Annotated in this window: 52 protein-coding genes, 1 tRNA gene and 2 pseudogenes (2 of these 55 only partly in view); 24 read left to right on the forward strand and 31 right to left on the reverse strand. The window is 51.1% G+C overall.

Annotated features, from left to right (window positions below; genetic code table 11):
- Nucleotides 1-40, forward strand: partial view of a TDT family transporter gene (locus KMZ15_RS02075; protein ID WP_223693668.1) — the 3' portion only. Its footprint begins 1,091 nt before the window's first position; only the last 40 of its 1,131 coding nucleotides appear in the window; the start codon falls outside the window, past its left edge; it ends in the stop codon at nt 38-40.
- Between the two features lie 62 nt (nt 41-102).
- Here KMZ15_RS02075 and KMZ15_RS02080 read toward each other — a convergent pair.
- Together KMZ15_RS02080 and KMZ15_RS02085 are read right to left on the reverse strand one after the other, a co-directional pair.
- Nucleotides 103-175, reverse strand: a tRNA-Thr gene (locus KMZ15_RS02080).
- Between the two features lie 11 nt (nt 176-186).
- Complete coding sequence (locus KMZ15_RS02085) at nt 187-711, reverse strand: disulfide bond formation protein B (RefSeq protein WP_223693670.1); 525 nt, start codon at nt 709-711, stop codon at nt 187-189.
- 161 nt (nt 712-872) lie between these two features.
- On the opposite strand from KMZ15_RS02085, the gene KMZ15_RS02090 reads away from it, so the two are divergent.
- From KMZ15_RS02090 to gcvP, 5 genes and pseudogenes are all read left to right on the forward strand, one after another.
- Nucleotides 873-2,633 (forward strand): cation:proton antiporter, encoded by a 1,761-nt coding sequence (locus KMZ15_RS02090; protein ID WP_223693673.1) that lies wholly within the window; start codon nt 873-875, stop codon nt 2,631-2,633.
- A gap of 200 nt (nt 2,634-2,833) precedes the next feature.
- Nucleotides 2,834-3,703: pseudogene (locus tag KMZ15_RS02095) on the forward strand (gamma-glutamyl-gamma-aminobutyrate hydrolase family protein); the annotation flags it as partial.
- A gap of 80 nt (nt 3,704-3,783) precedes the next feature.
- Nucleotides 3,784-4,902: a glycine cleavage system aminomethyltransferase GcvT gene (gcvT, locus tag KMZ15_RS02100; RefSeq protein WP_223693675.1), complete on the forward strand. Its 1,119-nt coding sequence runs from the start codon at nt 3,784-3,786 to the stop codon at nt 4,900-4,902.
- Nucleotides 4,903-4,959: 57 nt separating this feature from the next.
- Nucleotides 4,960-5,340 carry a glycine cleavage system protein GcvH gene (gene gcvH / locus KMZ15_RS02105; RefSeq protein ID WP_223693678.1) on the forward strand — a complete coding sequence of 127 codons (381 nt, stop codon included), beginning with the start codon at nt 4,960-4,962 and terminating at the stop codon, nt 5,338-5,340.
- A gap of 137 nt (nt 5,341-5,477) precedes the next feature.
- The gene (gene gcvP, locus KMZ15_RS02110) at nt 5,478-8,459 is read left to right on the forward strand and encodes an aminomethyl-transferring glycine dehydrogenase (protein ID WP_223693680.1); all 2,982 of its coding nucleotides are present in this window, start codon (nt 5,478-5,480) and stop codon (nt 8,457-8,459) included.
- A 57-nt stretch (nt 8,460-8,516) separates the two neighbouring features.
- On the opposite strand, the gene KMZ15_RS02115 is transcribed toward gcvP, so the two are convergent.
- Nucleotides 8,517-9,608 carry an anhydro-N-acetylmuramic acid kinase gene (locus KMZ15_RS02115; protein WP_258134754.1) on the reverse strand — a complete coding sequence of 364 codons (1,092 nt, stop codon included), beginning with the start codon at nt 9,606-9,608 and terminating at the stop codon, nt 8,517-8,519.
- A gap of 111 nt (nt 9,609-9,719) precedes the next feature.
- Here KMZ15_RS02115 and tyrS point away from each other — a divergent pair, with 111 nt between their 5' ends.
- On the forward strand, nt 9,720-10,970 hold the full coding sequence (gene tyrS / locus KMZ15_RS02120) for a tyrosine--tRNA ligase (RefSeq protein ID WP_223693685.1): 1,251 nt from the start codon (nt 9,720-9,722) through the stop codon (nt 10,968-10,970).
- 76 nt (nt 10,971-11,046) lie between these two features.
- Here the strand turns inward: tyrS and ruvB are convergent, their stop codons facing one another.
- The 8 genes from ruvB to KMZ15_RS02160 form a co-directional block, all read right to left on the reverse strand.
- Nucleotides 11,047-12,108, reverse strand: a complete 1,062-nt coding sequence (ruvB, locus tag KMZ15_RS02125; protein WP_223693687.1) for a Holliday junction branch migration DNA helicase RuvB — start codon at nt 12,106-12,108, stop codon at nt 11,047-11,049.
- 37 nt (nt 12,109-12,145) lie between these two features.
- Complete coding sequence (ruvA, locus tag KMZ15_RS02130; protein ID WP_223693689.1) at nt 12,146-12,724, reverse strand: Holliday junction branch migration protein RuvA; 579 nt, start codon at nt 12,722-12,724, stop codon at nt 12,146-12,148.
- A 107-nt stretch (nt 12,725-12,831) separates the two neighbouring features.
- Nucleotides 12,832-13,374: a crossover junction endodeoxyribonuclease RuvC gene (gene ruvC, locus KMZ15_RS02135; RefSeq protein WP_223694643.1), complete on the reverse strand. Its 543-nt coding sequence runs from the start codon at nt 13,372-13,374 to the stop codon at nt 12,832-12,834.
- 74 nt (nt 13,375-13,448) lie between these two features.
- Entirely contained in the window at nt 13,449-15,032 is a 1,584-nt protein-coding gene (gene purH / locus KMZ15_RS02140; protein WP_223693691.1) for a bifunctional phosphoribosylaminoimidazolecarboxamide formyltransferase/IMP cyclohydrolase, read from the reverse strand.
- Between the two features lie 51 nt (nt 15,033-15,083).
- The gene (locus tag KMZ15_RS02145) at nt 15,084-15,317 is read right to left on the reverse strand and encodes a Fis family transcriptional regulator (protein WP_223693693.1); all 234 of its coding nucleotides are present in this window, start codon (nt 15,315-15,317) and stop codon (nt 15,084-15,086) included.
- A gap of 355 nt (nt 15,318-15,672) precedes the next feature.
- Complete coding sequence (locus KMZ15_RS02150) at nt 15,673-16,881, reverse strand: UbiH/UbiF/VisC/COQ6 family ubiquinone biosynthesis hydroxylase (RefSeq protein WP_223693696.1); 1,209 nt, start codon at nt 16,879-16,881, stop codon at nt 15,673-15,675.
- Between the two features lie 54 nt (nt 16,882-16,935).
- On the reverse strand, nt 16,936-17,676 hold the full coding sequence (gene murU, locus KMZ15_RS02155; protein WP_223693698.1) for an N-acetylmuramate alpha-1-phosphate uridylyltransferase MurU: 741 nt from the start codon (nt 17,674-17,676) through the stop codon (nt 16,936-16,938).
- Entirely contained in the window at nt 17,673-18,692 is a 1,020-nt protein-coding gene (locus KMZ15_RS02160) for an aminoglycoside phosphotransferase family protein (RefSeq protein ID WP_223693700.1), read from the reverse strand. The genes murU and KMZ15_RS02160 overlap by 4 nt, the downstream gene beginning before the upstream one ends.
- 171 nt (nt 18,693-18,863) lie before the next feature.
- On the opposite strand from KMZ15_RS02160, the gene KMZ15_RS02165 reads away from it, so the two are divergent.
- The 4 genes from KMZ15_RS02165 to rsmA are packed head-to-tail and all read left to right on the forward strand — an operon-like array spanning nt 18,864 to nt 23,872.
- Nucleotides 18,864-21,164 (forward strand): LPS-assembly protein LptD, encoded by a 2,301-nt coding sequence (locus tag KMZ15_RS02165; protein WP_223693703.1) that lies wholly within the window; start codon nt 18,864-18,866, stop codon nt 21,162-21,164.
- Nucleotides 21,165-21,175: 11 nt separating this feature from the next.
- A complete protein-coding gene (locus KMZ15_RS02170; RefSeq protein ID WP_223693706.1) occupies nt 21,176-21,880 on the forward strand; it encodes a SurA N-terminal domain-containing protein in 705 nt (234 codons plus the stop codon).
- Nucleotides 21,881-21,908: 28 nt separating this feature from the next.
- Nucleotides 21,909-23,033, forward strand: a complete 1,125-nt coding sequence (gene pdxA, locus KMZ15_RS02175) for a 4-hydroxythreonine-4-phosphate dehydrogenase PdxA (protein ID WP_223693708.1) — start codon at nt 21,909-21,911, stop codon at nt 23,031-23,033.
- On the forward strand, nt 23,033-23,872 hold the full coding sequence (gene rsmA, locus KMZ15_RS02180) for a 16S rRNA (adenine(1518)-N(6)/adenine(1519)-N(6))-dimethyltransferase RsmA (protein ID WP_223693711.1): 840 nt from the start codon (nt 23,033-23,035) through the stop codon (nt 23,870-23,872). Before pdxA ends, rsmA begins: the two co-directional genes overlap by 1 nt.
- Nucleotides 23,873-23,909: 37 nt before the next feature.
- Here the strand turns inward: rsmA and KMZ15_RS02185 are convergent, their stop codons facing one another.
- The 9 genes from KMZ15_RS02185 to miaB all read right to left on the reverse strand — a co-directional run bounded on the left by KMZ15_RS02185 (nt 23,910) and on the right by miaB (nt 33,680).
- Entirely contained in the window at nt 23,910-24,656 is a 747-nt protein-coding gene (locus KMZ15_RS02185; protein ID WP_223693714.1) for a 1-acyl-sn-glycerol-3-phosphate acyltransferase, read from the reverse strand.
- A 6-nt stretch (nt 24,657-24,662) separates the two neighbouring features.
- Nucleotides 24,663-25,220, reverse strand: coding sequence for a D-glycero-beta-D-manno-heptose 1,7-bisphosphate 7-phosphatase (gene gmhB / locus KMZ15_RS02190; RefSeq protein ID WP_223693716.1), 558 nt, complete (start codon nt 25,218-25,220; stop codon nt 24,663-24,665).
- 82 nt (nt 25,221-25,302) lie between these two features.
- The gene (gene glyS, locus KMZ15_RS02195; protein ID WP_223694645.1) at nt 25,303-27,402 is read right to left on the reverse strand and encodes a glycine--tRNA ligase subunit beta; all 2,100 of its coding nucleotides are present in this window, start codon (nt 27,400-27,402) and stop codon (nt 25,303-25,305) included.
- Nucleotides 27,403-27,430: 28 nt separating this feature from the next.
- Complete coding sequence (glyQ, locus tag KMZ15_RS02200) at nt 27,431-28,381, reverse strand: glycine--tRNA ligase subunit alpha (RefSeq protein WP_223694647.1); 951 nt, start codon at nt 28,379-28,381, stop codon at nt 27,431-27,433.
- A gap of 158 nt (nt 28,382-28,539) precedes the next feature.
- Nucleotides 28,540-30,147, reverse strand: coding sequence for an apolipoprotein N-acyltransferase (gene lnt, locus KMZ15_RS02205; protein ID WP_223694649.1), 1,608 nt, complete (start codon nt 30,145-30,147; stop codon nt 28,540-28,542).
- A 61-nt stretch (nt 30,148-30,208) separates the two neighbouring features.
- Entirely contained in the window at nt 30,209-31,096 is an 888-nt protein-coding gene (locus tag KMZ15_RS02210; protein WP_223693719.1) for an HlyC/CorC family transporter, read from the reverse strand.
- A 56-nt stretch (nt 31,097-31,152) separates the two neighbouring features.
- Entirely contained in the window at nt 31,153-31,812 is a 660-nt protein-coding gene (locus KMZ15_RS02215; protein WP_223693722.1) for a gamma-glutamylcyclotransferase, read from the reverse strand.
- A 12-nt stretch (nt 31,813-31,824) separates the two neighbouring features.
- On the reverse strand, nt 31,825-32,283 hold the full coding sequence (gene ybeY / locus KMZ15_RS02220; RefSeq protein WP_223693725.1) for an rRNA maturation RNase YbeY: 459 nt from the start codon (nt 32,281-32,283) through the stop codon (nt 31,825-31,827).
- On the reverse strand, nt 32,280-33,680 hold the full coding sequence (gene miaB, locus KMZ15_RS02225; protein WP_223693727.1) for a tRNA (N6-isopentenyl adenosine(37)-C2)-methylthiotransferase MiaB: 1,401 nt from the start codon (nt 33,678-33,680) through the stop codon (nt 32,280-32,282). The genes ybeY and miaB overlap by 4 nt, the downstream gene beginning before the upstream one ends.
- 288 nt (nt 33,681-33,968) lie before the next feature.
- Here miaB and KMZ15_RS02230 point away from each other — a divergent pair, with 288 nt between their 5' ends.
- Nucleotides 33,969-34,802: a ferritin-like domain-containing protein gene (locus KMZ15_RS02230; RefSeq protein WP_223693729.1), complete on the forward strand. Its 834-nt coding sequence runs from the start codon at nt 33,969-33,971 to the stop codon at nt 34,800-34,802.
- 9 nt (nt 34,803-34,811) lie between these two features.
- Here KMZ15_RS02230 and KMZ15_RS02235 read toward each other — a convergent pair whose 3' ends face one another.
- Nucleotides 34,812-36,125: a cytochrome c gene (locus KMZ15_RS02235; RefSeq protein ID WP_223693732.1), complete on the reverse strand. Its 1,314-nt coding sequence runs from the start codon at nt 36,123-36,125 to the stop codon at nt 34,812-34,814.
- Between the two features lie 38 nt (nt 36,126-36,163).
- Entirely contained in the window at nt 36,164-36,886 is a 723-nt protein-coding gene (locus tag KMZ15_RS02240) for a cytochrome c (RefSeq protein ID WP_223693735.1), read from the reverse strand.
- A 210-nt stretch (nt 36,887-37,096) separates the two neighbouring features.
- On the opposite strand from KMZ15_RS02240, the gene rplU reads away from it, so the two are divergent.
- The 4 genes from rplU (at nt 37,097) to proB (ending at nt 40,157) form a co-directional block, all read left to right on the forward strand.
- Nucleotides 37,097-37,408 (forward strand): 50S ribosomal protein L21, encoded by a 312-nt coding sequence (gene rplU / locus KMZ15_RS02245; protein WP_026921389.1) that lies wholly within the window; start codon nt 37,097-37,099, stop codon nt 37,406-37,408.
- A 20-nt stretch (nt 37,409-37,428) separates the two neighbouring features.
- Complete coding sequence (gene rpmA, locus KMZ15_RS02250) at nt 37,429-37,692, forward strand: 50S ribosomal protein L27 (RefSeq protein ID WP_223693739.1); 264 nt, start codon at nt 37,429-37,431, stop codon at nt 37,690-37,692.
- A gap of 232 nt (nt 37,693-37,924) precedes the next feature.
- Nucleotides 37,925-39,031: a GTPase ObgE gene (gene obgE, locus KMZ15_RS02255; protein ID WP_223693741.1), complete on the forward strand. Its 1,107-nt coding sequence runs from the start codon at nt 37,925-37,927 to the stop codon at nt 39,029-39,031.
- Complete coding sequence (gene proB / locus KMZ15_RS02260; protein ID WP_223693744.1) at nt 39,015-40,157, forward strand: glutamate 5-kinase; 1,143 nt, start codon at nt 39,015-39,017, stop codon at nt 40,155-40,157. The genes obgE and proB overlap by 17 nt, the downstream gene beginning before the upstream one ends.
- 95 nt (nt 40,158-40,252) lie before the next feature.
- On the opposite strand, the pseudogene KMZ15_RS02265 reads toward proB, so the two are convergent.
- Nucleotides 40,253-40,717: pseudogene (locus KMZ15_RS02265) on the reverse strand (RNA pyrophosphohydrolase); the annotation flags it as partial.
- A 109-nt stretch (nt 40,718-40,826) separates the two neighbouring features.
- Here KMZ15_RS02265 and KMZ15_RS02270 point away from each other — a divergent pair.
- Together KMZ15_RS02270 and KMZ15_RS02275 are read left to right on the forward strand one after the other, a co-directional pair.
- Nucleotides 40,827-42,605 (forward strand): proline--tRNA ligase, encoded by a 1,779-nt coding sequence (locus KMZ15_RS02270; protein ID WP_223693747.1) that lies wholly within the window; start codon nt 40,827-40,829, stop codon nt 42,603-42,605.
- 12 nt (nt 42,606-42,617) lie between these two features.
- Nucleotides 42,618-43,214, forward strand: coding sequence for a MarC family protein (locus KMZ15_RS02275; RefSeq protein ID WP_223693749.1), 597 nt, complete (start codon nt 42,618-42,620; stop codon nt 43,212-43,214).
- Between the two features lie 78 nt (nt 43,215-43,292).
- On the opposite strand, the gene ffh is transcribed toward KMZ15_RS02275, so the two are convergent.
- A complete protein-coding gene (gene ffh, locus KMZ15_RS02280) occupies nt 43,293-44,657 on the reverse strand; it encodes a signal recognition particle protein (protein WP_223693752.1) in 1,365 nt (454 codons plus the stop codon).
- A gap of 71 nt (nt 44,658-44,728) precedes the next feature.
- On the opposite strand from ffh, the gene KMZ15_RS02285 reads away from it, so the two are divergent.
- The 6 genes from KMZ15_RS02285 (at nt 44,729) to KMZ15_RS02310 (ending at nt 52,294) form a co-directional block, all read left to right on the forward strand.
- Nucleotides 44,729-45,610 carry an inner membrane protein YpjD gene (locus KMZ15_RS02285; RefSeq protein WP_223693754.1) on the forward strand — a complete coding sequence of 294 codons (882 nt, stop codon included), beginning with the start codon at nt 44,729-44,731 and terminating at the stop codon, nt 45,608-45,610.
- Nucleotides 45,611-45,729: 119 nt separating this feature from the next.
- Nucleotides 45,730-45,930: a hypothetical protein gene (locus KMZ15_RS02290; protein ID WP_223693756.1), complete on the forward strand. Its 201-nt coding sequence runs from the start codon at nt 45,730-45,732 to the stop codon at nt 45,928-45,930.
- A 2-nt stretch (nt 45,931-45,932) separates the two neighbouring features.
- Nucleotides 45,933-46,547, forward strand: a complete 615-nt coding sequence (gene ampD, locus KMZ15_RS02295; protein WP_223693758.1) for a 1,6-anhydro-N-acetylmuramyl-L-alanine amidase AmpD — start codon at nt 45,933-45,935, stop codon at nt 46,545-46,547.
- Nucleotides 46,548-46,904: 357 nt separating this feature from the next.
- Nucleotides 46,905-49,838 (forward strand): ribonucleoside-diphosphate reductase subunit alpha, encoded by a 2,934-nt coding sequence (locus KMZ15_RS02300; RefSeq protein WP_308710446.1) that lies wholly within the window; start codon nt 46,905-46,907, stop codon nt 49,836-49,838.
- Between the two features lie 230 nt (nt 49,839-50,068).
- Nucleotides 50,069-51,205 carry a ribonucleotide-diphosphate reductase subunit beta gene (locus KMZ15_RS02305; protein ID WP_223694651.1) on the forward strand — a complete coding sequence of 379 codons (1,137 nt, stop codon included), beginning with the start codon at nt 50,069-50,071 and terminating at the stop codon, nt 51,203-51,205.
- Between the two features lie 318 nt (nt 51,206-51,523).
- Nucleotides 51,524-52,294 (forward strand): histone H1-like DNA-binding protein, encoded by a 771-nt coding sequence (locus KMZ15_RS02310; RefSeq protein ID WP_223693761.1) that lies wholly within the window; start codon nt 51,524-51,526, stop codon nt 52,292-52,294.
- 144 nt (nt 52,295-52,438) lie between these two features.
- On the opposite strand, the gene KMZ15_RS02315 is transcribed toward KMZ15_RS02310, so the two are convergent.
- The 7 genes in view from KMZ15_RS02315 to aroQ are tightly spaced (at most 50 nt apart) and all read right to left on the reverse strand, a layout consistent with a single transcriptional unit that may run on beyond the window.
- A complete protein-coding gene (locus tag KMZ15_RS02315) occupies nt 52,439-52,915 on the reverse strand; it encodes a hypothetical protein (protein WP_223693764.1) in 477 nt (158 codons plus the stop codon).
- Nucleotides 52,916-52,950: 35 nt separating this feature from the next.
- A complete protein-coding gene (locus KMZ15_RS02320) occupies nt 52,951-53,889 on the reverse strand; it encodes a carbohydrate kinase family protein (RefSeq protein ID WP_223693766.1) in 939 nt (312 codons plus the stop codon).
- Between the two features lie 4 nt (nt 53,890-53,893).
- On the reverse strand, nt 53,894-54,394 hold the full coding sequence (gene tpx, locus KMZ15_RS02325; RefSeq protein WP_223693768.1) for a thiol peroxidase: 501 nt from the start codon (nt 54,392-54,394) through the stop codon (nt 53,894-53,896).
- 31 nt (nt 54,395-54,425) lie between these two features.
- Nucleotides 54,426-55,340: a 50S ribosomal protein L11 methyltransferase gene (gene prmA / locus KMZ15_RS02330; protein ID WP_223693770.1), complete on the reverse strand. Its 915-nt coding sequence runs from the start codon at nt 55,338-55,340 to the stop codon at nt 54,426-54,428.
- Nucleotides 55,341-55,355: 15 nt separating this feature from the next.
- Complete coding sequence (accC, locus tag KMZ15_RS02335) at nt 55,356-56,723, reverse strand: acetyl-CoA carboxylase biotin carboxylase subunit (RefSeq protein ID WP_223693773.1); 1,368 nt, start codon at nt 56,721-56,723, stop codon at nt 55,356-55,358.
- A 16-nt stretch (nt 56,724-56,739) separates the two neighbouring features.
- Entirely contained in the window at nt 56,740-57,213 is a 474-nt protein-coding gene (gene accB / locus KMZ15_RS02340; protein ID WP_223693775.1) for an acetyl-CoA carboxylase biotin carboxyl carrier protein, read from the reverse strand.
- Between the two features lie 50 nt (nt 57,214-57,263).
- Nucleotides 57,264-57,671 carry the 3' portion of a type II 3-dehydroquinate dehydratase gene (gene aroQ, locus KMZ15_RS02345; RefSeq protein WP_223694653.1) on the reverse strand. Its footprint extends 36 nt past the window's final position, so the window shows 408 of its 444 coding nt (coding positions 37-444); its start codon lies off the right edge, out of view; it ends in the stop codon at nt 57,264-57,266.

Consider the following 57,671-nt stretch of genomic DNA (forward strand, 5'->3'; position numbering starts at 1 on the left):
GCTATTTGTTGCACCCTGCCTTGAAGGTTCAGGAAAGTAGCAAAAGTTACGATATTTTTACGCCCAATGAAAAAGATTTTATTATTTTATAGGACTGATGGGTGCCGGAAAGAGGAGTCGAACCCCCGACCTTCGCATTACGAATGCGCTGCTCTACCAACTGAGCTATTCCGGCACGAGGGGCGATTATAACGAGCTTTTTGCTGCGCTGCCAAGCCTATGTGATGAAAAGAAGCTAATGCTAATCAAGATAAGGATCGACAGATAGCCGATTAATGACCATGCTGAGAGCGATAATCCAAGAATTGGCGCATAGGGTACTTCACATAAACGGCTGACGGTGAATGCTGATGGTAAAATCCAGGCCAGGGGCAGGTTATCGACAAGTGGGCGCAAAACATCGAAACCGCAGCTAAAGAATGGATGCTTAAGCACCCAGATATGGCGCGCAGCGGCAGCAATACCGCTGACAGTTGCAAGCAGCGTGAGTACATGTAGCGCCAAGTTAAGGCAACGATGGCGTACGATAGCTCCTGCTAGCGCAAAAAGCGCTATGCATAGATATGCATAGCGTTGCAAGATGCATAATGGACACGGGGCTTCGTTTTCAACGAATTGAAGATAGAATGCGCCGCTCAAAAATGCGACACTGATTAGACTGCTGAGCAGGAGTAAACGCGGTGAACGGAGCCAATCAAATCTTGGATTCATGAAAATGGATAAAATAGAGTCGTTAAATTAAAAACTATTGTAGCGCGAAGAAGTCACAACGGCTGTTCGCTTAAGCTATAGTTCGGGAGCGAGCGCTGGATTTTAGCGCTGCGGCTTAGTCTAATCATATTATTGTATCTGCCTTCAAGGACACGTACTGCATGCAGCATACCATTGGTTTTATTCATGACCTTGCGGTGATCATGTTGATCGCCGGCATTGTTACTGTGCTTTTTCATCGCTTCAAGCAGCCGGTTGTGCTTGGCTATATTGCCGCAGGGGTGATTATTGGGCCCCATACGCCGCCGTTTGAGTTAATTGGCGATGAGACATCCATTCATACGCTGGGTGAGCTTGGCGTGGTTTTTCTAATGTTCTCGCTCGGGCTTGAATTCAGTTTGCGCAAGCTTGCCAAAGTGGGCGCCACAGCGATTGTCGCTGCGTTATCAGAGATTGTGCTGATGTTGTGGCTAGGCTATGAAATCGGCTGCTGGTTCGGCTGGAAAACCATGGATGCGCTTTTTCTTGGAGCCATGCTGGCGATTTCATCGACCACCATTATTGTCAAAGCGTTAGACGAACTTGGCTTGAAACGTGAACGTTTTGCGCAAACCGTATTTGGCATTCTGATTGTTGAGGATATTCTTGCTATTGCGATGATTGCCTTGCTGTCCGGAATTGCGAGCAGTGGCTCGGTAGATGCCGGCAGTGTCGTGATCACTCTGGCACGCCTAATGTTGTTTATGGTCGTATCGTTAGTGCTCGGGTTATTGCTGGTGCCGCGTCTATTACAATATGTAGCGAGTTTTAAACGCGATGAAATGTTGTTAATTACGGTGCTTGGCTTGTGCTTTGGTTTTTGCTTAATCGTGCTCAAGCTTGGTTATAGTATTGCACTTGGGGCCTTCTTAATTGGTGCGATTATGGCTGAATCGCGTGCGCTGCATTCGATTGAGCGGGTGGTTGCGCCGCTACGCGATATGTTTAGCGCAATCTTTTTCGTGACGATCGGGCTGATGCTTGATTTACGCGCATTGGTCGACTATGCATGGCCGATTGCAGTGATTACAACCGTGGTAGTGTTTGGCAAAATTCTGACTTGTGGACTTGGCACTTTCGTTGCGGGCTGCGATGGCCGCACCTCAATGCGAGTCGGCATGAGCGTGGCGCAAATTGGCGAGTTTTCGTTCATTATTGCGGCGTTGGGCGTGTCTTTGCATGTTACAAGCGATTTTCTTTACCCGGTTGCGGTTGCAGTTTCTGCTCTGACAACGCTCTTTACACCTTATTTGATTCGAGCCGCTGATCCGTTGACGCAACGCATTGCGGAAATATTGCCCCGTCCGTTTGTAAGCTTGTTTTCTAATTACGCGCAATGGTTATCGAACTTACAACTCACCGGCGATAACGCTGCGGTCTTTAGACTGGTGCGCAGTATTGTGTTACAGATTGCGGTGAACCTTGCGCTGGTTGCGGCCATTTTTATCGGTGTTTCTTATTTTGCGATCCGCATCGATGACTGGGTTAACGCCCGAGTGCCCGATGAACGTGTCCAAAACGTTTTGTGGTGGAGTGCAGCGCTGGCTATCTCGATGCCTTTTCTAGTTGCGATCTACCGCAAGCTTAAATCGCTGGCGCTCTTATTAGCCGAAATTAGCGTACGGCCTGTAGTCACGGGACGCTTTACCACCAGTATCCGGTATGCGCTGGCTGAGCTTGTGCCCGCGATCGCGATGTTTGGCGTATTTTTATGGGTGACGGCTTTGAGCGGGCGTATTCTGCCTCCTGTCGATTTGTTGATTGCAGTTTTAGCCTGTGCAGCACTTTTGCTGGTGGTACTGTGGCGCTGGTTTGTGCGAGTTCACGCTAGGTTGCAAATTGTGCTACGTGAAACTTTTGACAATAACCAAGATCATGGTTAGGCGGGTTGTTTTTCTGCTAGTTGTTAAAAAATAGAGAGAATTCATCTGAATAGGCAATTGCAATGAATGAACACTCACCATCGACAGTAGTCGAGTCCTCTTCAACCACGGCGGAGTCAACCCACCCTGCGTCCGTCGCGGCGGCGCCTGAAACAACTGAATTGACAGCTCCTTTAGCAGACAATTCTGCTACTGCTTCTTATGTAAAAGAGAATGAGTCAGCGTGGTCAGTCTTCGGGCGTAGCGTTGCTGCGCGTTTGCGCATGCTGTATGGCCGGGCCACGCAGCGCATCACACAACGGACCTTGCGCATCGGTATCTCAGCGCGAATTTTCCATCCGGAACCCGATGGCAAGGGACTACGCGGTAAAACGCTGCAATATTTAGAAGAATCTATTGCCCACTGGGTGATGTCGCGTGACGTTCTCGTCTTTATGATTCCGACTGTAGGGCATCAAGGCATGTTGCATCCCAGCAATATTCGGCTGCGCGATTATGCCAAGCATCTAGATGGGCTGGTGTTGCAAGGTGGCGCGGATGTCTCGCCGCAATCGTACTCGCCTGAAGCCACTCGTCCTGAATGGTCAGGGGACCGGGTGCGTGATATGTATGAGCTTGAGCTATTGCACGAATTTATTGAGTCGGGTAAACCCGTGCTCGGTATCTGCCGCGGTTGTCAGTTGATTAATGTCGCGTTTGGCGGGACTTTATATCAAGACATTGCGAGCGATGTCCCCACGGCTGGCGTGCATGTGAGTGAGCAATATGATTTGCATCGGCATGCCGTCAATTTTCCAGCGGGGGCAACGTTTTCTACGCTATTTTCAGCGAGCGAGGCAACGATCAATTCAATTCATCATCAAGCAGTCAAAACGCTGGGGCGCGATCTGTCAGTTGAGGCCATCTCAGCGGGCGACGATATCATCGAAGCGGTGCGTTACAACAAAGCGCCATTTGTTGTGGGGGTGCAATGGCATCCTGAGTTTCATCGCGCACAGGGACCGGAGTTACTTGATTGCACGCCGCTGCTGGATAGTTTTTTACGGGCTGCGCGTGAGACTCGGTTTTAGAGGTCGCACTTCCTAAGCATAGAGAGAAGCGGGCAGTATAATATTTATAATTGAATTGAAATCTCCTCAGGCGGCGCTTGATGACTGAATTGAAAAAAACCCCTCTTTACGCGACGCACTGCGCGTCCCATGCTCGTATCGTTGATTTTGGCGGCTGGGCAATGCCGCTGCATTATGGCTCGCAGCTTGATGAGCATCAGGCAGTACGTACGGATGCAGGCATGTTCGATGTCTCGCATATGTGTGTGATTGATATTGGCGGTACTGTCGGCAGTGATGATGTGCGCACTTTTTTGCGCTACGTGCTGGCCAATGATATTGACAAACTCAAAGCCCCCGGGCGTGCATTGTATTCGTGTATGCTTAATGTGCACGGTGGCGTCATTGATGATCTAATCGTTTACTTGGTTCGTGAAGACCTATTTCGCGTCGTTGTGAATGCAGCAACGGCTGAGCAAGATATTGTCTGGCTTAACCAATTAAATGCTGAAGGCGAGTTTGGCGTTACGCTGATGCCGCGGCGTGATTTGGCGATGATTGCAGTGCAGGGTCCGCACGCCTGTGAAAAAGTATTGCAGGCAGTGCCTGCTGTGCGTAGTGCAACCGAAGCACTGCAGCCATTTGGTTTTGCGATTGTGCCGGCTACGCCATACGGCGAAATGTTGCTGGCGCGTACCGGTTATACGGGCGAAGATGGTTTTGAGCTTATCGTTGCGGCTGATGCGGTCACCGCCTTGTGGCTAAAGCTGGCTGAGGCGGGTGTGCGTCCGTGTGGTTTGGGCGCGCGCGATACGTTGCGGCTTGAAGCAGGCATGAATTTATATGGCCAGGATATGGACATTAACACCTCGCCGCTTGATGCGGGCTTAGGATGGACAGTCGAGTTGGTGGCAGCTCGAGATTTTGTTGGCAAGGCCGCGTTATTGCGCGCTGGCTGCCGAGCAACCTTCGCGGGTCTCGTATTGTGCGAGACGGGTGGAGTTTTGCGGGCGCATCAAACTGTGTTGACAGCAGCGGGTGAAGGAGAAATTACAAGTGGTACGTTTTCACCCGTATTGCAACAGTCGATTGCCTTTGCGCGTATGCCATTAGAGGTGCAGGTAGGGGACCTGGTACAGGTCCAAATTCGTAACAAACAATTAGCTGCGCGTGTTGTGAACTTGCCTTTCGTACGTCATGGCAAAGCGCTGGTCAATTGATTTTAAATTGATTTTAAATTTTCCGATGATGCACGATTTAATCAAAAGGAATGACTAATGAAACTTCCAGCAGATTTACAATACACTGAATCGCATGAGTGGGTGCGGCTTGAGACCGATGGTACTGTCACCATCGGTATTACTGATCATGCGCAAGAGGCGCTGGGCGATATCGTCTTTTTAGAGTTGCCGACTGAAGGTACCAAGATTGCCGCTGGCAAGTCGTTAGCGGTGATTGAATCCGTTAAAGCAGCTTCTGATATTTATGCGCCTATATCGGGTGAGGTCCTTGAAATAAACGAGAAGTTGGCGGAGGAACCTGGCGCCGTCAATGCCGATCCATATGCTGCTTGGCTGTTGAAACTTAAACCCTCTGAGCAGGCAGAACTTGCGTCATTAATGAGTGCTGAAGCATACCGCCAATCGCTTGGCGGTTAGTTTTTTCTGTAAACTGAGCTGGCTCTAACAACTTAGGCCAGCGGTTAGCTAGCCTATTCACTTCTTCGTAGTACACGTTTGTCTGGTTTTGCAGTAGCCTACTGCAAAGTAGAGTTTGAAACCCAATTTAGTTCCCGATGCGATCCCCCTCTCTTAATTCAATCGATACTCCTTCTTCTCTCCAGGCAGTGGAGACTCATGATAGCTTTGCCAAGCGCCATCTTGGCTTAAGCGATGAAGAGCAACAACAGATCTTGACTGAGCTTGGCTTTACCTCACGTCAAGAATTGATAGATGTGGTGGTGCCCGCTGATATTCGACGCCATGATGCGCTGCCATTAGGGGCTTTTAGTGAACCTAAAAGCGAAGTGCAAGCACTGGCTGAACTTCGTTCATTGGCGGCGCAAAATCAGGTATTGCGTTCTTTTATTGGTCAGGGCTATTACGGCACGCATACCCCCAGCGTGATTTTGCGTAATGTGCTTGAAAACCCGGCCTGGTATACCGCTTACACACCTTATCAGCCAGAAATTTCACAAGGGCGATTGACCGCATTACTGAATTTTCAGCAGATGGTGACTGATTTAACTGGCCTGGCGCTGGCGAATGCATCAATGCTTGACGAAGCCACCGCGGCGGCTGAGGCGATGGGGTTATTATGGCGCATTAGCACGATCAACTCGCCGGTGTTTTATGTCGCGGATGATGTGTTGCCGCAAACCCTGGCGGTGGTTCAAACACGTGCGCAGGCACTAGGGATTGACGTCGTGATCGGACCTGCTGAGGCAGCTACAAAAGCCCAGGCGTTTGGCGTGTTGCTTCAATATCCAGGGGTCGATGGTACGGTGCGCGATGACCGGGCGCTAGTGAAGGCGCTCCAGGTGGCGGGTTCACGCGTTGTTGTCGCCGCGGATTTACTCGCTTTGACCTTATTGACGCCACCGGGTGAGTGGGGCGCGGATATTGTCGTAGGCAATACGCAGCGCTTTGGCGTGCCGATGGGGTTTGGTGGCCCGCATGCGGCTTATTTTGCTGTGCGCGATGAATATAAGCGCCATTTACCGGGGCGCTTGGTGGGGGTCACGGTTGACGCACAAGGCCAGCCAGCGCTGCGGCTTGCGTTGCAAACACGAGAGCAGCATATCCGTCGGGAGAAAGCCACCTCAAATATTTGCACGGCACAGGCGCTGCTGGCGATTATCGCGAGTATGTATGCGGTCTATCACGGCCCGTCAGGACTGCGCGCCATTGCCTTGCGCGTGAGCCGGCTGGCCGAGATTCTTGCTGTGGGGCTTGAACAACTTGGGTTTACGATTGTCAATCAGACTTATTTTGACACCCTGACAATCAAGACCGACGGCTTAACCGAGGAGATTCACGCGCAAGCTGCGCGGCATGGCATGAACTTGCGGCGGATTGATGCAACGCAAGTGGGGGTGGCTCTCGATGAAACGACTACGCGCGCTGATGTGATTGAGCTATGGAGGGCATTTAGCTTAGCCAGTTGGGCCAAAGAGGGCTTAGTCAAGCCGCTTAGCGAAGCAGCTAAAGCGAGCCAAGCGGGTGCAATAGACCAGGCCTTTTTACCGGATATCGATGCCCTGGATGCCACGACTCGTTCGCGCCTACCCGTTTCGTTGCTGCGCCAAAGCAGTTACTTAACGCATCCGGTCTTTAACAGCTACCATACTGAACACGAAATGCTGCGTTATTTACGCGGCTTGGCGGATAAAGATTTAGCGCTTGATCGCACGATGATTCCGCTCGGCTCATGTACGATGAAGCTCAATGCCAGCTCGGAAATGCTGCCGCTGACCTGGCCTGAATTTGCGCAGATGCATCCGTTTGCACCTGCAGCACAGACTGTAGGCTATCGGGCGATGATTGCACAATTGGAGCAGATGCTGGTTGCGTGCACCGGCTATGCTGCGGTTTCATTGCAGCCTAATGCGGGCTCACAAGGCGAATACGCGGGCCTGCTCGCGATCCGTGCCTATCATGCATCGCGTGGTCAAGCGCAGCGTGATGTTTGTCTGATTCCTGCCTCAGCGCATGGGACCAATCCAGCCTCAGCTCAAATGGCTGGGATGCGAGTGGTGGTGGTGAGTTGTGATGCAAATGGCAACACCGATCTTGCTGACCTTCGCGCGAAGGCGGCGCACTATGCCGCGCAACTCGCCGCGATTATGATTACTTATCCGTCCACCCATGGTGTTTTTGAGCGCAATGTGAAAGATATCTGCGAGATTGTGCATACGCATGGCGGTCAAGTTTATATCGATGGCGCTAATATGAATGCGATGGTGGGTTTAAGCGCCCCGGGTCAGTTTGGTGGCGATGTTTCGCATCTCAATTTACATAAAACTTTTTGTATTCCACATGGCGGTGGCGGACCCGGGGTCGGGCCGGTTGCGGTGGCAGCACATTTAGTTCCTTTTCTACCTAGTCATACTGCGCTCGAGCCAACTAAAGCGGCGGGTGTTGGCGCGGTGGCCGCTGCACCGTATGGTTCGGCATCGATTTTACCCATTTCATGGATGTATATTGCAATGATGGGGGCGGCAGGTCTCACCGCCGCGACTGAATGCGCGATCTTGGCCGCGAACTATGTGGCTCATAAGCTAGGCGCGCATTACCCGCTACTCTATAGTGGCCCGCAGGCAAGAGTCGCGCATGAATGTATCCTTGATCTGCGGCCTTTAAAAGAATCAACCGGCATTACGGTAGACGATGTGGCTAAGCGTTTGATCGACTATGGCTTTCATGCGCCAACAATGAGCTTTCCGGTGCCAGGCACGCTTATGATCGAGCCAACCGAATCGGAATCTAAAGCCGAGCTTGATCGCTTCATTGACGCGATGATTGCAATTCGCGCTGAAATCCGTGAGATTGAAGAGGGCCGTGCCGATCGCGCAGATAACCCTCTCAAACATGCGCCACACACGGCTCAAGTAGCGACTGCAAGCAATTGGGCGCATGCCTACTCGCGTGAAACAGCCGTGTGGCCACAGCCTATATTATTGTCGCGCAAGTATTGGCCGCCGGTTGGCCGTGCTGACAATGCTTACGGCGATCGCAACTTATTTTGCTCCTGTGCGCCAATCAAAGAGAGTGTTTAAGCAAGGTGCCAAGAAGCCTATGGTGGCATCGGGGCATGGATTGTGAACGCATGAGACTTAGCGAGGGTAGAGCGCCCCCAATACACGTGGCCCTAAAGCGCCAGTAACTGAAGCTAGGTTGCCCGGGGCGCGGGCGATAAAGCGCATGGCAAGCCAAGCAAAAGCGCAGGCTTCAACCTGCTGAGCGGGTACGCCAAGCGTATCGGTGGTAGAGAGCGTTGTGTCCGCCATTCCTGCGGTGGCCAGGGCAGCGCCTAGCGCTTGCATGAGCGCGGGATTGCGAGTGCCACCGCCACAGACGTAAACAGCTTGGCAGCGACTGGCAAACTGTGCGATAGCCTGCGCAATGCTATGTGCGGTCAAGGCGGTGAGCGTGGCCTGTACGTCTTGAGGTAGCAAAGTGTCCAATTTTTCTAAGCGGATATTCAGCCAAGCAGGGTTAAACAGTTCACGTCCCGTGCTTTTCGGGGGAGGGAGAGCAAAATAGTGTCCGGCAAGCAAAGCGTCCAGCAAATTCTCATTGACCTTTCCGCTTGCCGCAAAGCAGCCATTCGTGTCGTAGGGTGTACCGAGATGCAGATGTGCCCAATAATCAAGGAGGACATTACCTGGGCCGCAGTCAAAACCACCGGTTGTATCCTCTGCCTTGAGAATGGTGATATTACTGATGCCACCAATATTGCAAATTACGCGGGTTTCATCAGGCGCGCCAAACTGTATTGCATGAAAGGCGCAAACGAGGGGGGCACCCTGGCCGCCTGCGGCAATATCTCGGCTACGGAAATCGGCCACTACATCGATTGAGGTTAATTCTGCAAGCCGCGCTGGGTTATTAATTTGCCGTGTATAGCCTAAGGCGGGCTGATGGCGGATCGTCTGTCCATGCACGCCAAGCGCTTGCACTTGGCTAGGTTTAAGTGCGGCTTGTTTGAGCAGCTCGTTGGTTGTGAGCGCATAGTCATAGGCTAATTGATTGGCAACCTGCGCTTCTCGCACGATCTCATTATATCCAGGCGTTTGCAGGGCAAAAAGTGCTTCCCGTAACGCTGGCTCAAAACTCAGCGCTGCAGCAGCGAGTACTTGTAGTGGCCGGCCTGGTACAAACTGAACGGCGACTCCGTCCACGCCATCGAAACTTGTGCCAGACATTAAGCCCAAATAAATACTCTGTGCCAAAATGCACTCCTGAAGAATTTATGTCACTATACTCAAGTCGGCCTATTTTGTTTTTTAATAACGTTCTAACCCATTTGATTTAGCGTGAAGACTCAGCATTCTCCTACCCAATCCGCACTTTCCGCGCCCATTACTGATGAAGTAAAAGCGGCATTGGCGATTACCCAGCGCGGCTGCGATGAACTCTTGATCGAAGAAGAGTTTATCCAAAAGCTGGCGCGTAGCGCCGCCACTGGCATACCTTTGCGCATTAAACTCGGACTTGATCCAACTGCGCCAGATATTCATTTAGGGCATACGGTGGTGCTCAATAAAATGCGCCAATTGCAGGATTTGGGGCATACCGTGATCTTTTTAATTGGCGATTTTACTTCACTCATTGGCGACCCGTCCGGGCGCAATATTACTCGGCCGCCGCTGACGCGTGAGCAAATCGAAGCCAACGCAAAAACTTACTTTGAGCAAGCCTCGCTGGTGCTGGACCGAGCTAAGACTGAAATCCGCTACAACAGTGAATGGTCAATGGCGCTCGGAGCAGATGGCATGATTAAGCTTGCCTCACGCTATACCCTAGCGCGGATGCTTGAGCGAGATGATTTCACGCAACGTTTTCAGGGTAATACACCGATTTCGATTCACGAACTCTTATATCCGTTGATGCAAGGATACGATTCAGTGGCTTTAAAAGCTGACCTCGAACTAGGCGGCACTGACCAAAAATTTAATTTGCTGGTTGGGCGCGAATTGCAAAAGCAATATGGGCAAGACCCTCAGTGCATTTTAACGATGCCGCTATTAGAGGGGTTGGATGGTATTGAAAAGATGTCCAAATCCAAAGGCAATTATATTGGCATTCAGGAAAAACCCGCCGATATGTTTGGTAAGTTGATGAGCATTTCAGATGATTTGATGTGGCGCTATTATGAGTTGCTGTCATTTCGCAGTTTAGCTGAGATTGAAGGGTTTCAAGGCGAAGCCAGCGCTGGACGCAATCCACGTGACTTTAAAGTTTTGCTGGCACAAGAAATGGTCACCCGCTTTCATTCAGCAACCGCTGCTGAGCGCGCCTTAGAAGAGTTTAATCACCGCGCGCGTGGTGGGGTGCCAGACGATATTCCGGCGCTTACACTAAATGGCGCGCCGCTGGCCATTGGCGCTTTGTTAAAGCAAGCAGGTTTGGTGCCATCGACCAATGAAGCGGGGCGTAATATTGAGCAAGGCGGGGTGCGGATTGATGGTGGGGTTGTGTCTGATAAAGCGCTCAAAGTAGAGGCAGGGACTTATGTGGTGCAGGTGGGTAAGCGGCGCTTTGCGCGCGTGACTGTATCGGCCTGATTTTATTAGAATGGTGCCCCCATCAGTTTCTTGGTCATCTGATGGGGCGTCGCCATTTTTAAAAACGCAGCAGCGGTTAAAGACCTTTGATGTCCCACAGTTCTCGAATCGGCCCACCATCAGGCGCGGCGAGCCCAAAATGCCGGTAGGTAAGTAAAGTCGCAATACGTCCGCGCGGAGTTCGCTGTAAAAAACCTTGCTGGATCAAATAGGGCTCAATCACGTCTTCGATCGTATCGCGCTCTTCGCCAATTGCGGCGGCAAGGTTATCGACGCCGACTGGCCCGCCATCGAATTTATGCAAAATCGCTTCGAGTAATTTGCGATCCATCAAATCAAAACCAACCGGATCAACGTCAAGCATGGCCAGGGCAGCATCCGCGATAGCGGCGGTAATGTTGCCATCGGCTTTGACTTGCGCATAATCGCGCACGCGGCGCAAAAGCCGATTTGCGACGCGGGGCGTGCCGCGCGAGCGCCGCGCGATTTCAAGGGCGCCATCGTTAACGATAGGGACCTCAAGCAACTGTGCTGAGCGGCGGACGATTTGCGCCAGTTCTGCCGCATCATAAAATTCAAGCCGCGCGACAATGCCAAAGCGGTCGCGTAGCGGGTTGGTTAGCATGCCAGCGCGAGTGGTTGCGCCAATCAAGGTGAAAGGCTGTAAATCAAGTTTTACACTGCGTGCAGCAGGGCCTTCGCCAATCATAATATCGATTTGATAATCTTCGAGCGCTGGGTACAAAATTTCTTCGACGACCGGAGACAGTCGGTGAATTTCATCAATAAAGAGCACATCATTGGCTTCAAGATTGGTCAACAACGCAGCTAAATCGCCGGCGCGCTCAAGAACGGGTCCTGAGGTTTGTCGCAAATTCACGCCCATTTCACGCGCAATGATATGAGCCAGCGTGGTTTTACCCAGCCCAGGTGGACCAAACAGCAACACGTGGTCAAGTGCTTCAGCTCGCTGTCTGGCGGCTTGAATAAATATTTCCAGCTGTGAGCGTACTTTTTGCTGACCGATATAATCATCAAGCTGGCGTGGCCGCAGCGCTCGCTCAAAGACTTCTTCATTAGGTGAGGTAGAGGTCGCGGTGATTAAGCGGGAACTCTCCAGAGTGTCGGTTTCGATCATTATTGAACGGATAGTAGGCAGTTAAAGCTAATTTAAGCTAGGTTTTAGACAGGGCTTTCAAGGCAAATTTAATCCCGTCCGACACACTGGCGCTAGCGGGTATGCCCTTGACGGCCAGCAGCGCTTCTTTCTCCGAATAGCCTAGCGCCAGTAATGCATTGAGAATATCGGCAGCATCTAGGCCAAGTGCATGGCCCGTTCCGGTGCCTAGCTCAGCGCCCAGTTTACCCTTTAATTCAAGCAGTAGCCGCTCAGCGGTTTTTTTACCAATGCCCGGAATGCGGGTTAGCAAAGCGGTGTTTTGGGCGGTGACGGCCTGCGCTAAATCGGCCACACTCATGCCAGATAGCACAGCAAGTGCCATCCGCGCGCCGATACCGCTGATTTTAAGTAGCTCACGAAAAGTTGAACGTTCTGGCGCGCTAGCAAAACCATACAGTAAATGCGCATCTTCGCGCACCAACAATTGGGTGATTAATACAACCGGCTCGCCAGTTGCGGGCAAGGTGTAAAAAGTGCTCATCGGCACATCGATTTCATAGCCAATGCCATGGCAATCGATGAGTAGACGCGGTGGATTTTTTTCCAGCAAAATGCCGGCAATTCGACCAATCATGACAAAAATAAAAAAACCAACTTAAAAGACAAGTGTAGCGCATTCGGGCCAAGCAGTTGGTGGATCTGGGCCAACGCTTATAACGAACAGGCTAAGAAGAAGGGGGATTAACCTACAAGCCGGCCGCGGCGCATGCGATACCCTTTTTGCATAAGCGCCGGAGCAAGATTGCCAAGAGTGTTTAGTGCGCTGCCGCTATGCGCGTGGCAAATGGCCACGCCAAGCGCATCAGCCGCATCAGTGCCTGGCAGGCTATTTAAGCGCAAGAGCCTTGCAACCATCTGCTGCACTTGTTCTTTGCTGGCGCGCCCGTGACCCACAACAGCTTTTTTTAACTGTAACGCCGTGTATTCATAAACAGGCATGCCCCCGGCAACGAGTGCGCAAATTGCTGCCCCGCGCGCCTGGCCGAGCAGTAATGTCGATTGCGGATTGACATTAACAAAGACCTTTTCAATGGCTGCCTGCATAGGGGTATGCTGGCCAAGCAGAACTGCGATGCCGTCAAAGATCGTCCCAAGCCGTTGTGGCAAATCGGCATTGGGGGTTTTGATGACGCCACTTGCAAGATAGCTTAAATGTTGACCGTTTTGTTCGATCACGCCAAAACCTGTGACCCGCAAACCGGGATCGATGCCGATGATTTTTATGCTAGCCATCCGCTTGAATTATTTGCCTAAAAAGGACACTCGGTTCCAAAATCAGCATGATCCGATTGCCTTGATCAATGCCGGAAGTGGCGTGTGCCGGTGAATACCATGGCAATATTATGCTCATCAGCAGCAGCAATAACCTCGTCATCGCGCATCGAGCCGCCTGGTTGAATCACACAGGTCGCACCTGCTGCAACAATCACATCAAGTCCATCGCGAAATGGAAAAAATGCATCCGAGGCAGCGGCGCAACCGGCCAAGCTTAAGTTAGCATTTTCCGCTTTAATGCTGGCAATGCGGGCAGCATCGATACGGCTCATTTGGCCGGCGCCAATACCCAGCGTCATATGCTGCGCACAAAATACGATCGTGTTTGATTTAACAAACTTAGCCACCTGCCAGGCGAATAACAAATCATCCATTTCTTTGGGGGTTGGATGCCGCTTGGTGACCACGCGTAGCTCATGCAATTGACTATTTTTTGCATCGGGTGATTGCACTAATAAACCGCCGCCGATGCGCTTTAAATCGAAAGCATTCAGTGTCTGGCCCAGCGGAATTTCAAGCACGCGCATGTTTTGTTTGGCGGCGAGCAGTTGCTTGGCGCTGTTGCTAAAGGCGGGGGCAATGAGCACTTCGACAAATTGCTGCAGCACAGCGTGTGCCGCCGCTTCATCGACTTCGCGATTAAACGCGATGATCCCGCCAAAAGCGGAGGCTGGGTCAGTTTGAAATGCTTTGCCATAGGCTGCAGCGGCACTATCTGCGAGCGCCGCGCCACATGGGTTCGCATGTTTGACAATCACGCAGGCATAGGTCTCGGCGCCAGTTGCGTTGAAACTCCTAACGCATTCCCAGGCAGCATCAGCATCAGCGAGGTTATTGTAAGAAAGCTCTTTGCCTTGTAGCTGACGATAATTCGCGAGCGCACTATCAGGGGAGGTAAGATCACGGTAGAACGCCGCCTGCTGATGCGGATTTTCACCGTAGCGTAGGTCTTGCACTTTCTCAAAGGCTAGATTGAGCACAGCCGGGTATGGGTTGCGTGTGCTATGCGTTAGATCTTCGCCTAAGCTACTCAAGTAATTGGCAATCGCGCCATCGTATTGCGCGGTATGCGCAAAGGCTTTGGTCGCGAGCCTAAAATTAGTGGCGTAGCTGACGGTATGAGTGGCTTGCGCGCGGATTTCATCGAGTACTACGGTGTAATCAGCCGGATCAACGATGACCGTGACATCGCGATGATTTTTAGCCGCCGAGCGCAACATTGCAGGCCCGCCGATATCGATATTTTCAATTGCCTCGGCGAGCGTGCACTCTTCCCGTGCAACGGTCTGGGCAAATGGATAAAGGTTCACCACGAGCAGATCAATGGTGTTGATATCGTGCTCTTGCAATGATGCTTTATGCGCGGGTAAATCACGCCGCGCGAGTAAGCCGCCGTGTATTTTAGGATGCAGCGTTTTGACGCGCGCGTCGAGCATTTCAGGAAAACCCGTGTAATCAGCGACTTCTGTGACGGCGATGCCTGCCTCACTTAAGTGCTTAGCGGTACCGCCCGTCGATAAAATAGCAATGCCAAGCGAAGAAAGCGTGCGGGCAAATTCGACAATACCCGATTTATCTGAAACAGAAAGGAGTGCTTGTTTGATCATTATTCATTAAAAATAGAAAAACCCGCTGCTAAAACAGCGGAGGGTCAGTGACTACAATAAATTGTGTTGCTGCAATTTCTTGCGCAAAGTATTGCGGTTAATACCAAGGTATTGGGCTGCCAGCAATTGTTTTCCGCCTGCCCGTGCAAGGATGTACTCAAAAAGTGGCTTCTCGACACATGAAATAACCATTTCATAGAGGTCATGTGGCGGAGAACCGTCCAAATCCTGAAAGTATTTAGCTAAACTTTTGTGTACGCAGTGTTCGATGTCGCCTTTGCTCATACGACTAACCACTCAATTTGAGAAAATGACTCAATAGAATGTGAGCGGCGGCGATGCTGACAGTGAATAAAGGGGGGCCTAGGACTGGCAAAAAACGGGTGGGATACCATAGATGAAGCAGATATATAGAGGGTGCAGGAGAAAAAGGCTATATTCTAACGCTAACCTACCTGCTAATTTGCTTTGTAGTGCTTTAAATCTCCTATTAAGAAAATATGTTGATAGTTAAATTGAGGTGGATCAGTCAATTTAAATTTAAGGTTGCTTGCTGGGCCGGCTAAATAGCAGAGCGTAAGCACGAAATATTTTCAAATAGATAACGAACGATAGATTTGACTGCGAGTTCCTGATTCAATTAGTTCCGCTGGCCAAATATCATATGTTGCGCCAGTCTACGTTTGAGTGGTGGTAAGCAATCGAGCGCAGTCAAAGCAAACCCATAGCTGGGTGCAAGTAATGCACTCAATGGAGGTGCAAAGCCGCTGGTAAAAATGCGCGCCAGTAAATCGGTGCCAGCAATGGTTAATTTCCGGTCAGCGCGCCGGCGCTGTGCAAAGCGGGCTAGAGCCGCGGGTGTCGGGCCTGCTTCGGATAAAGCTTCCACTAATGTATAAGCGTCGCGTAAGCCTAGGTTTAACCCTTGCCCTGCCACTGGATGCAAGGTTTGAGCTGCATTGCCAATCACCGCAGTGCGATGCTCGGCAAGCGTTGCCGCCGTGTTCAAGTTCAGCGCAAAGGCAGCACGGCCATTGATTTCGGTGAAACGTCCGAGACGAGAGCCGAATAGTGTGCTCAGTTCAGCTAAAAATGCGGTTGGATTTGTCTGTAGCCGGCGTTGTGTGTCGTCAGGGCGGCCGCACCAAACCAGCGCATAGTCAGCGTTGCGGGTGCCCCCTAAAGGAAGTAGGGCAAGTGGGCCTTCATTGGTGAAACGCTCCCACGCGACATAGGGCTGTGGCGTGCTGACGCTGACCACGCCAACCAAAGCAGTTTGCTGATAAGCACGAGTATTGCCGTGCTGAGTGTTCAGCGCAGAGGGTTGAGCATGATATTGGCCACCCTCTGCATGAATTAAAAGCCGCGTGCGTAGCGTGCGTGTACCGGTGGCAGTTTCGATCGGCAGGGTCACACTATACGCGTCTTGCGTAGGCACGCCCGCCTTGGTTTGGGTAAAGCGGTGTAGCACCTTGGCAGGTAGTGCGTTTTCAAGCGTAGAGAGGAGCGTGCCGTAACGTACCACATAGCCAAGTGCTGGCAAACGCTGTTCGCAGCAGTCGATAAGCGCACGCCCAAAATATCCGCGTTGCGAGATATGTACCCGTTTAATTGGCACAGCCGAGGCCGGCCAGCCGAGCGTCTCAAGCAGGCTATGGCTGCCTTGCGAGAGAGCAAAGGCACGCGGGTCGTTGTTTAATGCAGAAGGTTTGTTTGCATCGATGAGAGCGATAGACAGTGTGCGTGTTGCGCTGCGACGCATGAGCCAGCCTGCTAGTGCGAGGCCAACTGGCCCTGCGCCAACAATGATCAAATCAAAATCAAAGGGCGCGGGTAGTAAGTGGGGCATGGTTGGATGGTTTTCGCTAGCGTGAGGCGGGTAGTGAGAAGCGTGCATGTCGATTTAGCGCGTGCTTGCGGAATGAGCAGCCGGCGTATTTTGATGTAATTGTGCGTTCAGCGCGCGGAGTTGCTCGGGCGTACCCACATTAGCCCAATTGCCCTGATACACTTCACCGCTTGCGCGTTGTGCTTTGATTGCCGCTAAATAGTAAGGCGTGAGTGCGCAGCGTTTACCGGGATTGAGATCATAAAACATCCGGGTATCGTACACGCCGATATTGCCAAAGGTCAAACGTGCAACACGGTTAAAGGACAGCAGGCCATTTTCAAGGGCGAAGTCGCCGTCTGGATAGTACTCAGGATTGGGCACCATGACTAGATGCATATGGGGCTCGGGCAGGCCTTGAAGGCGTTGCAAATGGGGCCGCAATGCATGATAGTCATAATCAGTAAAGATATCCGCACTGACTGCTACAAAGGTGCAGGGTGTTTGCTGTGCCTCAAGTAGAGGTAGTGCACACCGAATAGCGCCTGCTGTTTCAAGCATGGTATCTTCGGCGCAATAGTGGATCTGTATTCCCCATTGCGCACCACTGCCAAGGGTGGCCTCAATCTGTTCTCCCAGCCAGTGATGATTAATCACGATAGTGGTAAACCCGGCCCGTGCTAGGCGCTCAATTTGCCATACGATGAGCGGTTTGCCTAGTACGGTGAGGAGGGGTTTGGGGTGAGCATCGGAGAGTGGGCGCATACGTTCGCCGCGTCCAGCGGCGAAGATCATCGCGGTGTGCGAGAAACTCATTGTGTAAGGAATGATACTTTGTCCAAAACCTGCAGCAGCGGCGCTAACTCGCGATAACGTTCGGCAACAGTGCGCGCATAAGTGATAAACCGTGGCGTATCCGCCAAATAACGTTCTTTACCGTCCAGATAATAGAGCCGCGCAAAAAGTCCTAATATTTTCAAATGCCGTTGCAGTCCCATCCATTCAAGTTCACGGTAAAATTGTGCAAAATCAGCCCGCACAGGCAGCCCGGCTTTTTTTGCACGCTCCCAATATTTAGCCATGCAATCCAACTCAAATGATTCATCCCAACTAATAAACGCATCCCGAAATAAAGAGACCACATCATAGGTAATGGGCCCCATCACCGCGTCTTGAAAATCAATCACACCTGGATTGGGAGGGTACACCATAAGATTACGCGGCATATAGTCTCGGTGCATAAAAACTGCTGGCTGAGCCAACGCACTGTCAACCAACGTAGTAAAAGCTAGATCCAGTGCTGCGCGCACCGCATGATCTACGGTTATTCCTAGGTGGCGCTCAAGGTACCAAGTGGGAAATAACTCAAGCTCCCGGCGCACAAATGTTTCATCGTAAATGGGCAGAACCTCTGCGTGCGTCGCACATTGCCAGCGGATCAGCGCATTGATTGCATCGTCAAATAATGGTTGCGCACTGAGCAAATCTGATGGCTCTAAAATATCCAGATAAGTGGTGTGGCCAAAGTCGGTGATGAGCATAAAGCCATTGGTGAAATCGCTTGCATATACTTGTGGCGTATGGACTCCCGCTTGCATTAACATTAATGCAAGCTTGGCAAACTCCAGGCATTTATGTGGCGGTGGCGCATCGACCGCAATCATGGTTGGGCCTTGTGGCCCTCTGCTAGCAAGTCGGAAATAACGACGTGCTCCCGCGTCAGCACTGGCCGGTTCAAGTGAAGCTAAATCCAATTGATAATGCGCGGGTAGAGCCGCTAGCCAGTCTGAAAGTTGTGCTAGGCGAATGTCAACAGGATAGGAGAATGTCATCAAAATATAACGAATAGAGATCTTGCCTATATAATACCCGATGACTTTTTTGTATGCTGTTGGGCGAGGGTCTCTTTGGGCATTGCTTTTAGACATATTCCAAGCTTCGGCAGTTTTAAATTTTTTTATTCAACTTTGCCTCGATCTATTCATCCGCGTCTTTCATCTTTAATGGCTGCTTTGCTGGCGTTGCCAGCCAGTATGCCGCTCTGTGCATTCAGTCAACCGCTAGGGCAGGTCATCAGCGCGGGTGCGCCGGTAGTGCTGACTACATCCTCCGGGCTGATGCTAGCGCCGCAACTTGAAGAGCACCCATTACGCGCGGGTCATGGCGCGGCAAAATTTGTGCTGGGTGATCAAGTCGAAGCGCAGGGCGAGCAACAAGTGACCGTTTCGGGCGCCGCTGAGGTGCGCACCCCAACCCTCGTGATCAAAGGCGACCGGCTGCATTATGATGCCGCCACCGATCAAGCGGATGCTTACGGGAATGTGCGCATTATCAACAAAGGTAATACTTTTAGCGGACCTGAAGCGCATTTGAAGGTCAAGGCGAATGAGGGCTATATGCTCTCGCCTAACTATCACTTCAATGCTGGCGGTTCGGGTAGTGCGCAACGGATTGACGTGTTGGATCCTGAGCGCACAGTGATTACGCATGGCACCTATACGGGGTGTCCATGTCCGCAGCCGGCATGGAATATCAAGGCGAGCCGGGTTGAATTTGATAAAGCCAATAACTCGGGTGTGGCGCGCAATGGCGTGCTGTTTTTTCAGCAGGTGCCGCTTTTTGCTAGCCCTTACCTTTCATTTCCATTATCAACCGAACGGGTCTCTGGGTTATTGCCGCCGGTGGTTGCACTGGGTTCAACCGCGGGCGCCGACGTTACGTTGCCGTATTACTTTAATCTTGCGCCGAATCGTGATTTGACGCTTTATCCGCGTTATATGTCGCACCGTGGCACGCAGTTTGGGGCGGATTATCGTTATTTGTCGCCCACCTATGCGGGCTCGATCAACGTTGAATATCTGCCTCATGATGAAGTCATGCAAAGCCGGCGTTATGCCGTCTATGCGCAACACCGGCACGAGCTGAAAAATGGCTTAGGCGCTTATTTCAACTACAACCGCGTATCGGATAATACTTATCCAGAAGACTTAACCGCCGGTAATATTTTTATGAACGGCACGCAGCTGCTCTATCAGCAAGAGGCCGGCCTGACTTATAACCAGGGCCCTTGGTCCGCACTGGCGCGCGTGCAGCGTTGGCAAACGTTGCCGCCATCGGCTGCGCCTTATGGGCGGGAGCCTGAGTTAAACGTTAAATATGAGCGTTATGATGAATATGGTTTTGATTTTGGCGCACAAGCGAATTATTCGCGTTTTAGAATTGCTACGGCGGATTTAACAGAAGGCGATCGGATTTATTTAAAACCATATCTGAGTTATCCGCTGATGACTCCGGCTTATTTTATTGTGCCAAAGCTGCAGTATCATCTGGCTTCGTATGACCTGAGCACGATTGCATCGACGGCTAGCCCTCGCCAACCCCGCTATTTTGGCACGGCGATTCCAACGCTTAGCTTAGATAGTGGACTAGTCTTTGAGCGTGCAGTGCGTTTCTTTGGAACAGAGTATATTCAGACTCTTGAGCCACGGTTATATTATGTGTATACGCCTTACCGGGAGCAAAATTTTATGCCGCTCTTCGATACGGCGGAAGCCGATTTTGGCTTGGCCGAAATTTATACTGAAAACACTTTTGTGGGTAATGACCGCGTGGCCGATGCAAGCCGGTTGACGGCAGGCATAACAACACGTTTTACTGATCCAGTAACGGGCCATGAGCGAGGGCGTTTAGTGGCGGCGCAGCAGTACTATTTTCAGCAACAGCGGGTGACTTTGCTACCCAATGAGTCGAATCTGCGAGCCAATCATTCCGATTTATTATTGGGCGCTGCGCTGAAATTAAGGGCAGGTCTTAGCTCAGAAACAGCGGTGCAATTTAATGCGGATAATAATGAATTGATCCGCTCCAATATTGGCTTTGGTTGGAGTCCAGAGGATCGCAAGGTGTTGAATTTGGCATATCGCTATACACGTGCTAATCCAACGCTCAATTATCGGCCTATTAAGCAGGCGGTGATCTCTGCTCAATGGCCGTTAAGCCGCCGTTTATATGGAATAGGGCGGCTTAATTATGGCCTCGATAGCCGCCGCTTAGTCGATAGTCTATTAGGTTTTCAGTATGATGCGGATTGTTGGGCATTTGGCTTGGCAATCCAGCGCTTTGCGAATGGGATTGATCCGAGTGGAGCGAATGCGACTGGCACGCGTGTGCTGGCGCAGCTTGAGTTTAAAGGGCTGTCAAGAATTGACAATGGATTGATTGAGCAATTGCGTGCGAGTGTGCCAGGATATGTTGGACTGCCGCCACCGCCGCCACCGCCCTCGCGTTTTTCAAATTATGAGTAAGTGAGTTGTTTATGCGAAATTTTGATTGGGTCAGGCTCTGTACTGCCACGACTTTAATGGTTTTATGTGTATTTCCTACGGCCGCGCGTGAGCAAAAACTGGCGCATTCCGTTGGCCAAGAAGTAGATCGGGTGCTGGTGGTTGTGAATCATGAAGTGATTACCAAACGTGAGCTAGCTGCCCGTCTGGAGCTCGTAACACGCCGTTTACGGCAGACGCAGGCGCCGATGCCGCCGGCTGCGCATTTACAGCGGCAGGTGTTGGAGCAAATGGTGTTAGAGCGGATGCAGATCCAACGGGCGAAGGATGAGGGTATTGTGGTTAATGATGAGATGGTGCAACGTACACTTGAACAGATCGCACAGGCCAATGGCTTGTCGCTTGAGCAATATCGCAAGCGCTTAGAAAAAGAAGGCGTAGCGTGGTCAGTCTTTGTGGGCGATGCAAAAAATGAACTGATCTTTAGTCGGCTGCGCCAGAAAGAAGTAGACCAAAAAATTGTTGTCTCTGATGCTGAAGTGGCTAATTATTTTGCTAATCACCATAGCGCTGATGTAACCAGCCATAAGCTAGGTGCTGAACGATCTCTCGCACAGCCAGAAGAAGTACGCCAAGCAATTGGCATGCACAAAGCTGAAAAAGCCTATGCCGACTGGCTGCGTGAGTTGCGAGATAGCAGTTATATTCGATATCAATTCGAGATAGAACCGCTTTAATTTTATTTGCTAAGTTTCGGCTTACTTTATGCACCCTGACTTTGCATTTAAGATCGCGATAACCACTGGCGAGCCAGCCGGGGTTGGCCCTGAGTTAACTGCGCTAGCGCTTGCTCGTGCGCTGTTAACGGAGTCTCCTGCTTGGCCTGACGCCCATTTTACTGTGCTGGGCGACACTGCCTTACTGGAGACACGCGCCAAGGCAGTTGGTGTTGACTGGCTCGCGCTATTGGCAACTGGATACCTTACAGTACGCCACGAAGGGCTGGCTGCGCCTTCTAGAGCAGGCCAGCTTAACGCAAAGAATAGTCATTATGTGCTTGCGCTGCTTGATGCCGCTATCGATGGAGCGTTGGTTGAGTCTTTCGATGCGATCGTGACTGCCCCTCTACAAAAAAGTGTGATCAATGAGGTCGGTATTCCGTTTACCGGCCATACTGAATATTTGGCGGCTCGTACGGGGACTGCGCAGGTGGTTATGATGTTGGCAGGCTCGCGCAATGCGCGAACTGAATCTGCGGTGTTGGTTACACCAACGCCCACCTCGGCTTCTGTCCAGAATATCGCTCGCTTGCCTAAAATTTCACGCGTGCTGGGCCATGATTTCCGGGTGGCGCTGGCGACGACCCATATGCCGCTCAAAGAAGTTGCCGCGGCGCTCACGATTGATAAATTGATGGCTACGCTAGGCATTATCGATTCTAATTTGCGCCGTGATTTTGGCATACGGCAGCCCCGTATTTTGGTGACAGGATTAAATCCACATGCGGGTGAGCAAGGGCATCTTGGCCATGAGGAGATAGAGGTTATTATCCCGGCGCTAGAGCAGGCGCAGGCATTAGGGATAGATGCCCGCGGCCCCTATCCAGCAGATACCTTGTTTCAACCGCGGTATTTGGATCAGGCTGATTGTGTGCTTGCCATGTATCATGACCAAGGGCTGCCGGTGCTGAAATATGCGACTTTTGGTACTGGCATTAATGTGACGCTTGGTTTGCCAATTATACGAACTTCGGTAGATCATGGCACCGCACTGGATTTGGCAGGTACCGGCCAGGCTGATCCAGCGAGTTTATTAGAAGCGCTTGACGCTGCCGTTGTGATGGCCCGTCATCGCCGGTTTACACAGCTCAACTTGGTTTCTTCAATCTGATGCAAGATAGCAAATTTAGCTCAGTCGCTAGCCAGCGGCATCAAGGTCATATTGCTCGTAAGCGCTTTGGACAAAATTTCTTGGTAGATACAGGCATTATTGCAAGGATTGCGGCGGCTATTGCGCCGCAGCCAGACCAATGCGTGATTGAGATTGGCCCCGGTTTGGGGGCGCTGACAGGACCCTTACTCAGCCACTTAGGGGTGACCGGCGTATTACATGCGATTGAACTTGATCGTGACCTTATTGTACGCTTGCAAAAACGCTTTGGCGCTCAGTTGATATTGCATGCAGGAGACGCGCTGACGTTTGATTTTCGGGCATTGGCAATGGCGCAACCGGTAGCGCCTGCCTTGCTACGGATTGTAGGTAATTTGCCCTATAACATCTCAACCCCATTGCTTTTTCATTTATTGAGCTGCGCTGACTGGGTTGTGGATCAACATTTTATGTTGCAAAGTGAACTGGTTGAGCGCCTGGTCGCAAGTCCAGGTAGTAAGGCGTATGGGCGCTTGTCAGTGATGTTGCAGTACCGCTACGAGCTCGATAAGCTGATTGATGTCCCTCCGACCGCGTTTTCGCCTGCTCCCAAAGTGGATTCTGCCGTGATTAGAATGGTGCCGCGTCCGTCGCACACTTTGCCTGAAGTGAATTGGGTATGTTTTTCTGAGGTGGTGGCAGCGGCTTTCTCGCAACGGCGTAAGATGTTACGTAATACCTTGGCGGCCTATCGCACCCGGATTGATTTTGATGCCATGGGTTTCGATCTTGCGCGTCGTGCAGAAGAAGTGGCGGTCAGCGAATATGTCGCTCTTGCACAGCAAATCTCCGCCTGCTGAGCTTGGCGGAGATTTGCTTAATGGGGTCCTTGCCTAATTACAGATAAGCGGCCGGGTCAATGCGCTGCATCTCGGTTTCAATCCAAGCTTCAACGTCTGCATTCACTTCAGCCGGAGTACGGCCTGCTGTTTGGATTGATTTGCCAATCGAGATAGTGACGACGCCTGGATATTTTATGAAAGAATTTCGAGGCCAGACATGTCCAGCGTTGTGTGCAATTGGAATCACCGGAACGCCGGCACTGACTGCAAAATGCGCGCCGCCTGCTTTGTATTGACCTCGTACGCCAATAGGGGTACGAGTGCCTTCCGGAAACATAATAACCCAGGCACCCTCGGCAAGCCGCGCGCGCCCTTGTCGGATCATGGAAGCAAAGGCGCTATGGCCTTTTCTGCGGTCAATTTGCACCATCTTTAGCATACCCAGGGTCCAGCCAAAAAATGGTACAAACACCAGTTCTCGTTTAAAAACAAAGCACAACGGGCGTGGCATCAGCGCAGGAAAAGCCAGCGTTTCCCATGCCGATTGGTGCTTCGATAATAATACGGCGGGGCCGTTGGGCAGATTATCAAAGCCTTTAAATTGGTATGTGATACCGTTGAGGGTGCGTAGCATCCATAGTGTGATGCGGCACCAAGTGGCCGCCATTACGTAACGGCGCCGTGCGTCCATAAATGGGAAGACTAAAAAGCACAGCAGCGCGTACGGAATCGTAAACACAAGCAAATAGAGCGATAAAAGTAATGAACGAATCAATACACCAGACGGTTTAGCAAGCAGCATAGATATTTAAACGGTAGAATTTGCCAAAAAATCAAGCGCAAAAGCCCATAAATCTGGGTGGACTTTTGTGCCGCTGGGCAGCATGCCAGCTTCATAGGTTGCGCGGCCCTTCCCGGTTAAAACCAGATGCACTGGAAAACCCAGGGCTGCTCCTGCCGCTAAATCACGTTGCGCATCGCCTACCATCGGCGTAATGGTCGGTTCAATGTTAAAGCGCTCAGCAATCATCTGTAGCATACCGGGTTTTGGCTTGCGGCAATCGCAATTGTTATGGGCTGTATGGGCGCAAAAGAATACAGCATCAATACGTGCGCCGAGCGCGGCGGCAGCTTGATGCATTTTAAGGTGAATGGCATTTAAGGTAGCCATATCAAAAAGACCGCGCCCAACCCCTGATTGGTTAGTTGCGACCACCACTCGATAGCCGGCTTGATTAAGTCGTGCAATGGCCTCAAGGCTGCCTGCAATAGGCCGCCATTCGTCGGGCGATTTAATAAATTCATCGGCGTCGTGATTAATCACGCCGTCGCGATCGAGAATGACGAGTTTTTTAGCTGTACTCATGGTTAGACGGGTTAATCTCTCTTGTTTTGAGGCGTAGTTAGCATAGGCTGAGCTTCTTATCGCTAGAGCCAATGGCTATCAATTATCCTGTCGCTAGTTTTGAAAGGTCAGCTACGCAATTCATCAAGCTCCACAGTTGCGCGAGCAGAGCGAGTCGGTTCATCCGCAAAGCGCTATCTTCTGCATTGACCATCACCCCATCAAAAAATGTATCAACGTTGGTGCGTAATTGAGCCAGCGTGACTAACGCTTGGGTATAGTGTTGTGCCGCAAGCTGTGTTTGTACGGTCGGTGTGATGGCTTCGAGTTGCACATAGAGGGCTTTTTCGGCGGCTTCTGTGAGTAAGGCTGGCTGCACTGTAGCGGGCGTTTCTGCGGATTTTTTCAAAATATTGGTAATGCGTTTATTCGCTGCGGCAAGTGCTGGTGCTTCAGGGAGCGCGGCAAATACGCGTACAGCCTCAAGCCGTGCCGGCAGATCGTCGATACGCGTTGGCGCATGGCTCAGTACGGCTTCGATTTCATTGGCGTAATAACCGCGCTCGCGTAATAGACCACGTAGCCGGTCTCGCAAGAAAGCCAATAGCGCGTCGCATGGATCTATCACCTGCGGCAAAGAGGCAAATGACGCAAAACTTGTGCGCAAGAGTTGTGCTAGATCGAGCGGCAACGCTTTTTCAAGCACCATGCGCAGTATCCCGAGTGCGTGCCGGCGTAATGCAAATGGGTCTTTGTCGCCGCTTGGCGCAAGCCCAATGCCCCAGATCCCAACCAAGGTCTCAAGTTTGTCGGCAAGCGCGACTACTGTACTGGTGATTGAAGCGGGCAACGCATCGCCAGCAAAACGCGGCTGATAGTGTTCGGCGCATGCTTGTGCAACTTCCGCAGGTTCGCCGTCGTGGCGGGCATAATACTGTCCCATCGTGCCTTGCAACTCGGGAAATTCATTCACCATCAAGCTTAGTAAATCCGCTTTTGCCAAGCGTGCGGCGCGTGCCACGAGTGAAGGATTGGCGCCAAGCTGAGGCGCAAGTGCCGTGGCGATATTTTCGATGCGTTCTACGCGCTGCAATTGTGAGCCGAGTTTATTATGGTAGGTCACGTTTGCAAGCTGGGGCACCTGCTGGATGAGTGGCTTTTTGCAATCCTGCTCAAAAAAGAATTTTGCGTCGGCAAGTCGTGCCTGCACAACGCGTTCATTGCCTGTAATAATCGCCTCAGGGGTGGTGGTTGCCAGATTTGAAACCACTAAAAAGCGTGCCTGCAGCGCGCCGTTGACATCCGTGAACGCAAAATATTTTTGATTGGTTTGCATGGTCAGAATCAGGCATTCTTGCGGTACGGCAAGAAATGCCGGATCAAAGCGGCAGAGGTATACGGCGGGCCATTCAACCAGTGCGGTGACCTCATCCAGTAAGGCCTCGGGCAAGCTTATGCGTGCTGCGCCAGCATGTTTGATTAATTCACTGCGAATGACTTCGCGGCGGGTCTCGAAGTGGGTCAGTACTCGCCCAGTTTGATTGAGTGTGTTGCTATAGATATCTGCATTTGGCAGAGTGATCTCATGATTTGACAAAAAGCGATGCCCCAACGTTGTGCGTCCGGCCTTAAGCCCGAGCGCGCTCACGGGCACAATGGCTGTGCCATGCAGGGCAAGCAGCTTATGCGCGGGCCGTACAAACGCTACCAAAGAGCCATCAGGAGCTTGATAGCGCATGACTTTGGGAATTGGGAGCTGCGCTAAAGTTTCGTTAAGCGCTGTTTGCAAAGCCTCGGTTAGCTCGGCGCCAGGTACTGTACGATTTAGAAAGAAGACCTCAACTTTACCGTCGAGTGCACGCTCAAGCTCTGCTAGCTTTAAATCGGCAAGCCCGAGCGCCGCCAGTTTTTTAGTGAGCGCAGGGGTGGGTTGTCCAGTCGCGTCAAGCGCAATGGAGACCGGCAAGATTTTCTGGCGAACTAGCTTAGCGGGTGCCGTGGCGCGTACTTGGCGGATCACCACCGCTAAACGGCGCGGGGTTGCATGCCGCTCAAAATCAGGAACGCCAGCAATCAGACCCTGTGCGTTAAGCTTTTCGACCAGGCCGTTGGCAAACGCATCAGCTAAGCGCACAAGCGCTTTGGGTGGCAGCTCCTCAGTGAGCAGTTCAATGAGTAAAGTATGGATAGCGGATTGACTCATAGGAGGGGTGAGTGACGGCATGGCTTACTTAGGCCTGAGTTGGAACGGGAGTACGCGTGAGCATTGGAAAGCCAAGTTTCTCGCGTGAATCATAATAGGCCTGTGCAATCTGTCTTGACAGTCCGCGGATGCGGCCAATATAGGCGGCTCGTTCGGTTACTGAAATTGCGCCGCGTGCATCCAGCAAATTAAATGTGTGCCCTGCCTTCATAATCATTTCGTACGCGGGCAGCGCTAGTTGGGCTTGAATCAGGCGTTTTGCTTCCATTTCATACTGGTTAAAAAAGCTAAATAGCAGTTCGACATTGGAATGTTCAAAATTATACGTGGACTGCTCGACCTCATTTTGATGAAAGACATCGCCATAGGTCAGTATACGGCGTCCACTTTGAGTCTCGTTGGTGGAGGTATTGAGGGAGTTATGCTCTGGCCATTCAGCCCAAATCAGATCGTAAACGTTTTCAACTTGCTGCAGATACATGGCAAGCCGTTCGATGCCGTAAGTAATTTCTCCTAATACGGGTTTGCAATCGAGGCCGCCGACTTGTTGAAAATAAGTAAATTGCGTGACCTCCATGCCATTTAGCCAAACCTCCCAGCCTAGCCCCCAAGCGCCCAAGGTTGGGTTTTCCCAATCGTCTTCAACAAAGCGCACGTCGTTTTGGGTGAGGTCGAGTCCGAGCGCTTTAAGTGAGCCAAGATACAACTCGAGAATATTTTCTGGCGCTGGTTTTAACACCACTTGGTATTGATAATAATGCTGCAAACGGTTTGGATTTTCGCCATAGCGGCCATCTTTGGGTCGGCGCGACGGCTGCACATAAGCTGCTCGCCAAGGCTCAGGGCCGATTGCACGCAAAAAGGTTGCGGTGTGCGAGGTACCCGCACCCACTTCCATATCATACGGTTGCAACAGAGCGCAGCCCTGTGCATCCCAGTATGTTTGCAAGGTCATGATGATTTGCTGAAAGGTAAGCATTGGAAAATCCGAACATTCATATATGGCATGGCTAGCAAAGCGCTTGCTTTGAATCCGGCCATACCGAATATAGGCTAAAACCACAGATTTTAACGGTTATTGTTTGGCTTGGCGATTTTTGCTTAAGTCGCGCAAGGGGATAATGGGTAGGCGCTGCGTTAGCGGAGGTGCATCGTCCGGATCCGTGCCGCTGCAAAAATCACCAGCAGCACAAGAGAAATAATCAATACTGGTGCATTGCCATAAGCAATATAGGGGGTGACCCCCACTCTGCCTTGTACACGGGCTTCAAGTGCGCCAATGGTGAAAGCCGCTAATCTTTTTTCAACCTGGCCATCGGGGCCAATGACTGCAGTTGCTCCGGTATTGGTTGCACGCAGCACTGGGCGGCCTGTTTCAAGTGCGCGCATTTGCGCAATCTGTAAATGTTGGTCAAGTGCAATGGTGTTTCCAAACCAGGCGAGGTTGGTTGCATTGACGAGGATACCCGCTGGTATTGGGGTTTGGCGTAAAGTGCGAGCGATTTCTTCGCCGAAGATATCTTCGTAACAAATATTGAGCGCCAGCGGTTGTTCGCCAACAAAGAAAGGCAGCTGGACTGCCGGCCCACGCGCGAAATCACCTAATGGCATTTTCATGAGTTCAACAAACCAGTGAAAGCCCCATGGAATGAGCTCGCCAAATGGCACCAGGTGGTGTTTGTCGTAGCGGTAAAGAATGGACGAACGTGGTGTAACCCCAAATAGGCTGTTGGTTAGATCAATTGGGCCAGCGGCTGTGAGGGTCGCGCCGACCGAGCCGAAAATCACCGTTGAACCGGTTTGGTCAGAAAAATCTCGGATCGCGTGTGCGAAAGGTTCAGGTATATCTTGTTCTAGAACTGGGATTCCCGTTTCGGGGGTGATGATTAAATCAGCAGGCTGGGTGGTGATCAGTTCTTGGTAAAGTGCAATCGCCATATCAATACCTTGCTGTTCGAACTTTATTTCTTGCTGCACATTACCTTGCAGTAGGCGCACGGTGAGAGGCGCATGATTGGCTGGTTTCGTCCAAGAGATTTTTGTAGCCGCTATGCCACCACTGAGAAGCACGGTAATGATTATTAAGGGTGCAAGTACAGTCCATTTGCGCTGCTTACGCACAGCGGTTAACGTTTGTATCATCAGCGCGGTGTTAAAAGCCAGCAACCAGCCCACGCCATATACGCCAGTGATAGCGGCATACCCTGCTAACGGACCCTCAACTTGTGGATAGCCGCTCGCTAGCCATGGAAAACCGGTAAATACAACACCACGCAGCCATTCGCTAAGAGCCCACGCACAGGCAAACACCAAGCTACTGCGCCAGCCGATTTTTTGGCTAGTTGCAGATAGGTTTGATCGAGCGGCAGATACGACATTTTTATCTGTCTGCGAGTGAGTCCCGCTGCAAAAATACCATAAGGCAGCAGCCAAAACTGGCCAGGCTGCTAGATACAGAGCGAATAGAATTAGAGCCGCGAGCGCGAGTATAGCTGGCATACCGCCGTAGACATGCATGCTGATATATAGCCAGAATACGCCGCTCACAAAGTGGCCGAAACCGAATGCCCCGGTGGTCAATAAAGTGGCGCGCAGGGTGCGCTGATGCGCAATCAGGGCAAAAAATAACGTAAAAGTGACGATTTCAAGCCAACCGCCATATGGCGTAGGCGCGAATGATAAGGTATGGGCAAGACCGGCCAAGACAGCAATTAGAATGGGCAAGGTCTGTCGCCAATAGGGCATAACGCGTGCCTTAGCTGGCAGCGTTCGAGTTGAAGGGGGCAACTGCCAACCATGGCGTGGCTTAATGGTGTTCAGCGCCGGCTTCAGAGTCACCGGACAGAGCCGTATGTGGAGCACGGCGCACAAGCAACACGTGAATCTGGCGTGCGTCACCTCGCAAAACTTCAAAGATCAGATTATCGATACGTACTTTTTCACCACGATGCGGCACACGAGCGAAGCGATGGGTAATCAAGCCGCCAATGGTATCGACTTCATCATCGCTATATTGCGTGCCAAAGACTTTGTTGAACTGCGCAATTTCAGTCAGGGCGCGTACGCGACAGCGGTCATCCGGCGAGCCGATGATATTGTCTTCTTCTTCATCGAAGTCGTATTCATCTTCAATATCCCCAACGATCTGTTCAAGCACATCCTCAATCGTAATGAGGCCAGCAATACCGCCATATTCATCCACCACAATCGCAATGTGATTGCGGTTTACCCGAAAATCGTGCAGTAGCACATTGAGGGGCTTCGATTCAGGAATGAAAACAGCGGGGCGCAACATGCCGCGCACATCGAAATCCTCTTCTGCATAAAAGCGTAGCAAGTCCTTGGCAAGTAGAATGCCAATCACATGATCCCGGCTACCATCATAGACGGGATAGCGCGAATGCGCTTTTTCAAGGACGAATGGGATAAAGCTCTCTGGACTATGCGCAATGTTAATCGCATCTATTTGCGCGCGCGGCACCATGATGTCACGCGCGCATAAATCTGTTACTTGAAAGACGCCTTCAATCATCGAGAGCGAGTCTGCATCGATCAGATTGCGGCTATGCGCATCTTGGAGCACTTCGAGCAGTTCGCTACGTGAGTCAGGCCCTGGAGAAATAAGGTCAGTTAGACGCTCGAGCAATGAGCGGGGTTTTCCGGTGAGTTTTCGACTGGGATAGACATCGTTCATATGGATGCGTTGCGGTTATAGGCCACGCGCAGAAAATAAAGAGCTTAAAGGATACACTAGTCGTCAGTTTTTTTGCATTGGCAACGCTCAAGCAGCGCTTCCAGTGCTCGGTCAGGGATGCCGCTAGCGCGTAGCGCTTCAACGGTGCGTGCTACGTAATCAAGTGTGGTGCCGCAGTGGCCCTGTGCGTGTTCAAAGGCGGTGCGCACAATATGATCTGGCAAACGTCCGGCATAAGTGGGTTTGTCGCGGTGCATCACAAAGGTCAGCGCGCGTACGCGGCGGCCGTCGTTGAGTTGACATGCTAGCCAAACAGGACGGTACGAGCCCATCGCCATTTCACGTTGCCACAATTTTTCTAAATGAGGCATGGCGCCATCGGTGGCGATTCTAAAGGCGAGACCGGCGCATGAGCCGCCATGGTCAAGCGCTAGCACAAGGCCAGGGATCTGTGGCGTGCCGCGGGTAAGGCATGACCATAAATATAAGCCGCGATGGTAGCCATAAACGCGTGCGCTGCATGATTCAGCAGCGGGTAAATCAGGCTTCCAGATCAGTGAGCCATAGGCGAAGAGCCAGAGGTCGGAGGTGCGATCCCACTGTTTAAGGGAGGTTTGCAGTGAATGCGCCAACTCCTCATCGGTGAGTGGATGGACTTCGCCAAGCAGTGATGGATAATCTGGCGCAGCGGCTGCATTGCCCTGTTGATTCATCATAGAAACGGTCATTTAGCAATATGGGTTATCAAAACCAAGTTTGGCAAGCAATTCGGTTTCCAGTGATTCCATAACAGATGCTTCCTCGTCGTTGTCATGTTGATAACCTTGTGCATGCAAAATACCGTGCACAATCAAGTGTGCGTAATGGGCCACGAGCAGTTTTTTTTGTTCGTTGGCCTCCCGTTCAATGACTGGGCAGCATAACACCAAGTCGGCAGTAACTGGGTCGCTGAGGTTTTCTGCATAATTAAAAGTTAAGACATTGGTTGCATAATCTTTGTTGCGCCAAGTACGATTAAGCACTCTGCCTTCTGGCTCATCAACAAAGCGCAGTGTCAGTACGGCATCGGCAAAAAGCGCAGGCTTAATCCAGTGTATGAGCGTAGCGCGTGGCATCAATGCTTTATGCGATGTGCTGTCGCTGGCTACGAATTGTACGGTAAGTTGCAAACGAGGGGCGCGTTTCATGATGTCATGATTTTGCCGCGTAGCGAATGTGCATAAGCTTCTTCAATGGTCAGCTCAATAATTTGCCCAACTAGGCGTTGATGAGTGTGAAGCGGCGCTGGAAAATTGACAACGCGGTTATTTTCCGTGCGTCCGCAAAGCTCAGCTGGATTTTTACGCGATGGCCCTTCGACCAATACAGATTGGGTGCTAGCGACCATCGCTGCGCTGATTTTTTGTGCATTGGCTTCAATCGCCGCTTGTAAACGTTGCAGGCGGCCTAGCTTAACTTCATGTGGCGTATCATCTATTAGATTGGCCGCGGGCGTGCCAGGACGGGGGCTATAAATAAAGGAAAAACTAGTGTCATAGCCGATTTCATCGACCAGCGCCATCAGTTTATCAAAATCGGCCTCTGTTTCTCCTGGAAACCCCACGATAAAGTCTGTCGAAAGCGAAATATTGGGGCGTATGGCGCGTAAGCGCCGCACAATGGATTTATATTCAAGCATAGTGTAGCCACGCTTCATCGCCGCGAGTATCCGATCAGAGCCGTGTTGAACGGGTAAATGCAAATGATCGACCAACTTAGGTGTGTTTGCGTACGCATCAATTAAGCGTTGGCTAAATTCTTTGGGATGGGAAGTGGTGAAGCGGATACGTTCAATGCCGGGAATCTCGGCGACATATTCAATCAAAGTAGCAAAGTCGGCGTATTCAGAGGGATTGTTTTCTGAAGCGGGAGCGAGCGTGGGTTCGCCTATTGGGCTTTGCCAAAGTCCCCAGTAAGCATTCACATTTTGACCCAGCAGTGTGACTTCGCGCACGCCTTGCTCGGCTAGGCCGGCGATTTCAGTTAATACGTCAGGAAGTGGGCGTGAGACCTCATCACCGCGTGTATAGGGTACTACGCAGTAGCTGCAATATTTGCTGCACCCTTCCATAATTGACACAAAAGCACTGGGGCCGTTGACTTGCGCCGGCGGCAGATGATCGAATTTCTCGATTTCTGGAAATGAAATATCGACTTGAGCGTGGCCAGTGCGTCGGCGCTGTTCGATCATGGCGGGTAGCCGATGTAGGGTTTGCGGGCCAAAGACCAGATCGACATAAGGCGCGCGGGCAATAATGGCTTGACCTTCTTGGCTTGCCACGCAGCCACCGACACCTATAATAAGTTCCGGTTTGGCTTCTTTTAGGATACGTGCGCGGCCGAGGTCCGAGAAAACCTTCTCTTGCGCTTTCTCGCGCACTGAGCAGGTATTAAATAGAATAATATCGGCTTCTTCGGCAGAGGTTGTTTTAACCAATTCTTGCTCGAAAAGATTCTTTGCTGCTGTCAGCACATCGGCCATTTTGTCAGAGTCATATTCATTCATCTGGCAGCCGAAAGTTTTGATATAGACTTTCTTGTTCATAAAAAGCGCCGTTCTCAGGGGTAAAAGCTGGGGGCGATTGGAGTTGGTGCTCAGATGCGTTTTTTATATGATGAACTAAACTAGATATTGATAACGCAGACGCACCAGAGCATATCTGTATAAAAAGCGTATTATAGCTGGCTATTTGCCTGAAAGTGGCCCGTCTTTATTACAATGATGGATCGACGGGAGGCTTTTGCTGCTGACTTTTAGGTTGCGGCTGGGCCGTAGATTTGTACCGAATGCCCGAGTCTCTAAGCAGAGGAGTCAATTTTGGAGAGTCAAAAGATGCAAGCTGACACTATTGATATTACTACATTGCCATGGCGTGTTGAGGATATTGATTTTAGCCGGATTAATTACACGGCTGTGCGCGCGAGCGAAGAGCTAATGCTATTGTTGTGCGCTTCATCGTTTATCGAAAGCGGTTCTGATTTATATACCAAGAATTTGGTGAATTACTTTGGTGAAGATGCCGAAGTCGCTGAGTGGCTTAGCCTGCACTGGGAGCATGAAGAATTGCAGCATGGCCGAGCACTTAAGACGTATATTAACCATGTTTGGCCGCAATTTGACTGGGAGCTTGCGTTTGCGAATTTCTTTGCCGAATATTCAAAAATGTGCACCGTGGATGAATTCGAGAAAACACGTGCACTCGAGATGGTGGCGCGCTGCGTCGTTGAAACCGGTACGGCTACGCTTTATCGCGCAATCAATGAATGCTCCAACGAGCCAGTGCTGAAAGAAATCACCAACCATATCCGCACAGATGAAGTGCGTCACTATAAATACTTCTTCAAGTATTTTAAGAAATATAACGAAATTGAAAAAAATGGTCGCTGGGCTGTGCTTGGTGCACTGGTGCGGCGGCTCTTTGAAATTCGTAATGACGACACGGAAATTGCTTTGCGTCATGTATTGGCAATCCGCTATCCACAGCAAGCGGGCAATCCAGCCCACGCACGGCAAATGAGTGCGCGTGTGAATAAGCTGGTGCGCCGTCATTTATCGGCGGATATGTGCTTGAAGATGTTGCTTAAGCCGCTTGATTTACCGCCGCGGATCCAGCCGAGCGTGCATTATCCACTGGCCAAGCTTACGCAACACCTATTTTTCCGTTAATCGCCCTGTTTACTCGAGTGGCGCCGAGCGCAAATCATTGACCTGCTGTGGCGACACGGATGTACCGTGGTTGCCCCAGGACATCCGAATATAGCTTACAACGGCTGCAACCTCCTCATCAGACAAATGCTGGGCAAAGGGCGGCATTCCGTATGGGCGTGGATTGCCGGTAGTGGAAGGTGGGTAGCCGCCATTGAGCACCATCCGAATCGGGTTAACGGCCGAGTGCATTTGAATTGACTGATTGTCTGCCAGCGGTGGGTAGGCGGGAGGCTGGCCACGCCCATTTGCTTCGTGGCAACTAGCACACTGTTGTGTGTAAATTTTTTCGCCTTGTGCAAAGAGCTTGGCGCCAAATGCTGCTGAAGTAACAAGCTGTACGGGTTCGGGCGGTTCACCTTTTTGCGGTAATGCTTTCAGATAAACTGACATAGCCCGAATATCTTCATCAGACAGATGCTGCAAGCTATTATGCACCACTTCGGCCATTGGCCCAAATACGGCGCCGCGTTGCGAAACGCCTGTTTTTAACAGATCGTCGATATGCTGGAGATGCCAATCGCCAAGACCGGTTTCTTTATTTGACGTTAATGAAGGGGCATACCAATTTTGTAATGGGATTAAGCCCCCACCAAAGGCTGCGCTTTGGTCGGAACCACCCAGCGCGTTAATGCTGGTGTGGCACATCGCGCAGTGGCCCAGGCCTTCAACCAGATACGCGCCGCGATTCCATTCAACTGATTGAGTTGGGTCGGGCTGAAACTCCCCTTCAGAGAAAAAAAGCGTGCGCCAGCCGATTAAGAGGTTGCGATTATTGAACGGAAACCGCATCTCATTAGGCCGGTTTGGTTGCTTAATGGCTGGCACTGAACGCAGATAGGCATAGATTGCATCGGAATCGGCGCGTGTCACCTTGGTGTAGCTGGGGAACGGAAAGGCTGGATAGAGCAAGCTACCATCTTTTGAGCGCCCGTTATGCATGGCGCGATAGAAATCTTCTGAGCTCCAGGTGCCAATCCCGGTTTCATTGTCAGGGGTGATGTTGGGCGTATATAGGGTGCCAAATGGTGTCGGCATAGGAAGGCCGCCGGCAAACTGCTGGCCACCCCGCACCGTATGGCATGCAATACAATCTCCTGCGCGTGCAAGATAGTGGCCGTGCTTGATCAATTTGGCTTGATTGTCGGGCGTGCTAGCGGGGCCACTATGGCTGGAAGCTGGGGGGTTACCCCGCCACAGTATAGGGGTAAACATAGCCACGGCGGCAAGTATGAGCGCTAATAGTGCGGTGGCCAACAATCCGAATAAGGTCTTACGTTGCATGCTGAGTTCCTTGATTTTTCTAAAATGGCGCTTTTAACTCAGTGAGGCTGGCTGCCACATGAGAGCGGCAATTTTAGTGAGCCTGCTGGAGCGGGGGCGGCATTGGGGGGCGCTGGTTGCATCGCAAGCCAGGTGGAGACAGCACGGATATCGGTATCACTAAGCTGGATAGCAACGGTATGCATGCAATCGGGAGCTGTCGCATGGCGTATCCCTGAACGCCATGCACCGAGTTGGGCGCTGATGTAATCAGCATGTAAGCCAACTAGGCCTGGAATGGCGGGCTCCATCCCGGTGAGGGCTTGACCATGGCACGCAATACAAGCGGGTACGTTTTTAGTCGAGTCCCCATTAAGAGCAATCCGCCGGCCGCGTTCAAGCTGTGATGGCGGCAAGTTGGAGAGCTCAGGCACTGGGTAGGGTGGATGTAGGTTGGCGTAATACACCGCGATTTCACGTAGATAATCGTCAGAAAGATAGGTTACGAGGTAATTCATTGGCGCATATTTACGCCGGCCTTCACGAAAATGTTTCAGCTGATTGTACAGGTAATCGGCGGGTTTGCCGGCTAAGCGGGGGAAGTAATCATTGTCGGTTCCTTCCCCTTGGTTGCCATGACAGATAGCGCAAGCTTGCACCCGCGCAGCAATCGTATCTGGGGCCCGTAGGGAAGAGGTCTCAGCATGTGCGAGATTAAATAATCCGCTGCTACTCACAACTAGGACCGCCAAAATGCGGTGAAAAATAGGTTTTAAAGCCACCCGGGACTCCGTGATATATAAACAGGGATCAACTAGGCCTGGTCTAGCCTAGCGATATGATAATTCTTTGTGGTTGCGTATTTTATCATCGAGTGATTCAGAGAGGATATTTGTATTTTTGACTCTATACCCAAATCACTATACAATATTGCCTTTTCGTGCTTAAAGCCGAAGAAATTAAACGATTAATTTATTAATGAGGTACACACAATGTACGCGGTCATAAAAACCGGTGGCAAGCAATATAAAGTTGCAGCCGGCGAAAAATTGAAAATAGAACAGATACCGGCAGACATTGGCGCAGAAGTGACTCTTGACCAGGTATTAGCAATTGGCGAAGGTGAATCAATAAGATTCGGCGCGCCACTGGTGAGTGGAGCTAGCGTCAAGGCTACCGTTGTTGCCCAAGGGCGGCATCAGAAGGTCACGATCTTCAAGATGCGTCGCCGCAAGCACTATCAAAGGCATGCTGGCCATCGGCAGAACTATACTGAAGTGCGCATTGACGCAATTAACGGTTAAAGCGGTCTAAGGAGTTACTCATGGCACATAAAAAAGCAGGCGGGTCATCACGTAATGGCCGCGACTCAGAGTCAAAACGGCTTGGCGTTAAAGTATATGGCGGCCAGGCAATCAATGCGGGCGGCATTATTGTGCGCCAGCGCGGTACGCGTATGCATCCAGGTGAGAATGTCGGCATCGGTAAAGATCATACGCTGTATGCGTTGACTGATGGTCACGTATGTTTCACAATTAAAGGCAAAGCGAGCAAAAAGATGGTCAACGTGGTTGCTGTAGCTGCTTAACGCAGACCACGTAGTCGTCCGGTTTTCCGGCTCAATGCAAAAGGCTCCGCCAGCAAGCGGGGCCTTTTGCGTTAATGCGCTCAATATAATCAGTGGTAGGCTGCGTACTGTAGCAGAGCGCTTCGCGAGGCGACGGCGGACCAAATTGTGCAAACTATGGTCAATTAGAACTACAATAGATTTGTAGCCTATTTTAGGTGAATGGGCAATTAAAGCGGGTTGAATAAAAACAATGAAATTCATTGATGAAGTGAAGATAGAAGTCTTCGGTGGCGATGGCGGTAATGGCAGCGCATCGATGCGGCGCGAGAAATTCATCCCCTTTGGCGGGCCGGATGGGGGGGATGGCGGACGGGGCGGTAGCGTCTACGCTGTTGCCGACCGTAATATTAATACTTTGATTGATTACCGCTATGCTAAAAAGCATCTGGGGGGTAGAGGCCAGAACGGACGTGGTGCCGATTGTTACGGCAAAAGCGGCGAAGATATTACGTTGCGTATGCCAGTGGGTACGATTATCACGGATCTTAACACCGGTGAAACCGTTGCAGACCTGACGGAGCACGAACAGCGCGTTACGCTTGCTCAAGGCGGGAGTGGCGGGTTAGGCAACCTCCATTTCAAATCGAGCACGAATCGCGCGCCGCGCCAAAAGACGGAAGGAAAGGAGGGCGAATGTCGGATGCTTCGTCTGGAATTGAAAATACTGGCGGATGTCGGCCTATTAGGTATGCCTAATGCGGGTAAATCGACTTTTATCGCGTCCGTTTCCAATGCTCGGCCAAAAATAGCCGACTATCCATTTACCACGCTTGCGCCTAATTTAGGCGTCGTGCGGGTCGGCCCTAGTAAAAGTTTTGTGATTGCCGATATTCCAGGTCTGATTGAGGGCGCCGCTGAAGGGGCCGGACTCGGCCATCGTTTTTTGAAGCATTTGCAGCGCACTAGCTTGTTATTGCATTTAGTTGATATGGCGCCTTTTGATGAAGGCGTTGATCCTGTTGCAGAAGCACGGGCAATTGTGAATGAGTTGCGCAAATACGATGCGCAGCTTTACACCAAGCCGCGTTGGTTGGTGCTTAACAAAATCGATATGGTGCCGGAGGATCTGCGCGCGGCACAGATTGCCGAGTTTGTTAAACGCTTTGGCTGGGAGGGGCCGGTGTTTGGCATTTCTGCGCTGAATGGGCAAGGCTGTGAAGCGCTGACTTATGCCGTTTATGATTACCTTGCCAAGCATGGACCCGCCGGCCTTGCTGCCGAAGCCGAGCAGTTAGCGCTGGATGCACGCTTTCGGGAGGGGCCGCCAATAGATGCCGACGATGCCGGCCCTCTCTAAGCATACCTCGCAGCCGGCGATTGCTGTCGCCAAACGCCTGGTGGTTAAGGTGGGCTCAAGCCTGGTGACCAATGACGGGCGTGGACTCGACCATGGCGTGATGCGTAGCTGGGCTGAGCAAATCGCCGGTTTGCGCAGACTCGGTAAAGAGGTCGCGCTGGTGAGTTCAGGTGCGATTGCCGAAGGGATGCAACGCCTTGGCTGGAGCCGCCGTCCGCATGAAATTGACGAATTGCAGGCGGCAGCGGCAGTTGGCCAAGTGGGGTTGGCGCAAGCGTATGAAAGTCATTTCAATGCGCACCAGTTGCGTAGCGCGCAAATTCTTCTGACTCATGCTGATCTGGCTGAGCGCGAACGTTATTTAAACGCTCGCTCGACCCTGCTGACATTGTTGCGTCTAGGAGTGGTGCCGATTATTAATGAAAACGATACCGTCATTACCGATGAAATTAAATTTGGCGATAACGATACGCTAGGCGCTCTCGTAACCAATCTCATAGAGGCTGATGCGCTGATCATTTTGACTGACCAGCGTGGTCTTTATACCGCCGACCCGCGCCAGGGTGCAAATGCGGCTTTCGTGGCTGTGGCCGAAGCTGGAGATCCTGCCCTTGAAGTGATGGCAGGCGGCGCCGGAACGCATATTGGCCGTGGCGGCATGCTCACTAAAATACTTGCTGCTAAGCGGGCCGCGTATAGTGGAGCATGTACGGTGATTGCGAGTGGGCGCGAACCTGATGTGCTGACCCGGCTTGCAGGGGGTGAAGCAATTGGCACTCAACTGATTGCGCGCACGGCGCGAATGGCTGCGCGTAAACAATGGATGGCGGATCACTTACAAGTGCGCGGCCATGTTGTGATTGATGATGGCGCATGCGCTAAGCTCGCGCGGGAGGGCAAAAGCCTACTGCCAATCGGTATTGTGAAAGTACAAGGCGTGTTTGCGCGAGGCGAAGTGATTGTTTGCCTAAGTCCAGCGGGCCAAGAAGTGGCGCGAGGGCTCACCAACTATAGCAGCACAGAAGCGCGACTCATTCAGCGCCGGCCCAGCAGCGAAATCGAGGCTGTCCTGGGTTATATGCTTGAGCCTGAGTTGATTCATCGCGACAATCTGGTTTTAAGCTAACGTTATCTAGCGCGCCAGCAGCATTAGCCGTTTTCTACTAATGCCGGTGGCGTAGTATTGATAGGCTGCTTCTCTGCGCGTACCGGCAAATGATGGACAAAGCGCGATAATTCAGTCAGCGCCAGTTGATACACCTCACGTTTAAATTCAATCACCGCCTCGCGCGGCACCCAATACTGATGCCAGCGCCAAGCATCAAATTCTGGTTGTCCTGTGGCGCGCAAGCAAATATCGCAGTCGCGGCCGACCATGCGCAGCAAAAACCAAATTTGTTTTTGCCCACGATAATGGCCACGCGCATCGCGCTTGATATATTTGTCCGGCACCTCATAACGCAGCCAGTCGCGTGTGCGGCCAAGGACTTTGACATGCTCGGGTTTTAGGCCAGTCTCTTCATATAACTCCCGATACATTGCTTGTATCGGGGTTTCGCCATATTGGATGCCGCCTTGCGGAAATTGCCACGAGTGCTCGCGTATCCGTTTGCCCCAAAACACGTCATTGCGTGCGTTTAAGAGAATGATGCCGACGTTTGGGCGAAAGCCATCGCGATCCAGCATACAACTACCCTTGAATCCTTTAAAATAGCTCGATTATAAACAATAGCGGGCGCGGTGTACGATCTTAGTCCACAGCGCCTGTTTTTTTACACCCTGCTTGGGAAACTAAATGAAGGCCTCTCGTTTTTTTATCAGCACACTTAAAGATGCGCCCGCTGACGCAGAGATTGCCAGTCACCAGCTTATGCTGCGCGCTGGTATGATTCGGCGCGTCGCCGGTGGTATTTATACTTACATGCCATTGGGGTTGCGTTCAGTGCGTAAAATCGAAGCGATTGTACGTGAGGAGATGAATCGAGCGGGGGCGCTTGAGTTGCTGATGCCAGCGGTGCAACCTGCCGAGTTATGGCAGGAATCGCAGCGTTGGACCCAATACGGACCAGAACTGCTGCGCTTGAAAGATCGGCATCAGCGTGATTTTGTGATTGGACCCACGCATGAGGAAGTAATTACTGATATTGCCCGTAAAGAAATCAAAAGTTATCGGCAAATGCCAGTCACTTTTTATCAAATTCAAACCAAATTTCGCGATGAAATCCGGCCACGTTTTGGGGTCATGCGCGGACGTGAATTTACCATGAAAGATGCCTATTCCTTTGATCCGGATAATGCGGGTTTAGAGCGCTCATATCAGCAGATGTATGATGCTTATGGACGCATTTTTAAGCGACTTGGTCTCGTGTTTCGTGCGGTGGCGGCTGATAATGGGTCAATCGGCGGTTCTGGCTCGCATGAATTCCATGTGATTGCGGATACGGGGGAAGACGCCATTGCTTATTGTCCGGCCTCAGACTATGCCGCCAACGTTGAAGCTGCTGATGCACTGCCATTGATTGAACAGCGTGTCGAGCCGCAAGCGGCACTGATCAAGGTGGCTACGCCGGGCGCCGAGAAATGCGAAAGGGTCGCAGCACTCCTTGGCGTTTCGCTTGAGCATACAGTTAAATCGATCGTCCTGGCGATTGATGCTAACGCGGAGGTTGACGCTAGTCCACTCACACATCATGATAGTGGCAGCTCTACGCCGCAGATTTGGTTGCTGCTATTGCGTGGTGACCATACCCTCAATGAAGTTAAATTAGGCAAACTTCCGGGCGCCACCGGCTACCGTTTGGCCAGTGAAGCAGAAATTATTGAATGGTTTGGCACCCGACCGGGTTATTTGGGTCCGATAGGTACGCAAAAGCCGGTCAAAGTATTCGCTGATCGGACTGTAGCTAAGATGAGCGATTTTATTGTGGGTGCGAACGAGGCGGGTTTTCATCTGACGGGAGTGAATTGGGGGCGCGATTTGCCGGAGCCGGTGGTGGCTGACTTGCGTAATGTAGTTGCTGGAGATCCTTCGCCTGATGGTAAGGGAGCATTGGCCATTTGCCGGGGGATTGAAGTGGGCCATGTATTTCAGCTTGGCACGCGTTATTCGCAAGCATTAGGCGCGACCTATCTTGATGAGTCGGGCAAGGCGCAGCCAATGGTGATGGGATGTTACGGCATTGGCATTACCCGCATTCTTGGAGCGGCAATCGAGCAGAATTTTGATAAGCGTGGCATCATTTGGCCTGAGGCGATTGCACCGTTCGAGGTCGTTATATGCCCGATTGGCTATGAGCGTAGTGAAACGGTGCGAATGGCGGCGCAAGGTTTATACGCGGAGTTGCTTGAGATGGGAATCGATGTGATCTTGGATGATCGTGGCGAGCGTCCAGGGGTGATGTTTGCTGATTGGGAGCTGATTGGCGTACCGCACCGGCTAGTGATTAGCGAGCGAGGCCTTAAAGAGCGTCAGTTTGAATATCAAGGACGTCGGGATGCTGAGCCGACCTTAGTGGATGTGACAGCTGCGCCAGCATTCATCTCAGCTAAAATTCACGCAGCATTTGAATATTAAAGGAAAAGTATTGTGCAATATGATTTTATAACAGCGACCATTTTATTGCTTTTGATTATTGATCCGCTTGGCAATATTCCTATTTGCATTAATGCGCTCCGCAATGTCGCCGCCGAACGGCGCGTCTGGGTGGTGCTGCGCGAAGTGGGGATTGCTTTTGTGACGTTGCTGGTATTTATGCTGATGGGCGAGCATTTTTTGCGTCTGATGCACTTGACTGATACATCGTTGCAACTTGCGGGCGCCATTATCCTTTTCATCATTGCTCTGCGGATGGTTTTTCCAGCCACGGATGACCCAATGAATGCTGAAATCATCGGTGAGCCGTTGATTGTGCCACTCGCTATTCCTGCGCTAGCGGGACCCTCGGCAATGGCGACGGTGATGCTGCTTTCTTCGCAAGGGCCTGGGCAGACTATGGAGTGGATTGGTGCGCTGACTGTCACGATGGGGGTTTGTGCATTTGTGTTGATTTTGGCAGATCGCATTCAGCGCTTTCTCGGTCCGCGCGCGGTGATCGCCATTGAACGCTTGATGGGGTTAGTATTAATTGCGATTTCGGTTGAAATGCTGCTGGCCGGAACGCGTGCGTTTATTCGTCAGCTTTGACGCAGTCATGCCTGGTAGCCGCCCCGCTCTTTTTAGGGGGGGCGGTATTGAGGGTAGATTCGCAGTAACTTGAGGGACTTAGCGCATACCTGGCATCATGCCTTTTAGGCCACGCATCATGCTCGCCACGTTACCCCCTTTGAGTTTTTTCATCATCGTGCGCATTTGATCGAATTGCGACAGCATTCGATTGAGTTCTTGCACCTGGACCCCCGCGCCGGCAGCGACCCGGCGTTTGCGGCTGGCTTTAAGGAGCTCCGGTTTTTTGCGCTCAAGGGGCGTCATGGCGTTAATCATGCCTTCCATGCGGCGTATTTGGCCTTCGGCTTGATTCATCTTCAGCGGGTTGCTGGCTGCCTGAAATTGTGCGGGTAATTTATCAAGCAGTGATGAGAGGCCACCCATGTTTTTCATTTGCGAGAGTTGTGCCTTAAAGTCATCGAGATTAAAGTCCCCTTTTTTGACCTTATTGGCGAGTTGCTGTGCGGCTTGTATATCAACTTTATGTTGCGCTTGCTCGACAAGAGAGAATAGATCACCCATGCCGAGAATCCGGCTGGCCATGCGGCTCGGGTGAAACACCTCGAGACCGTCAAGTTTTTCACCTACGCCCACAAATTTAATCGGCCGGCCCGTAATATGACGCACTGATAAAGCCGCGCCACCGCGTGCATCACCATCGAGCTTGGTTAATACAATACCCGTCAGTGGCAGCGTGGCATTGAAGGCTTGTGCACTATTCACTGCGTCTTGCCCGAGCATGGCATCGACCACAAAAAGAGTTTCAGCAGGGTTTAATGCGCTGTGTAAAGCTGCAATTTCTTGCATCATAGCTTCGTCGATACCCAGGCGGCCGGCGGTATCGACGATTAATACATCATGGTAGTGGCGTTGTGCCCAATCGAGTGCTGCCTGCGCGATTTCAAGCACGGATTGTTCGGGCTGCGAAGGAAAAAAGTCAGCCTTGGCCTGTTCGGTCACCGTTTTGAGCTGAGCAATGGCAGCTGGGCGATAGATGTCGCATGAAACAGTCAGTACCTTTTTTTTCTGTTTTTCGCGCAAAAACTTGGCAAGTTTACCTACGGTGGTGGTTTTGCCCGCACCTTGCAAGCCTGCCATTAAAATGATCGCGGGCGCTTTAACAGCCAGCTGTAATTCGGCAGCTTGGCCTGCATAATCGCCGCCCATGACGGCGGTGAGTTCGCGCTGGACAACGCCGATTAACGCTTGGCCTGGCGTCAAGTTGCCGATAACCTCTTCGCCGAGGGCTTTTTCTTTTATGCTGGTAGTCAATGCGCGCACAACCGGTAGCGCGACATCTGCTTCGAGCAAAGCCAGGCGCACCTCGCGCAGCATTTGCTGTGTATTGGCTTCAGTTAAACGGGCTTCGCCGCGCAGCGTTTTGACGATGCGCGCCATGCGCTGAGTTAGAGTATCAAACATAGAAATAGTGAATGAGCTGTAGTTTTACAAACAACTTTTGAGAAATCAGGGACTCAGGGTAAACTAAGGTTATGACTATTGTACTGTACCTGTTGACGGCGGCGCTCTACGGTGGCTTGGCATCTGTAGCTTGGTACCAGCGCTGGCGGGGAGGTTTCGCGATTAATTATAGTGGCTTGCCGGCGCGGCCACGTTTGTGCTGGAACCGTTTATGGCTTGCGGGCGCACTCATCTCGCATGGGGGATTACTGTATACCACCATCTTTTTGCCGGATGCGATGATTTTTGGTTTTGCCTTTGCTGTATCAGCAATGCTGTGGCTTAGCATTGGCATTTACTGGCTTGAAAGTTTTTTCTTTGAGTTAGAGGGTTTAAGTTTATTGGCCTTGCCACTGGCTTGTGTCGCCTCGTTATTGCCTCTTGCATTTGGTGGCGTGCAGTTACTGCCCTATGCCGCCAATCTGCTTTTTAAATTTCATTTTGTGATGGCGAACGTCGCTTACGGCTTGTTGGCCCTGATGGCTTTGCATGCACTGCTGATGTTACTGGTTGAGCGTAGATTGCATCGTGTTGTGGGCCAGTCTATGCAGCACGCGGCGCTAGAACAAAACTGCTTAGGCAGCTGGCTGGATTCGTTGCCGCCATTGCTCACGCTGGAAAAATTGCTATTTCGTTTAATCGGCGCCGGTTTTGCCTTACTAACGTTGGCCCTGGTTTCAGGTATTCTTTTTAGTGAGCAGTTATTTGACCGCGCTTTGCGCTTTGATCACAAAACGGTCTTTGCTGGTTTGTCATGGATCATGTTTGGCGCAGTCTTACTTGGTCGGAAATTTTATGGTTGGCGTGGCCGCACCGCTTTACGCTGGGTATTGGCCGCCTTTATGGCGCTTTTGCTGGCTTATGTGGGGAGCCATTTCGTGTTTGAAGTGCTGTTGCGGCGCCCAGCTCTTTAAAAGACTGTTGCAAAACAGTAGAGTTTAAATGCAGGGTTAGAAAAAGTGGCTTATTGATGCGTCGAATTCTTCTTTATATAGTTTTGTATCTGCTTGGCAGGACCCTTTGGCGGCGTGCGATGCGCTATCTTAATCTCGATCCGTACGATCCAAAGCACCGGCCTCATGCTCACTCTGACTCAGGCGTTGAGCGTGTGGTGCGCTGCGCCGAATGCGGTGTCTATGTCCCCGCGGTCGAAATACAGCACGCTCATGGCAAGTCATTTTGCACTATGGCGCACGCTCGGCGCTATGCACAGGCCGCAGGGCGCAAGCGGTAAATATGCGACTGATGATTGATGAGTCTGGCTGGATTGAGGCTGTATCTCCACAAAAGTCTCCTAATTTTAATGCGCGGCCGATTGGTATTACGCCGACGCTGATTGTGATACACAATATTAGTTTGCCGCCAGGTGAATTTGGTGGGCCACAAGTGGCTGAGTTCTTTTGTAATCGACTTGATTTTGATGCGCATTCATATTACGGCGAGATACGGCGGCTGCAGGTATCTGCTCATTTTCTGATTCGGCGTAATGGCGACTTGCAGCAATTTGTCTCTTGCGACGACCGCGCTTGGCATGCGGGAGCCTCCAATTTTTTCGGGCGTGAAGGGTGCAATGATTTTTCGATTGGGATTGAACTTGAAGGGGTCGACACGGTCCCATTTGAAGCCACTCAATATCTTAAGCTTGCAGAACTGATTAAAGCCCTCATGGATCGCTATCCAATTGGCGCCCTGGTTGGGCATGAGGATATTGCTCCTGGGCGAAAAACTGACCCAGGCCCCCATTTTGATTGGCAGCGTTTGCGTGTTTTGAGCGGGCTTGCTGAAGTTTATTTTCCTTACCAAGGGCCCAATGGGCGAGAGTTAATGCACGAGCGGTGCAGAGAGTGCTAGCGGAGTAGGCTTGTGGTGCATAGTTTAGTATGTTCGTAGCGCGAATTCACAAAAGTCAAGGGTGTAAATAAAAAATAAAGCAGTGTTCAGTGCCTCATAAATTCACTATACTTGGTATCCGATGTTTTATTCAACACTATATCTTGTGGTCTGCACTCTTTTAGTGACAATGCAATATGCTCAAGCACAGCGTGCAAAGTTTGACGGCAAACAGGGTACAAATCAGTGCTAGGCTCGTATTGTGTTCATTTTCCCAGCCCTATTCGTAGACGTAAACGCGCATAGCTTTGAAGACAATTTCTTATTTTCAGCCGCGGTTTTGCCGCGCCTTCATCAAATAGACTAGGAGTTTTGCCGATGCAAACCACCGCATATAAGGCCCCGGCCGAAGAGAGCGCGCCGATTGGCCGCCCCGTTATCAATCAAGATGACCCCCATAGTAAAAATGCTGCGTCGGCTTTGGCTACGCAGACAGACACGTTGGCTGACTATAAAGTGATCCGCCGTAATGGCGCCGTGGTGATATTTGAGCCTTCTAAAATAGAAGTTGCCATGACGAAGGCTTTTTTGGCGGTTAATGGAGGGCAAGGCGCCGTTTCAACTCGTGTGCGCGAACAAGTCGCTCAGTTCACACAACATGTAGTGCATGCGCTTATGCGTAGCCGTCCTGCTGGCGGCACGTTTCATATTGAAGACATTCAAGATCAAGTTGAGCTTGCGTTAATGCGCGCCGGCGAGCATAACGTCGCACGCGCCTATGTGTTGTATCGAGAAAAGCGCGCTCAAGAGCGTGCGTTGAATGATCAGGCGCAGCCAACCCTAGGCGTGATCCAGGTGACCGATGGGCCACTGATGCGGCCGCTTGATTTATCTGCACTTAATGCGCTGATTGTCAGCGCGTGCGAGGGTTTAGGCAGCGCGGTGCAAGCCGAGCCGATTGTGACTGAAACGATTAAAAATCTTTACGATGGGGTGCCGATTAGTCAAGTCTACGATTCAGCCATTCTTGCTGCGCGTACGATGATTGAGCAAGATCCGGCCTACAGTCAGGTAACGGCGCGTATTTTGCTGCACACGATGCGCCGCGAAGTGCTTGCGGAAGAAGTCGCGCCAGCAGAAATGGCCACTCGCTATGCTGAATATTTCCCGCAATTTATTAAACGGGGTATCGCAGCTGAACTGCTTGATGACAAGTTATTGCAGTTCGATCTAGAAAAGCTAGGCGCAGCGCTTGACGCCAGCCGCGATTTGCAATTTGGTTATCTCGGCTTGCAAACCCTCTATGATCGTTATTTTCTGCATCATGAGGGACAGCGGATTGAACTGCCGCAAGCCTTTTTTATGCGGGTGGCGATGGGGCTTGCACTGAATGAAGCCGATCGTGAAGCGTGCGCCATTGAGTTTTACCAGGTGCTGTCAAAATTCGATTTCATGAGTTCAACCCCAACCCTATTTAATTCTGGCACGCGTCGCGCGCAATTGTCGTCATGTTATTTGACAACGGTGGACGATGATCTGGAAGGTATTTATGAGGCATTAAAAGAAAACGCGCTATTGTCAAAATTTGCCGGCGGCTTGGGCAATGATTGGACGCAGGTACGCGCGCTAGGCTCGCATATCAAAGGTACAAATGGTAAGTCGCAAGGAGTCGTTCCTTTTCTAAAGGTGGTCAACGACACCGCGGTTGCTGTCAATCAAGGCGGCAAACGTAAAGGCGCGGTATGTGCTTATCTGGAAACATGGCATTTAGATATTGAGGAATTTCTCGAGTTGCGCAAAAACACGGGGGATGATCGTCGCCGCACGCACGATATGAATACGGCCAACTGGATTCCAGATCTCTTTATGAAGCGCGTGATTGAGGATGCAGATTGGACCTTGTTTTCCCCTTCAAGTTGCCCGGATTTGCACGATAAATTTGGCGCTGAATTTGAAACTGCTTACGTAGGCTATGAAGAGAAGGCTGCGCGTGGCGAGATTACGCTCTTTAAGAAAGTATCCGCTGCTCAGTTGTGGCGCAAAATGCTGGGCATGCTGTTTGAAACCGGTCACCCTTGGATTACATTCAAAGATCCGTGCAATATCCGCTCCCCGCAGCAGCATGTTGGGGTCGTGCATTCGTCGAATTTGTGTACGGAAATTACGCTCAATACTAATGAGAGTGAAATCGCAGTATGTAATTTGGGCTCAGTCAATTTGGTTGCACACCTCAGCCAGCAGGCAGATGGCAGCTTAGCGCTTGATCACGTTAAGCTGAAAAAGACCATCCAAACGGCGATGCGCATGCTCGACAATGTGATTGATATCAATTATTACGCTGTGCAAAAGGCGCGCCATTCAAATTTGAAGCATCGGCCAGTAGGGCTGGGCATTATGGGTTTCCAAGATTGCTTGCATTTATTGCGCTATCCCTATGCTTCGCAGGCGGCAGTTGAATTTGCTGATCGTTCGATGGAAACTGTGTGTTATTACGCATATTGGGCTTCGACTGAATTGGCCGCTGAGCGTGGTTGCTACTCAACCTATCAGGGCTCGTTGTGGGAGCGAGGGATTTTGCCGCAAGACACACTGAAACTTCTGGCTGATGCACGTGGCGGTTATGTCGAGGTGGATCAAACCAGCTCGCTTGACTGGGATGTGTTGCGCAGCCGCATTGCTCAGCACGGCATGCGCAATTCGAATTGCGTCGCGATTGCACCAACCGCCACCATTTCAAACATCATTGGGGTATCGGCATGTATTGAGCCGACTTTCCAAAATCTCTATGTGAAATCGAACCTATCGGGTGAGTTCACCATGGTGAACGATTATCTGGTGCGCGATTTGAAAGCGCGTGGCTTGTGGGATGAAGTGATGGTAGCCGATCTGAAATATTTCGATGGCATGTTGACTCGTATCGACCGAATTCCGGCTGAGTTGCGCGCGCTGTACGCCACCGCTTTTGAAATTGACCCTAAATGGTTAGTTGAAGCAGCCTCTCGCCGGCAGAAATGGATTGATCAGGCGCAATCGTTAAATATTTATATGGCGGGTGTTTCTGGCAAGCGGCTGGATGAGATTTATCGGCTCGCTTGGGTGCGCGGCTTAAAGACCACGTATTATCTGCGTACGATGGCCGCTACCCATGTTGAGAAATCGACAGTGGCGCATGGCGCACTAAACGCTGTGTCAGCTTTGGCGCCTGACAGTACTGACCTGAATAGTCTCGCACAAGCGGAGCAAGAGTCAGCTCCAGTGTGCATGCTGCGGCCGGGTGATGCGGATTTTGATTCGTGTGAAGCTTGCCAATAAGAAACGGCGCGCGCATCTTTTTTGATGCGTGCTGAGCCTCTCAATTAAGAACAAGCAAGCGGCATCGATCGATGTTTAAGATTGAATTCGATGCGCTGGGCGCGCGCTTAAGTGAATCGAAGTGTTGTATGCAGGTTGCATACAACACTAAAAAAGCGCTTTTCACAACTGAACTCTTTTATCCCTTGTGAAAAGATGGTACAAACCGATTTATATCGATGGTGAAATTTATGCTCAACTGGGACGAAGACATTACAGCTGAAACTCCCGCAAGTGGCGCACAGCACTCTTTCTCGCCTGAGTCCTCTGGACCTGTGCTTGACAGTGTGACTCGCCAACCTGATCAAGAGGCGCGCGTAAAAGCCGCGGACAAGCGCATCATTAACGGCAAAACCGATGTGAATCAATTGGTTCCGTTTAAATATAAATGGGCGTGGGAAAAGTATTTGTCTGGTTGCGCGAATCACTGGATGCCGCAAGAAATTAATATGTCGCGCGATATCGCGCTGTGGAAAGATCCGAATGGCCTGACTGAGGATGAGCGCCGAGTCGTTAAGCGCAATCTCGGATTTTTCGTCACGGCAGATTCGTTGGCGGCGAATAACATTGTCCTGGGGACATATCGTCATATTACAGCGCCTGAGTGTCGGCAATATCTATTGCGCCAGGCGTTTGAAGAAGCGATTCATACCCATGCGTATCAATATATTGTCGAATCACTGGGCTTAGACGAAGGCGAGATCTTCAATGCTTACCATGAGGTTCCATCGATCCGTGCGAAGGATGAATTCCTGATTCCGTTCATTCATACATTGACCGATCCTGCTTTTAAGACCGGCACGCCAGCCGCAGATCAAGCTTTGCTGAAATCGCTGATCATGTTTGCGTGCGTGATGGAAGGGCTATTCTTTTATGTTGGCTTTACGCAGATCTTAGCGCTGGGCCGGCAAAACAAGATGACTGGCGCGGCTGAGCAATATCAATACATTTTGCGCGACGAATCATTGCATTGTAATTTTGGCATTGATTTGATCAACCAAATCAAACTCGAAAATCCGCACTTATGGACGTCTGAATTTCGCGAGGAAATTCGCGAGTTGTTCAAAACAGCGGTCGATCTCGAATACCGTTACGCTGAAGATACGATGCCGCGCGGCGTGCTTGGATTGAATGCATCAATGTTTAAAGGCTACTTGCGTTTTATTTGTAATCGGCGTTGTTCCCAAATTGGCCTTGAGCAGCTTTTTCCAAAAGAAGAGAATCCTTTTCCGTGGATGAGCGAGATGATTGACTTAAAGAAAGAGCGTAATTTTTTTGAGACGCGAGTTATTGAGTATCAAACTGGCGGCGCGCTCAATTGGGAATAGTGACGACAGACAAGATGATGATAAGTCTGGCAAATTACACCTCCTTTAAAGACTATTCTATGAAAAAAATCACGCGGTTTTGCCGTGATTTTTTTCAGCAAGGGCCGGCCTGGGTGTCGGCGTTTTTTGGGCATGTACAGTACTCAAAAGAGAGCGTATATGTGTTGCCATATTCATTAGCGTAGGCCAAATATGAAGCGTACGCCGATGAATGGTTCGTTTTTCGCGAGTGCAGATAAGCAATGCACTTGCGAAAGGCGGACTTCGACCAAGGGTGTTGTTTGTTCGATTCTTATCTGAAACTTGAAGGAGTAAATAATGGTTACTGCTAAAAAGAAACCTGCTGTAAAGAAAGAGACGGCTAAACCCGTAGTAAAGAAAGCTGCTGTGAAGAAAACGACTACAGCTCAAAAAGCTACTGCTAAGAAAAGTGTAGTGAAGAAAGCCCCAGCCAAGAAAGTTGTCGCTCAAAAGACCGCTGTAAAAAAAGTAGCGGCGAAGAAGGTAGCCGCGAAGAAGGCTCCGGTCAAGAAAGTGGTAGCTAAAAAAGTCGTAGCGAAGAAAGCAGTGGCAAAAAAAACGGTAGCCAAGAAAGCAGTGGCGAAAAAAGTGCCAGCTAAGAAAGTTGTCGCTAAAAAGGTTGCTGTGAAAAAAGTCGCAGCGAAAAAAACTGTGGCGAAAACAACGCCAGTAAAAAAAGTAGTAGCCAAAAAAGCAGTGGCTAAAAAGGTCGTGGCTAAAAAAGCCGTAGTCAAAAAAGTGGCTACAGTTAAAAAGGCTGTAGCAAAGAAAGCTACCGTGGCCAAAAAAGCCGTAGTTAAAAAAGTGGCTGCAGTTAAAAAGACTGTAGCAAAGAAAGCTACCGTGGCTAAAAAAGCCGTAGTCAAAAAAGTGGCTGTAGTCAAAAAGGCTGTAGCAAAGAAAGCTACCCCGGTAAAAAAAGCCGGGTCGGCAAAAAAGCCATCCTCGGCGATCACTAAACCAGCGGTAACAACGCCCGTGACAATCCCATCAAGCTCTACATCGAGTGTCAAAACCGCGTTGAATCCGGCGGCTGCTTGGCCGTTCCCAACCGGCAGCCGGCCGTAACTTTAGGCGGTAGGTGTAAGTTGATATGTAGGCAGCTCGCTGCATCGATTGATCGGGTTCTGACTCGATCCTATATCCCGCCGATCTGCATTTGCCAGATAGCGGGATATTTTCTTGATTTAAAGAAATCAAGAAAATGGCTGATTAGTGGGTGACGCGAGTGATCCCGCTACCTGACACTAAACGTACCCGCTCACCGGCTCGGAATATTTCTTGTGTAGCTTCCTGAGTAATTGCGCGCACCTCACCGTTGTCAAGACGTACCGTGATTTCTAGCCCACTACGCTTGGCGATTCCCCCTTCAATGGCATCGCCCGCAACTGCACCGCCAAGGCCTCCCACGATACCGGTCAGCAGTGCGCCGCGTCCGCCACCAATGGTGCTAGCCGCAATTGCACCTAAAGCACCACCACCGAGCGCGCCTAGACCGCTTGGCTGGCCATTGTCTGCTTGGATTTTAACCGCGCGTACGCTGGCAATGGTACCCAAGCGCACGGTTTGTTCACGCCGCGCTTGGTTCGCCGTGTAGACATCAGCTGAACTGCTCTGTAGTGCGCAGCCTTGTAATGCAAAAGCGCTGGCCAGCAAGACAGTGGCTGTAACGCGAATCATCTTATCCATACATTTCTCCAAAAAATGACTGTAGGCTGCCGCCATTACTGTAAGCTGTAAGAAAATGTTTGTTTGAAAGATTGATGGATGGTATCCCGTCTATGAGGATAGTTTTGCGGACCTTGGTGGGCAATTTGGATTGAACCCATTAAATTCGCTAGGCGACCGGTTGTGGCCCAATCTAAGCCGTGTTCGAGGCCATAGAGTAAGCCACCTCGGAAGGCATCTCCGCATCCGGTTGGATCAATGACCTGCTCAACCGGAACGGCAGGAATGGTGGTCGTACTACCATCATGGTGAATTAAGACGCCATGCTCTCCACGGGTAATGATCAGTGCCTTAACCCGCTCGACAATCTGTGCAATTGACCAGCCGGTTTTATTGCTCAATAGCTCTGCCTCATAGTCATTGACGGTGACATAGGTGGCAAGCTCGATCATTTTTTTTAGCTCGGCGCCTTGGAACAGGGGCAGCCCTTGGCCGGGATCGAAAATAAACGGAATATTAGCTGCTGCAAATTGTTCCGTATGCTGACGCATGGCATCGCCGCCGTCTGGTGAGACGATACCCAGGGTGATATTCTGGGTTTGGCTCACGTGGTTGACGTGCGCCTGTAACATCGCACCTGCATGAAAGGTTGTGATCTGGTTGTTTTCAAGATCAGTGGTGACCATCGCTTGCGCTGTATACATCTCAGGTATCACGCGCAAATAATCAGTCGGTAATTTGAGCTTAGCTAGATGGGCGAGATAGTCTTGTGCATCTATTTCACCCAGTGTGCCCATGATGTATGGCGTACCTCCGAGAGTGTTCAGGCTGTAAGCAATATTACCTGCACAGCCGCCAAATTCACGGCGCATGGTGGGTACCAGAAAGCTGATATTCAGGATGTGCGCCTGTTCCCGTAAAATGTGCTCGCTAAAACGCCCCTCAAAGGTCATTAACGTGTCATAGGCGAGTGAACCGCAGATGAGTGTACTCATGGCCTTACCTCAGCACGGCAAGCGCGGCTTCATAATTAGGCTCGTGCTTGATTTCGGACACACGTTCTGCATGTAGAACTTGATCGTTTTCATCAAGCACCAATACTGCGCGTGCCGTCAGGCCAGCGAGTGGCGAGCTGGTTATCTCAACCCCATAGTGTTTGGCAAACTCAGGGTGGCGAAAAGTTGACAGCGTAACTAGATGGTTAATCCCTTCGGTGGTGCAAAAGCGTGCTGCGGCAAACGGCAGATCGGCTGAGATGACCAGGACCACCGTATTATTAAGCTGGCTGGCAGCCTGATTGAAGGTACGCGTGGAGGTCGCGCAAACCGGGGTATCCAAGCTCGGCACAATATTTAAGACCTTGCGTTTACCCGCAAAATCAGTCAGTTTAACTTCAGCCAAATCTTTGCCGGTGAGGGTAAAAGATGGCGCGGTTTGATGAAGTGTTGGGAAGGTGCCGCTGATATTGACGGGCGTGCCGCCGAGGGTAACTGTAGACATTGTAATTCCTATTAAAGGTTAAAAATGACTTTCAGAGTGGCCGCTGACCGGTCAAGCACACCCAGCCTTCCTCGGCGCGCCAAACCGATAATTTAAGCCAAGGCGCATAGGTGTGTATCAGTTCGTCTGCCTGGCGCTCAAGGATACCAGAAAGGGCAAGTTGACCGCCTGGACGTATTTTTGCACATAACATTGAGGCCATCAACTTAAGCGGATTCGCCAAAATATTGGCGACAACGAGATCGAATTGCCCGGTTTCGCCATCATCGGGGGTCTGGTAGGTGATCTCTGCTAGGTTCTGTTCGCTGTTGCGGCGCGCCGCGACAATCGCTTGTGGATCGATATCAATGCCAAGGACATGCGTTGCGCCACATTTCTTAGCGAGAATAGCCAAGATGCCGGAGCCGCAGCCGTAATCGAGCACCGAGTGGCCGGCAGTGACGGTTGCTTCAAGCCATTCCATGCATAGCTTCGTCGTGGGATGGCTGCCAGTGCCAAAGGCAAGCCCCGGATCTAGCGCGAGTATCAGCGCATCTTGAGGCGCTTCTGGGGGCAGCAGATGCCATGAAGGGACGACCCAGATGCGCTGGCCGATCGGGATCGGCTCGAATTGCGCTTGGGTGAGCTGAACCCAGTCTTGATTCGGCACTTCACGCACATGATAGGGCGGCAGCGATGTTAGACCAAGCTCATTGGCTGCCGCGCCGAGCAAAAGCGCGGGCTCTTGCGAGCCGGCAATCAGCACGCTGAGCCGCGAAAGTTGCCACGCGGCATGAGGCGGCTCATGACCGGGCTCGCCAAAAAGTGGCTGCTCATCAAGCGTATCGGCTTGTGCATCTTCAAGCGATACCGATAGGGCGCCTAATTCGAGCAGGATATCGGAGAGCGCTTGCGCATCCGCTTGAGTAAGCTCGACTACGAGTTCACGATAGCTTGGCGTATTCATGCTGTTTGGTTTGGGTCATGCCTTTTTTGGGGTGACTTGCAGTTTAGCTGCCAGCTTATTTTCAAGATAATGAATGCTGGTACCCCCTGCAACAAATTTTGCATCGAGCATGAGTTCGCGATGTAATGGAATATTGGTATGAATGCCTTCCACTACCATTTCGGAGAGCGCAATATGCATCCGGCTAATCGCTTGTTCGCGGGTGACCCCATACGCGATCACTTTCCCAATCATTGAATCATAATGAGAGGGGACAAAATAACCGTTATATGCATGTGAATCGACTCGAATGCCGGGTCCTCCTGGGGTATGCCATGATGTAATGCGGCCAGGCGAAGGCGTGAATTTATAAGCATCCTCAGCGTTGATCCGGCATTCGATAGCATGACCTTTGAGCACGACGTCTCGTTGTTTAAAGCGCAATTTTTCCCCCGCAGCGACGCGGATTTGTTCTTGCACGAGATCGATGCCGGTAATCATCTCCGTGACAGGATGCTCGACTTGTATGCGCGTATTCATTTCAATGAAATAAAATTCATTGTTCTCATATAAAAATTCAAATGTGCCGGCACCGAGGTAGCCCATTTTTTTACATGCTTCTACACAGCGATCGCCAATGCGTTCGACCAGGCGGCGCGGGATGTTTGGCGCAGGCGCTTCTTCGATCACTTTTTGGTGACGGCGCTGCATTGAGCAGTCGCGTTCGCCCAGCCAGATGGCGTGCTTGAATGAATCGGCCAAAACTTGGATTTCGATGTGCCGTGGGTTCTCAAGGAACTTTTCCATATACACTTGGGGGTTGCCAAATGCGCGCCCGGCTTCTTCACGGGTCATATTGACGGCGTTAATCAGCGCGGCTTCCGTATGGACCACGCGCATGCCGCGTCCGCCGCCGCCGCCAGCCGCTTTGATAATCACTGGGTAAGTAATTTGCCGCGCAATCTTGATGATTTCTTTCGGATCTTCAGGTAAGGCGCCTTCGGAGCCAGGTACACAGGGTACCGCCGCTTTTAGCATCGTTTGTTTCGCCGATACTTTGTCGCCCATTAAACGAATGGTTTCGGGGCGTGGTCCGATAAAGGTAAAGCCTGACTGTTCGACGCGCTCGGCAAAATCGGCGTTTTCCGATAAAAAGCCATAGCCGGGATGAATTGCTTCGGCATCAGTAACTTCAGCTGCGCTAATGATGGCTGGCATATTGAGATAGGACTGCGGGGAAGGCGCGGGTCCAATGCAGACGGCTTCATCGGCTAAGCGCACGTATTTGGCTTCTTTGTCTGCTTCTGAATAGACAACCACGGTTTTGACGCCAAGTTCGCGGCACGCGCGTTGAATCCGTAGAGCGATTTCGCCACGATTGGCGATTAAGATTTTTTCAAACATATGAGGTTATTGGCTTTTAAGCAATGACAAATAAGCGTTGCCCATATTCGACAGGTTGGCCATTTTCAACCAAAATTTCTTTCACAACACCTGTTTTATCGGACTCAATTTCGTTGAGTAACTTCATTGCTTCGATGAGGCAAAGTGTTTGGCCTTCTTTGACGCTATCGCCAATTTGCACAAAAGGATCTGAGCCTGGCGATGGAGCGCGATAGAAGGTGCCGACCATCGGTGAAGTCACTACATGACCTGGTAAAACTTCGCTAGGAGTCACTTCTGCGCTTGCTGCTGGCGTAGTGTTAGCCGTGACCTCGGTCACGTTACCTTGGATCGGCGCGCTGAACTGCATAGCGGGTCCAGGCGCGGGTAAATAAACGGGTGCCGTATTTTTGACAATCCGAACTTTACCTTCTCCTTCGGTGACTTCTAGTTCAGAAATACAAGATTCCGCTACTAGGTCGATAAGTGTTTTGAGCTTACGTAAATCCATTGATAAGTCCCTATGAAATAATGGCCGCCGTAACAGCGCATAATAACTAATTAGCTTGGCTTAAGTGTATCAAGCGCAAATTCGAGCGCGAATAGATAACTTTGCCATCCAAGGCCGCAAATCACGCCAAGCGCTTGACTTGAAAGAAATGATTGATGCCTAAATGCCTCGCGGCGATGAATATTCGATAAATGCACTTCGATAAATGGAATGTCCACTCCAACGAGTGCATCACGTAGCGCTACACTCGTATGCGTGAGGCCGGCCGGATTGATGACAATGAAATCAATACCTTCAGCCTTGGCGCGGTGCACCCGGTCAATTAATACTCCTTCATGGTTGCTTTGAAAGGTCTCGACTGCGGCGCCTAAGGATTCAGCGCGGTGGTGTAAGCGCTGGTCGATTTCGCTGAGCGTCAGATGACCATATACCTCCGGCTCTCGTGAGCCGAGTAAATT

The organism is Mycoavidus sp. HKI (assembly GCF_020023735.2).
In the GTDB taxonomy this organism is placed as follows: Bacteria; Pseudomonadota; Gammaproteobacteria; order Burkholderiales; family Burkholderiaceae; genus Mycoavidus.

Bases quoted from the DNA above. Each gene is read 5' to 3' on its own strand.
- KMZ15_RS02085 (WP_223693670.1), bottom strand. From the start codon at position 711: ATGAATCCAAGATTTGATTGGCTCCGTTCACCGCGTTTACTCCTGCTC.
- KMZ15_RS02185 (WP_223693714.1), bottom strand. From the start codon at position 24,656: ATGCTGCTTGCTAAACCGTCTGGTGTATTGATTCGTTCATTACTTTTA.
- KMZ15_RS02300 (WP_308710446.1), top strand. From the start codon at position 46,905: ATGCAAACCACCGCATATAAGGCCCCGGCCGAAGAGAGCGCGCCGATT.
- KMZ15_RS02160 (WP_223693700.1), bottom strand. From the start codon at position 18,692: ATGACATTCTCCTATCCTGTTGACATTCGCCTAGCACAACTTTCAGAC.
- KMZ15_RS02230 (WP_223693729.1), top strand. From the start codon at position 33,969: ATGCAAGCTGACACTATTGATATTACTACATTGCCATGGCGTGTTGAG.
- obgE (WP_223693741.1), top strand. From the start codon at position 37,925: ATGAAATTCATTGATGAAGTGAAGATAGAAGTCTTCGGTGGCGATGGC.
- accC (WP_223693773.1), bottom strand. From the start codon at position 56,723: ATGTTTGAAAAAATCTTAATCGCCAATCGTGGCGAAATCGCTCTACGG.
- gcvT (WP_223693675.1), top strand. From the start codon at position 3,784: ATGACTGAATTGAAAAAAACCCCTCTTTACGCGACGCACTGCGCGTCC.
- ffh (WP_223693752.1), bottom strand. From the start codon at position 44,657: ATGTTTGATACTCTAACTCAGCGCATGGCGCGCATCGTCAAAACGCTG.
- KMZ15_RS02165 (WP_223693703.1), top strand. From the start codon at position 18,864: ATGGCTGCTTTGCTGGCGTTGCCAGCCAGTATGCCGCTCTGTGCATTC.
- pdxA (WP_223693708.1), top strand. From the start codon at position 21,909: ATGCACCCTGACTTTGCATTTAAGATCGCGATAACCACTGGCGAGCCA.
- KMZ15_RS02290 (WP_223693756.1), top strand. From the start codon at position 45,730: ATGCGCTATCTTAATCTCGATCCGTACGATCCAAAGCACCGGCCTCAT.
- rsmA (WP_223693711.1), top strand. From the start codon at position 23,033: ATGCAAGATAGCAAATTTAGCTCAGTCGCTAGCCAGCGGCATCAAGGT.
- purH (WP_223693691.1), bottom strand. From the start codon at position 15,032: ATGATCAAACAAGCACTCCTTTCTGTTTCAGATAAATCGGGTATTGTC.
- glyQ (WP_223694647.1), bottom strand. From the start codon at position 28,381: ATGCTTACCTTTCAGCAAATCATCATGACCTTGCAAACATACTGGGAT.
- KMZ15_RS02270 (WP_223693747.1), top strand. From the start codon at position 40,827: ATGAAGGCCTCTCGTTTTTTTATCAGCACACTTAAAGATGCGCCCGCT.
- rplU (WP_026921389.1), top strand. From the start codon at position 37,097: ATGTACGCGGTCATAAAAACCGGTGGCAAGCAATATAAAGTTGCAGCC.
- gmhB (WP_223693716.1), bottom strand. From the start codon at position 25,220: ATGAGTACAGCTAAAAAACTCGTCATTCTCGATCGCGACGGCGTGATT.
- gcvP (WP_223693680.1), top strand. From the start codon at position 5,478: ATGCGATCCCCCTCTCTTAATTCAATCGATACTCCTTCTTCTCTCCAG.
- KMZ15_RS02235 (WP_223693732.1), bottom strand. From the start codon at position 36,125: ATGCAACGTAAGACCTTATTCGGATTGTTGGCCACCGCACTATTAGCG.
- glyS (WP_223694645.1), bottom strand. From the start codon at position 27,402: ATGAGTCAATCCGCTATCCATACTTTACTCATTGAACTGCTCACTGAG.
- tpx (WP_223693768.1), bottom strand. From the start codon at position 54,394: ATGTCTACAGTTACCCTCGGCGGCACGCCCGTCAATATCAGCGGCACC.
- KMZ15_RS02285 (WP_223693754.1), top strand. From the start codon at position 44,729: ATGACTATTGTACTGTACCTGTTGACGGCGGCGCTCTACGGTGGCTTG.
- proB (WP_223693744.1), top strand. From the start codon at position 39,015: ATGCCGGCCCTCTCTAAGCATACCTCGCAGCCGGCGATTGCTGTCGCC.
- KMZ15_RS02150 (WP_223693696.1), bottom strand. From the start codon at position 16,881: ATGCCCCACTTACTACCCGCGCCCTTTGATTTTGATTTGATCATTGTT.
- accB (WP_223693775.1), bottom strand. From the start codon at position 57,213: ATGGATTTACGTAAGCTCAAAACACTTATCGACCTAGTAGCGGAATCT.
- miaB (WP_223693727.1), bottom strand. From the start codon at position 33,680: ATGAACAAGAAAGTCTATATCAAAACTTTCGGCTGCCAGATGAATGAA.
- KMZ15_RS02210 (WP_223693719.1), bottom strand. From the start codon at position 31,096: ATGAACGATGTCTATCCCAGTCGAAAACTCACCGGAAAACCCCGCTCA.
- KMZ15_RS02090 (WP_223693673.1), top strand. From the start codon at position 873: ATGCAGCATACCATTGGTTTTATTCATGACCTTGCGGTGATCATGTTG.
- ruvA (WP_223693689.1), bottom strand. From the start codon at position 12,724: ATGATTGGTCGAATTGCCGGCATTTTGCTGGAAAAAAATCCACCGCGT.
- KMZ15_RS02310 (WP_223693761.1), top strand. From the start codon at position 51,524: ATGGTTACTGCTAAAAAGAAACCTGCTGTAAAGAAAGAGACGGCTAAA.
- KMZ15_RS02215 (WP_223693722.1), bottom strand. From the start codon at position 31,812: ATGATGAATCAACAGGGCAATGCAGCCGCTGCGCCAGATTATCCATCA.
- KMZ15_RS02315 (WP_223693764.1), bottom strand. From the start codon at position 52,915: ATGGATAAGATGATTCGCGTTACAGCCACTGTCTTGCTGGCCAGCGCT.
- lnt (WP_223694649.1), bottom strand. From the start codon at position 30,147: ATGCCCTATTGGCGACAGACCTTGCCCATTCTAATTGCTGTCTTGGCC.
- murU (WP_223693698.1), bottom strand. From the start codon at position 17,676: ATGAGTTTCTCGCACACCGCGATGATCTTCGCCGCTGGACGCGGCGAA.
- KMZ15_RS02320 (WP_223693766.1), bottom strand. From the start codon at position 53,889: ATGAGTACACTCATCTGCGGTTCACTCGCCTATGACACGTTAATGACC.
- ampD (WP_223693758.1), top strand. From the start codon at position 45,933: ATGCGACTGATGATTGATGAGTCTGGCTGGATTGAGGCTGTATCTCCA.
- ruvB (WP_223693687.1), bottom strand. From the start codon at position 12,108: ATGATCGAAACCGACACTCTGGAGAGTTCCCGCTTAATCACCGCGACC.
- prmA (WP_223693770.1), bottom strand. From the start codon at position 55,340: ATGAATACGCCAAGCTATCGTGAACTCGTAGTCGAGCTTACTCAAGCG.
- KMZ15_RS02145 (WP_223693693.1), bottom strand. From the start codon at position 15,317: ATGAGCAAAGGCGACATCGAACACTGCGTACACAAAAGTTTAGCTAAA.
- KMZ15_RS02305 (WP_223694651.1), top strand. From the start codon at position 50,069: ATGCTCAACTGGGACGAAGACATTACAGCTGAAACTCCCGCAAGTGGC.
- ybeY (WP_223693725.1), bottom strand. From the start codon at position 32,283: ATGAAACGCGCCCCTCGTTTGCAACTTACCGTACAATTCGTAGCCAGC.
- rpmA (WP_223693739.1), top strand. From the start codon at position 37,429: ATGGCACATAAAAAAGCAGGCGGGTCATCACGTAATGGCCGCGACTCA.
- KMZ15_RS02115 (WP_258134754.1), bottom strand. From the start codon at position 9,608: ATGTCTGGCACAAGTTTCGATGGCGTGGACGGAGTCGCCGTTCAGTTT.
- KMZ15_RS02170 (WP_223693706.1), top strand. From the start codon at position 21,176: ATGCGAAATTTTGATTGGGTCAGGCTCTGTACTGCCACGACTTTAATG.
- gcvH (WP_223693678.1), top strand. From the start codon at position 4,960: ATGAAACTTCCAGCAGATTTACAATACACTGAATCGCATGAGTGGGTG.